61 protein-coding genes, 1 tRNA gene and 1 pseudogene (2 of these 63 cut by a window edge) are annotated in these 53,006 nt (G+C 61.1%); 31 read left to right on the top strand and 32 right to left on the bottom strand.

The window, feature by feature from the left end; translation table 11 throughout:
* On the bottom strand, nucleotides 1-154 hold the 5' end (the start) of the coding sequence (locus AB4Z19_RS23070; RefSeq protein WP_442036120.1) for a VOC family protein. The gene continues 644 nt to the left of window position 1, outside the view; the window shows 154 of its 798 coding nt (coding positions 1-154); the start codon lies at nucleotides 152-154; the stop codon falls past the left edge of the window.
* Nucleotides 155-275: 121 nt separating this feature from the next.
* On the opposite strand from AB4Z19_RS23070, the gene AB4Z19_RS23065 reads away from it, so the two are divergent.
* A complete protein-coding gene (locus AB4Z19_RS23065) occupies nucleotides 276-665 on the top strand; it encodes a VOC family protein (RefSeq protein WP_442025795.1) in 390 nt (129 codons plus the stop codon).
* On the opposite strand, the gene AB4Z19_RS23060 is transcribed toward AB4Z19_RS23065, so the two are convergent.
* From AB4Z19_RS23060 to AB4Z19_RS23030, 7 genes are all read right to left on the bottom strand, one after another.
* Nucleotides 662-1,030 carry a VOC family protein gene (locus tag AB4Z19_RS23060; protein ID WP_442025796.1) on the bottom strand — a complete coding sequence of 123 codons (369 nt, stop codon included), beginning with the start codon at nucleotides 1,028-1,030 and terminating at the stop codon, nucleotides 662-664. The two genes, AB4Z19_RS23065 and AB4Z19_RS23060, sit on opposite strands and share 4 nt — an antisense overlap.
* Before the next feature lie 94 nt (nucleotides 1,031-1,124).
* Complete coding sequence (gene rsgA / locus AB4Z19_RS23055; protein WP_442025797.1) at nucleotides 1,125-2,153, bottom strand: ribosome small subunit-dependent GTPase A; 1,029 nt, start codon at nucleotides 2,151-2,153, stop codon at nucleotides 1,125-1,127.
* A gap of 231 nt (nucleotides 2,154-2,384) precedes the next feature.
* Nucleotides 2,385-2,759: an adenosylmethionine decarboxylase gene (gene speD, locus AB4Z19_RS23050; RefSeq protein WP_442025798.1), complete on the bottom strand. Its 375-nt coding sequence runs from the start codon at nucleotides 2,757-2,759 to the stop codon at nucleotides 2,385-2,387.
* Complete coding sequence (locus tag AB4Z19_RS23045) at nucleotides 2,756-2,941, bottom strand: hypothetical protein (RefSeq protein WP_442025799.1); 186 nt, start codon at nucleotides 2,939-2,941, stop codon at nucleotides 2,756-2,758. The genes speD and AB4Z19_RS23045 overlap by 4 nt, the downstream gene beginning before the upstream one ends.
* On the bottom strand, nucleotides 2,938-4,416 hold the full coding sequence (locus AB4Z19_RS23040; protein ID WP_442036118.1) for a DUF4178 domain-containing protein: 1,479 nt from the start codon (nucleotides 4,414-4,416) through the stop codon (nucleotides 2,938-2,940). The genes AB4Z19_RS23045 and AB4Z19_RS23040 overlap by 4 nt, the downstream gene beginning before the upstream one ends.
* A gap of 9 nt (nucleotides 4,417-4,425) precedes the next feature.
* Complete coding sequence (locus tag AB4Z19_RS23035) at nucleotides 4,426-5,469, bottom strand: SPFH domain-containing protein (RefSeq protein ID WP_442036116.1); 1,044 nt, start codon at nucleotides 5,467-5,469, stop codon at nucleotides 4,426-4,428.
* Between the two features lie 20 nt (nucleotides 5,470-5,489).
* The gene (locus AB4Z19_RS23030) at nucleotides 5,490-5,876 is read right to left on the bottom strand and encodes a DUF350 domain-containing protein (RefSeq protein WP_442023532.1); all 387 of its coding nucleotides are present in this window, start codon (nucleotides 5,874-5,876) and stop codon (nucleotides 5,490-5,492) included.
* Nucleotides 5,877-5,940: 64 nt separating this feature from the next.
* Here AB4Z19_RS23030 and AB4Z19_RS23025 point away from each other — a divergent pair, with 64 nt between their 5' ends.
* Both AB4Z19_RS23025 and AB4Z19_RS23020 read left to right on the top strand, forming a co-directional pair.
* Nucleotides 5,941-7,452, top strand: a complete 1,512-nt coding sequence (locus tag AB4Z19_RS23025; protein WP_442023534.1) for a polyamine aminopropyltransferase — start codon at nucleotides 5,941-5,943, stop codon at nucleotides 7,450-7,452.
* The gene (locus AB4Z19_RS23020) at nucleotides 7,452-9,164 is read left to right on the top strand and encodes an NAD(P)-binding protein (protein WP_442023536.1); all 1,713 of its coding nucleotides are present in this window, start codon (nucleotides 7,452-7,454) and stop codon (nucleotides 9,162-9,164) included. Before AB4Z19_RS23025 ends, AB4Z19_RS23020 begins: the two co-directional genes overlap by 1 nt.
* Nucleotides 9,165-9,211: 47 nt before the next feature.
* Here AB4Z19_RS23020 and AB4Z19_RS23015 read toward each other — a convergent pair whose 3' ends face one another.
* Nucleotides 9,212-9,517, bottom strand: a complete 306-nt coding sequence (locus AB4Z19_RS23015) for a hypothetical protein (protein ID WP_442023538.1) — start codon at nucleotides 9,515-9,517, stop codon at nucleotides 9,212-9,214.
* Between the two features lie 46 nt (nucleotides 9,518-9,563).
* Nucleotides 9,564-9,758, bottom strand: coding sequence for a hypothetical protein (locus AB4Z19_RS23010; RefSeq protein ID WP_442023540.1), 195 nt, complete (start codon nucleotides 9,756-9,758; stop codon nucleotides 9,564-9,566).
* Between the two features lie 121 nt (nucleotides 9,759-9,879).
* Between AB4Z19_RS23010 and AB4Z19_RS23005 the strand changes: the two genes are divergently transcribed.
* The gene (locus tag AB4Z19_RS23005; protein ID WP_442036114.1) at nucleotides 9,880-10,677 is read left to right on the top strand and encodes a PPK2 family polyphosphate kinase; all 798 of its coding nucleotides are present in this window, start codon (nucleotides 9,880-9,882) and stop codon (nucleotides 10,675-10,677) included.
* 3 nt (nucleotides 10,678-10,680) lie between these two features.
* On the opposite strand, the gene AB4Z19_RS23000 is transcribed toward AB4Z19_RS23005, so the two are convergent.
* The gene (locus AB4Z19_RS23000; protein ID WP_442023544.1) at nucleotides 10,681-11,067 is read right to left on the bottom strand and encodes a hypothetical protein; all 387 of its coding nucleotides are present in this window, start codon (nucleotides 11,065-11,067) and stop codon (nucleotides 10,681-10,683) included.
* A 17-nt stretch (nucleotides 11,068-11,084) separates the two neighbouring features.
* Nucleotides 11,085-12,320, bottom strand: coding sequence for an extracellular catalytic domain type 2 short-chain-length polyhydroxyalkanoate depolymerase (locus AB4Z19_RS22995; protein WP_442023546.1), 1,236 nt, complete (start codon nucleotides 12,318-12,320; stop codon nucleotides 11,085-11,087).
* A gap of 102 nt (nucleotides 12,321-12,422) precedes the next feature.
* Between AB4Z19_RS22995 and AB4Z19_RS22990 the strand changes: the two genes are divergently transcribed.
* Both AB4Z19_RS22990 and AB4Z19_RS22985 read left to right on the top strand, forming a co-directional pair.
* Nucleotides 12,423-12,917 carry a GNAT family N-acetyltransferase gene (locus tag AB4Z19_RS22990; protein ID WP_442023548.1) on the top strand — a complete coding sequence of 165 codons (495 nt, stop codon included), beginning with the start codon at nucleotides 12,423-12,425 and terminating at the stop codon, nucleotides 12,915-12,917.
* A gap of 23 nt (nucleotides 12,918-12,940) precedes the next feature.
* Nucleotides 12,941-13,546 (top strand): glutathione peroxidase, encoded by a 606-nt coding sequence (locus AB4Z19_RS22985; protein WP_442023550.1) that lies wholly within the window; start codon nucleotides 12,941-12,943, stop codon nucleotides 13,544-13,546.
* Here the strand turns inward: AB4Z19_RS22985 and AB4Z19_RS22980 are convergent.
* Nucleotides 13,543-13,734: pseudogene (locus AB4Z19_RS22980) on the bottom strand (rhodanese-like domain-containing protein); the annotation flags it as partial. The gene AB4Z19_RS22985 and the pseudogene AB4Z19_RS22980 sit on opposite strands and share 4 nt — an antisense overlap.
* A 23-nt stretch (nucleotides 13,735-13,757) precedes the next feature.
* Between AB4Z19_RS22980 and ftrA the strand changes: the two are divergent.
* Nucleotides 13,758-14,726: a transcriptional regulator FtrA gene (gene ftrA / locus AB4Z19_RS22975; protein ID WP_442036112.1), complete on the top strand. Its 969-nt coding sequence runs from the start codon at nucleotides 13,758-13,760 to the stop codon at nucleotides 14,724-14,726.
* 27 nt (nucleotides 14,727-14,753) lie between these two features.
* Nucleotides 14,754-15,113, top strand: coding sequence for a DUF1428 domain-containing protein (locus AB4Z19_RS22970; RefSeq protein WP_442036110.1), 360 nt, complete (start codon nucleotides 14,754-14,756; stop codon nucleotides 15,111-15,113).
* Here the strand turns inward: AB4Z19_RS22970 and AB4Z19_RS22965 are convergent.
* The 3 genes from AB4Z19_RS22965 to AB4Z19_RS22955 are packed head-to-tail and all read right to left on the bottom strand — an operon-like array spanning nucleotide 15,108 to nucleotide 18,286.
* Nucleotides 15,108-16,955, bottom strand: coding sequence for a chorismate-binding protein (locus AB4Z19_RS22965; protein ID WP_442036108.1), 1,848 nt, complete (start codon nucleotides 16,953-16,955; stop codon nucleotides 15,108-15,110). The genes AB4Z19_RS22970 and AB4Z19_RS22965 overlap by 6 nt on opposite strands.
* Complete coding sequence (gene slmA / locus AB4Z19_RS22960) at nucleotides 16,956-17,531, bottom strand: nucleoid occlusion factor SlmA (protein ID WP_442023558.1); 576 nt, start codon at nucleotides 17,529-17,531, stop codon at nucleotides 16,956-16,958.
* A 29-nt stretch (nucleotides 17,532-17,560) separates the two neighbouring features.
* A complete protein-coding gene (locus AB4Z19_RS22955) occupies nucleotides 17,561-18,286 on the bottom strand; it encodes a pyrimidine 5'-nucleotidase (RefSeq protein ID WP_442023560.1) in 726 nt (241 codons plus the stop codon).
* Nucleotides 18,287-18,307: 21 nt separating this feature from the next.
* Here AB4Z19_RS22955 and AB4Z19_RS22950 point away from each other — a divergent pair, with 21 nt between their 5' ends.
* On the top strand, nucleotides 18,308-19,228 hold the full coding sequence (locus tag AB4Z19_RS22950; RefSeq protein ID WP_442023562.1) for a TraB/GumN family protein: 921 nt from the start codon (nucleotides 18,308-18,310) through the stop codon (nucleotides 19,226-19,228).
* Nucleotides 19,229-19,232: 4 nt separating this feature from the next.
* Here the strand turns inward: AB4Z19_RS22950 and AB4Z19_RS22945 are convergent.
* Both AB4Z19_RS22945 and argB read right to left on the bottom strand, forming a co-directional pair.
* Nucleotides 19,233-19,307, bottom strand: a tRNA-Thr gene (locus AB4Z19_RS22945).
* Nucleotides 19,308-19,356: 49 nt separating this feature from the next.
* A complete protein-coding gene (gene argB, locus AB4Z19_RS22940; RefSeq protein ID WP_442036106.1) occupies nucleotides 19,357-20,280 on the bottom strand; it encodes an acetylglutamate kinase in 924 nt (307 codons plus the stop codon).
* Nucleotides 20,281-20,404: 124 nt separating this feature from the next.
* Between argB and AB4Z19_RS22935 the strand changes: the two genes are divergently transcribed.
* Genes AB4Z19_RS22935 through AB4Z19_RS22920 form a run of 4 tightly spaced genes read left to right on the top strand, consistent with a single transcriptional unit; the run spans nucleotide 20,405 to nucleotide 21,633 of the window.
* The gene (locus tag AB4Z19_RS22935; RefSeq protein ID WP_442027814.1) at nucleotides 20,405-20,971 is read left to right on the top strand and encodes a sigma-70 family RNA polymerase sigma factor; all 567 of its coding nucleotides are present in this window, start codon (nucleotides 20,405-20,407) and stop codon (nucleotides 20,969-20,971) included.
* Nucleotides 20,968-21,168, top strand: coding sequence for a zf-HC2 domain-containing protein (locus AB4Z19_RS22930; RefSeq protein WP_442027813.1), 201 nt, complete (start codon nucleotides 20,968-20,970; stop codon nucleotides 21,166-21,168). Before AB4Z19_RS22935 ends, AB4Z19_RS22930 begins: the two co-directional genes overlap by 4 nt.
* Nucleotides 21,165-21,374, top strand: coding sequence for a cysteine-rich CWC family protein (locus AB4Z19_RS22925; RefSeq protein ID WP_442027812.1), 210 nt, complete (start codon nucleotides 21,165-21,167; stop codon nucleotides 21,372-21,374). Before AB4Z19_RS22930 ends, AB4Z19_RS22925 begins: the two co-directional genes overlap by 4 nt.
* Nucleotides 21,364-21,633, top strand: a complete 270-nt coding sequence (locus AB4Z19_RS22920) for a SemiSWEET transporter (protein WP_442027811.1) — start codon at nucleotides 21,364-21,366, stop codon at nucleotides 21,631-21,633. The genes AB4Z19_RS22925 and AB4Z19_RS22920 overlap by 11 nt, the downstream gene beginning before the upstream one ends.
* Here AB4Z19_RS22920 and AB4Z19_RS22915 read toward each other — a convergent pair.
* Nucleotides 21,569-22,555, bottom strand: a complete 987-nt coding sequence (locus AB4Z19_RS22915; RefSeq protein WP_442036104.1) for an extracellular catalytic domain type 1 short-chain-length polyhydroxyalkanoate depolymerase — start codon at nucleotides 22,553-22,555, stop codon at nucleotides 21,569-21,571. The two genes, AB4Z19_RS22920 and AB4Z19_RS22915, sit on opposite strands and share 65 nt — an antisense overlap.
* 214 nt (nucleotides 22,556-22,769) lie before the next feature.
* Between AB4Z19_RS22915 and AB4Z19_RS22910 the strand changes: the two genes are divergently transcribed.
* The 11 genes from AB4Z19_RS22910 (at nucleotide 22,770) to AB4Z19_RS22860 (ending at nucleotide 36,285) form a co-directional block, all read left to right on the top strand.
* Entirely contained in the window at nucleotides 22,770-22,985 is a 216-nt protein-coding gene (locus AB4Z19_RS22910; protein WP_442027807.1) for a DUF1289 domain-containing protein, read from the top strand.
* Nucleotides 22,985-23,896 (top strand): MBL fold metallo-hydrolase, encoded by a 912-nt coding sequence (locus AB4Z19_RS22905; protein WP_442027805.1) that lies wholly within the window; start codon nucleotides 22,985-22,987, stop codon nucleotides 23,894-23,896. Before AB4Z19_RS22910 ends, AB4Z19_RS22905 begins: the two co-directional genes overlap by 1 nt.
* Before the next feature lie 97 nt (nucleotides 23,897-23,993).
* A complete protein-coding gene (locus AB4Z19_RS22900; protein WP_442036102.1) occupies nucleotides 23,994-25,562 on the top strand; it encodes a mucoidy inhibitor MuiA family protein in 1,569 nt (522 codons plus the stop codon).
* 31 nt (nucleotides 25,563-25,593) lie between these two features.
* Nucleotides 25,594-26,550 (top strand): NAD(P)H-dependent flavin oxidoreductase, encoded by a 957-nt coding sequence (locus tag AB4Z19_RS22895; RefSeq protein ID WP_442026060.1) that lies wholly within the window; start codon nucleotides 25,594-25,596, stop codon nucleotides 26,548-26,550.
* 49 nt (nucleotides 26,551-26,599) lie between these two features.
* Entirely contained in the window at nucleotides 26,600-27,181 is a 582-nt protein-coding gene (locus AB4Z19_RS22890; protein ID WP_442026061.1) for a BPSL1445 family SYLF domain-containing lipoprotein, read from the top strand.
* Between the two features lie 331 nt (nucleotides 27,182-27,512).
* The gene (locus AB4Z19_RS22885) at nucleotides 27,513-28,721 is read left to right on the top strand and encodes an ABC transporter substrate-binding protein (protein WP_442026064.1); all 1,209 of its coding nucleotides are present in this window, start codon (nucleotides 27,513-27,515) and stop codon (nucleotides 28,719-28,721) included.
* 116 nt (nucleotides 28,722-28,837) lie between these two features.
* Nucleotides 28,838-31,405 carry a TonB-dependent receptor gene (locus AB4Z19_RS22880; RefSeq protein ID WP_442036100.1) on the top strand — a complete coding sequence of 856 codons (2,568 nt, stop codon included), beginning with the start codon at nucleotides 28,838-28,840 and terminating at the stop codon, nucleotides 31,403-31,405.
* A 70-nt stretch (nucleotides 31,406-31,475) separates the two neighbouring features.
* The gene (gene gluP / locus AB4Z19_RS22875) at nucleotides 31,476-32,813 is read left to right on the top strand and encodes a glucose/galactose MFS transporter (protein WP_442036098.1); all 1,338 of its coding nucleotides are present in this window, start codon (nucleotides 31,476-31,478) and stop codon (nucleotides 32,811-32,813) included.
* 32 nt (nucleotides 32,814-32,845) lie between these two features.
* Nucleotides 32,846-34,135 (top strand): ABC transporter substrate-binding protein, encoded by a 1,290-nt coding sequence (locus AB4Z19_RS22870; protein WP_442029291.1) that lies wholly within the window; start codon nucleotides 32,846-32,848, stop codon nucleotides 34,133-34,135.
* A 10-nt stretch (nucleotides 34,136-34,145) separates the two neighbouring features.
* Nucleotides 34,146-34,859, top strand: coding sequence for a response regulator (locus AB4Z19_RS22865; protein ID WP_442036096.1), 714 nt, complete (start codon nucleotides 34,146-34,148; stop codon nucleotides 34,857-34,859).
* Nucleotides 34,852-36,285 carry an ATP-binding protein gene (locus AB4Z19_RS22860; protein WP_442036094.1) on the top strand — a complete coding sequence of 478 codons (1,434 nt, stop codon included), beginning with the start codon at nucleotides 34,852-34,854 and terminating at the stop codon, nucleotides 36,283-36,285. The genes AB4Z19_RS22865 and AB4Z19_RS22860 overlap by 8 nt, the downstream gene beginning before the upstream one ends.
* Here the strand turns inward: AB4Z19_RS22860 and AB4Z19_RS22855 are convergent.
* From AB4Z19_RS22855 to AB4Z19_RS22815, 9 genes are all read right to left on the bottom strand, one after another.
* The gene (locus AB4Z19_RS22855) at nucleotides 36,282-36,863 is read right to left on the bottom strand and encodes a hypoxanthine-guanine phosphoribosyltransferase (RefSeq protein ID WP_442023263.1); all 582 of its coding nucleotides are present in this window, start codon (nucleotides 36,861-36,863) and stop codon (nucleotides 36,282-36,284) included. The genes AB4Z19_RS22860 and AB4Z19_RS22855 overlap by 4 nt on opposite strands.
* Before the next feature lie 111 nt (nucleotides 36,864-36,974).
* Nucleotides 36,975-38,231, bottom strand: coding sequence for a phenylacetate--CoA ligase family protein (locus AB4Z19_RS22850; protein WP_442023287.1), 1,257 nt, complete (start codon nucleotides 38,229-38,231; stop codon nucleotides 36,975-36,977).
* The gene (locus AB4Z19_RS22845; protein WP_442023265.1) at nucleotides 38,231-38,584 is read right to left on the bottom strand and encodes an MmcQ/YjbR family DNA-binding protein; all 354 of its coding nucleotides are present in this window, start codon (nucleotides 38,582-38,584) and stop codon (nucleotides 38,231-38,233) included. Before AB4Z19_RS22845 ends, AB4Z19_RS22850 begins: the two co-directional genes overlap by 1 nt.
* A gap of 11 nt (nucleotides 38,585-38,595) precedes the next feature.
* Nucleotides 38,596-39,453, bottom strand: coding sequence for an ABC transporter ATP-binding protein (locus AB4Z19_RS22840; RefSeq protein ID WP_442023267.1), 858 nt, complete (start codon nucleotides 39,451-39,453; stop codon nucleotides 38,596-38,598).
* Nucleotides 39,450-40,763, bottom strand: coding sequence for an ABC transporter substrate-binding protein (locus tag AB4Z19_RS22835; protein WP_442036092.1), 1,314 nt, complete (start codon nucleotides 40,761-40,763; stop codon nucleotides 39,450-39,452). The genes AB4Z19_RS22840 and AB4Z19_RS22835 overlap by 4 nt, the downstream gene beginning before the upstream one ends.
* 31 nt (nucleotides 40,764-40,794) lie before the next feature.
* Entirely contained in the window at nucleotides 40,795-41,853 is a 1,059-nt protein-coding gene (locus tag AB4Z19_RS22830) for a branched-chain amino acid ABC transporter permease (RefSeq protein ID WP_442036090.1), read from the bottom strand.
* A gap of 3 nt (nucleotides 41,854-41,856) precedes the next feature.
* Nucleotides 41,857-42,753 (bottom strand): branched-chain amino acid ABC transporter permease, encoded by an 897-nt coding sequence (locus AB4Z19_RS22825; RefSeq protein ID WP_442023289.1) that lies wholly within the window; start codon nucleotides 42,751-42,753, stop codon nucleotides 41,857-41,859.
* Nucleotides 42,754-42,760: 7 nt separating this feature from the next.
* The gene (locus tag AB4Z19_RS22820) at nucleotides 42,761-43,591 is read right to left on the bottom strand and encodes an ABC transporter ATP-binding protein (RefSeq protein WP_442023272.1); all 831 of its coding nucleotides are present in this window, start codon (nucleotides 43,589-43,591) and stop codon (nucleotides 42,761-42,763) included.
* Nucleotides 43,588-45,522, bottom strand: coding sequence for an AMP-dependent synthetase/ligase (locus tag AB4Z19_RS22815; protein ID WP_442023274.1), 1,935 nt, complete (start codon nucleotides 45,520-45,522; stop codon nucleotides 43,588-43,590). The genes AB4Z19_RS22820 and AB4Z19_RS22815 overlap by 4 nt, the downstream gene beginning before the upstream one ends.
* 159 nt (nucleotides 45,523-45,681) lie before the next feature.
* Between AB4Z19_RS22815 and AB4Z19_RS22810 the strand changes: the two genes are divergently transcribed.
* Genes AB4Z19_RS22810 through AB4Z19_RS22785 form a run of 6 tightly spaced genes read left to right on the top strand, consistent with a single transcriptional unit; the run spans nucleotide 45,682 to nucleotide 50,621 of the window.
* Nucleotides 45,682-46,368, top strand: a complete 687-nt coding sequence (locus AB4Z19_RS22810; RefSeq protein WP_442023276.1) for a Crp/Fnr family transcriptional regulator — start codon at nucleotides 45,682-45,684, stop codon at nucleotides 46,366-46,368.
* Between the two features lie 19 nt (nucleotides 46,369-46,387).
* Nucleotides 46,388-48,193, top strand: coding sequence for an aminopeptidase P family protein (locus AB4Z19_RS22805; RefSeq protein ID WP_442036088.1), 1,806 nt, complete (start codon nucleotides 46,388-46,390; stop codon nucleotides 48,191-48,193).
* On the top strand, nucleotides 48,190-48,450 hold the full coding sequence (locus AB4Z19_RS22800) for a hypothetical protein (RefSeq protein ID WP_442023279.1): 261 nt from the start codon (nucleotides 48,190-48,192) through the stop codon (nucleotides 48,448-48,450). The genes AB4Z19_RS22805 and AB4Z19_RS22800 overlap by 4 nt, the downstream gene beginning before the upstream one ends.
* A 9-nt stretch (nucleotides 48,451-48,459) precedes the next feature.
* Nucleotides 48,460-49,203: an MgtC/SapB family protein gene (locus AB4Z19_RS22795; protein ID WP_442023280.1), complete on the top strand. Its 744-nt coding sequence runs from the start codon at nucleotides 48,460-48,462 to the stop codon at nucleotides 49,201-49,203.
* A 9-nt stretch (nucleotides 49,204-49,212) separates the two neighbouring features.
* Nucleotides 49,213-49,797 carry a DUF924 family protein gene (locus tag AB4Z19_RS22790; protein WP_442023282.1) on the top strand — a complete coding sequence of 195 codons (585 nt, stop codon included), beginning with the start codon at nucleotides 49,213-49,215 and terminating at the stop codon, nucleotides 49,795-49,797.
* Entirely contained in the window at nucleotides 49,797-50,621 is an 825-nt protein-coding gene (locus AB4Z19_RS22785) for a Rossmann-like and DUF2520 domain-containing protein (RefSeq protein ID WP_442023284.1), read from the top strand. Before AB4Z19_RS22790 ends, AB4Z19_RS22785 begins: the two co-directional genes overlap by 1 nt.
* Here the strand turns inward: AB4Z19_RS22785 and AB4Z19_RS22780 are convergent.
* Genes AB4Z19_RS22780 through AB4Z19_RS22770 form a run of 3 tightly spaced genes read right to left on the bottom strand, consistent with a single transcriptional unit; the run spans nucleotide 50,618 to nucleotide 52,205 of the window.
* Nucleotides 50,618-50,935, bottom strand: a complete 318-nt coding sequence (locus AB4Z19_RS22780; RefSeq protein ID WP_442036086.1) for a TlpA family protein disulfide reductase — start codon at nucleotides 50,933-50,935, stop codon at nucleotides 50,618-50,620. The genes AB4Z19_RS22785 and AB4Z19_RS22780 overlap by 4 nt on opposite strands.
* A 19-nt stretch (nucleotides 50,936-50,954) precedes the next feature.
* The gene (locus AB4Z19_RS22775; RefSeq protein WP_442036084.1) at nucleotides 50,955-51,491 is read right to left on the bottom strand and encodes a carboxymuconolactone decarboxylase family protein; all 537 of its coding nucleotides are present in this window, start codon (nucleotides 51,489-51,491) and stop codon (nucleotides 50,955-50,957) included.
* 60 nt (nucleotides 51,492-51,551) lie between these two features.
* Entirely contained in the window at nucleotides 51,552-52,205 is a 654-nt protein-coding gene (locus tag AB4Z19_RS22770) for a MarR family winged helix-turn-helix transcriptional regulator (protein ID WP_442024699.1), read from the bottom strand.
* Between the two features lie 159 nt (nucleotides 52,206-52,364).
* On the opposite strand from AB4Z19_RS22770, the gene AB4Z19_RS22765 reads away from it, so the two are divergent.
* On the top strand, nucleotides 52,365-52,727 hold the full coding sequence (locus AB4Z19_RS22765) for a hypothetical protein (protein WP_442024697.1): 363 nt from the start codon (nucleotides 52,365-52,367) through the stop codon (nucleotides 52,725-52,727).
* Nucleotides 52,728-52,731: 4 nt separating this feature from the next.
* Here the strand turns inward: AB4Z19_RS22765 and AB4Z19_RS22760 are convergent, their stop codons facing one another.
* Nucleotides 52,732-53,006, bottom strand: partial view of a molybdopterin-dependent oxidoreductase gene (locus AB4Z19_RS22760; protein ID WP_442024695.1) — the final stretch only. The gene runs 307 nt beyond the window's last position; only the last 275 of its 582 coding nucleotides appear in the window; its start codon lies off the right edge, out of view; its stop codon occupies nucleotides 52,732-52,734.

Here is a 53,006-nt window from a genome sequence, read left to right as displayed (position 1 = left end):
GATGCAGGTTGCGGATGCCATTCTCATGCGGCCGGCCTGGCTTGACCGTGAAGCCGAGGCGGACGAAGTCCCTGGCCGCCTGATCAAGATCGCGCACCGCCAGCGGAATATGGTCGAGCCCCAAAATCACAGGGGCCGGCGCTGCGTGCGCCAAGCCGGCTGTCAGAATGGAAGCGAGCAAAAGTAGTAACAACCTTCGCATTACTATCGGTGCGCCATTGAGTTTCGCGGAATGATACGCTGGGATACCGGCGGTTCCTTTAATTGGAGGTCCTATGATCAACCATTTTGGCCTGGTCGTGACAGATTTTGTGCGCAGCGCTGCGTTGTACGATGCCTGCCTCGCACCGTTGGGCTTCCATCGTCTGGAAACTGATTTAGATTGGGCAATTTATGCACCTGCCAGCGGTGAGCCATTCCTTTGGGTTGGATCGGAAATACCCAGCTATTGGCGATCGGAACACGAAGCTGGACGCTCTCCATTTCATGTAGCATTCAATGCACCCGATCGCACTGCGATTGAAGCATTTTATTCTGCCGCCTTGGCTCACGGCGCCAAGGATAATGGTCCGCCAGGGCCGCGCGTCAGCTGGGCGAATTTTTACTCCGCTTATATCCTTGACCTCGACGGCAATAATATCGAAGCCACCATACGCGAACCTTAGTTTTTCTTCTCTTCCATCAGGGCCAGCAAATGGCCGTCAGGATCACGGAAAAAAGTCATCCACAAATCGTGGTCAGGCATTTTTGCGACAAGATGGGGCTCGTCTTCAAAAGCAACCTGTTTGGATTTTAAATCGGCAGCGACTGCTTCTATATTTTCCACCATGAAGTAATGGCAAGCACCAGATCCAGGTGAAACGGTTTTGGGTGAACCTTCCAGCATCAGCCGTACACCAGCGCAGTCGAAAAATACCAATTCGCCAAAACGGAAGAGTTTTTTCAAGCCGAGCGCTTCGCCATAAAAGGCTTCGGCGCGGTTGGCGTCGGAAACGGGGAGTGCGATCTGGCCAATGCGGGAGAGGCTCATGTTGGCTCCTTATGTTGTTGATTTACATGGTAGCACGACATGGCATGAACGCTAATGTTTGGTGCATTCATGCCACAAACTAGCATAACGATAACTAACTTCGCTTCTCTCGTGCCCGAGCGAGCGCCGCTTTGCCGAGCGACTTCCACTTCGTACGATCGGCGATCCGGTCCAGCGGCGTCTGTTGCGCGCGGCGGACTTCGCGCAGGAGTTTCTGGTAATTCTGCAAGCGGTCCTGATCAATTGCGCCACGAACCGCGCAGCCGGGTTCGGATTCGTGATGGCAATCTCGGAATTGGCAATTTGCGGAAAGTAATTCAATATCGTCGAACGTCGCGGCAATTGCCGATTCATCCGCGTCCGGACTCCAACTTCTTAATCCTGGCGTGTCGATAATACAGGCGCCGGTTTGGCAAAAATACATGGAACGGGCTGTCGTCGTGTGGCGGCCGCGATTATCGCCATGCCGAACGCTACCGGTTTCCTGATTTGCACCGGTCAGCGTATTGGTTAATGTTGACTTACCGGCGCCGGACGCGCCTAATAGGCAAACCGTCTGACCTGCTGCGAGCCAGGGACTTAATTGCGCAGCCGAGGCCGGATCGGCGCCATTAATTTGAAAAACCGGAATGTGAGCGGGCAAGCGAGTGGAAACATCACGCGGCACGGCGATATCGGATTTTGTAAATACGATGAGTGGCGCAATATCCGCAGCACTGACGATTGCAATATAACGCTCAAGGCGGCGCAAATTGAAATCATGGTCAAGACCCATAAGCAATAAGGCGGTGTCGATATTGCTGGCCAATAATTGACGCTGGCCAGATGAATTACGCCGGGTGATTTGATTGGCTGGGGACATCTGTTGAATTATCCACAGCTCGCCGAGAGAGTTAGTCTCAGCAATAAGCCAGTCGCCGACAGCCAATTCGGCATGTAGCGATGGATGGGCGCGCGCGGCGAGTTCGGAACAACCGTCGTGAACAGTCATCCATTCACGCTGGATTTCGGTGAGCCGTACCAGGCGAGAAGTTGGCCCGGCAGGCGGCAGCGTCGCGAGACGCGAAACGATCGGATTATTCAGGCCGAGACGGCGCAATGCTTCGAAATCGAAGTCGATCATGATGAGTTGGTTTTCCCAAAAAATAGATCACGGCGCTCGCAAAGGCGAGCGAACGAAGAAAAGGGAAAGTCGGCGCGCGGTCAGCCGCGGCTCAGCACCAGCTCAGAGAAAGCTAATCGGGGAAGATCGCGGAGATCAGGCGGCCGACAGGAGGGCAATATCCGGCTTACGCATAGTTTTGTCTCCTGTGGGTTGAAAGTTCGCCAAGTGTGGCACTCGGCCGGCTGCCTGTCAACGCGGCGGAATGCGGCGGATTGTCGTGATCGCGCAGCCGGAAGGATGCAAGGCCTCGCGCAGCAGCGACAGCGCCCGTTGCGGATCGGTCCTGCCGCACATGAAGATGTCGGCCGCCGCAAAGCCGGTTTCCGGCCAGGTGTGGATTGAAATATGGGACTCGGCCAGCAGCACGACACCGGTCACGCCCTGGCCCTCGCCAAAGCCGTGGAAATGGCTGTGCAGCACATGCGCACCCGCCGCCGTGGCTGCATCGCGCAGTAGCTGCTCAATTTTCGAGCAATCGGTCAGTAGCTCCGCCGCGATGCCGGACATATCCGCCAGCAGGTGAACGCCCGCTGGCTGATAAAGTTGTTGAACGTGAGCGCTCACTTATGTCCACCTCCGCCACCACCGCCGCTGCCACCGTAGTAGCCGCCACCGCCCCAGCTGCCGGAACTGGACGACCAGCTGCTGCCGCCGCCCGTTGCGGACGGGCCGGAGAACATGCGTACCCAGCTGGTTCCCGAGCTGAACAGGGTGACGAATAGGGCGTAGGCCAGGAATTTATTCATTGCTTGTCGATCGAATCAAGGAAGATCGCGGGCAGGTAGATCGCCAGCGCGCCGAGCATACTGTACGCAAACTGAGCACCGAAGCCGCCATTGTCCATGCTCGCCAGCAGCGGGATGGCATTCAGCACCAGCATCACAATGATGAAATTTTTGGCAGAGCGCTTGTAGCGGCCGGCCTGCTCGGCCAGCTTGGGACCGGACACCGGCGCCGAGCCGTGCACCGAGGTGCCGAACCAGGCCTTGAGCTGGTCGAAAGCCAGCGGCGTCGAGCGCGACCAGGTCAATTCCTCGTCCGTCAGCTCCGCCGCCAGCGAAACCTGCTGGCGCTTGAATTCGGCCACGCGGGTGCGGTCGCCCGCTTTCACGCGCCAGTTGAAGGCGCCCGCCGCGTAGGTCACTACCGAGCCGTAGGTGTAGAGCTTCTCGAATTCGGCCTTGTCCAGCGTGGCGGTGCTCCCGCCATCCCAGGTTGGCCAAACATCCAGCACATTGGCGCGTGACCAACCTTCGTCCGTCTCCACCAGCCAGGTAAAGCCGGCGCGGGGGCCATACAGCAGATATTCGGTCCACTGCGTGCCCTCGTCGTCTGCGCGGCGCATGGCGCCAATCACGGTGAATTCCTGATTGCCCAATTTTCCGGATGCGCCCAGATCGAGGGTAAAGCGTTGCCGCTCCACGCTTTCGCCCGCTGCCAGCACCTCCACCTTCGGACTGGATGCGTCGATCTGCGTGTGGCAGGCATGGCAGACCAGATTGGCGGTCATGCCGGGCAGATACTGGATAGGACTGCCGCAGGAGGGGCAGTCCAGCTTATCCAGCTTGCCGCGGTAACGTCCCGCACTCTGTTTGATCTGCTCATCGTCGCGCAGCAGCTGGCATTGCATCGATTCCAGCGTGACCGGCACGCCGGTGTATAGCGCTGGCGGACCTTCGTCGGAATAATCCAGCGTGACAAAGCTGGAGCCGCGGCGGAAGTCCGCCACCCTGGCTTGCCAGCCGTCGCCGGCTTTGAAAGGCAGCTCGCCCTGGCCGCCAATGCAATCGGCCGTGCGCACATCGGCCGCCGTGTAGTGCTCGTTGTTGATCTTGTACTGCTGTCCTGCGCGCAGCGATTCGAAGGCAGGCAATGCGCTTTCAGGCTGGCGCAACGTTGTGATCATGTACTGGCCGGACGCGTCGCCCAGCCAGCCGGTAGTGGCATCGTCGAACATCAGGTACCACTCGTTCCACATGCCCGCGTCGTAGCGCAGCTGGATGCGGCCCACCACGTTGAAGGGGCGGCCGCCCAGCACGCCGCTGGTGCCGATCTGGATCGGCGAATAGTCCTCCAGCACGGACGAGATTTTGCCCAGGTCCCGCACCGCGTCTGCTTCTTTGAGCACGCGCGTATTGCAGTACTCGCACACGGCCATGACCGACGCGGCCGAGCGGAACTTGACCTCCGCGCCGCAGCTGGGGCAGGAAACGATTTGCATGCGGGCGGATTATCCGATCAGTTTCTTCAGCAGTTCCGCCTTGGTGCTGTCGTAATCGGCAGCGGAGATCAGGCCCTTGTCCAGCAAGCCTTTCAGCTTGGACAGACGATCTTCGATCGATTCCTGCGCTGGTGCTGCCGCCGCTGCCGGCGCTGCAGCCACAGGAGCCGCCTGTCCCATCGTCTGGCCCATGGCCTGGCCGATTGCCTGGCCTACCGCGACGCCGGTACCCAGCCCTGCACCGAGGCCAGCCAGTCCGCCTTCGTTCTGCGCTGCCAGCGGAATCGCCTGCGCAGTCTGGAACTTGGTGTAGCCGGCCATCTTGTCGGCGCCCAGGCCGCCTTTCATGCCGGCGGAGATTCGCTCGTCCAGCGCTGCCTGCAGTTCCTCCGGCAGGCTCACGCTGGCGACATTGAATTCATCCAGTCCGATACCGTAACGGGCGAAGGCGTCGGCCAGGCCGCCTTTGACTTCCTGCGCCATCAGGGCCTGATTAGCCGCCATATCGAGGAAGGCGATCTGTGATGCGCCCAGCGAGCTGGCCATCGACGCCATCAGAATACCGCGCAGCTGGTCTTCCACCTGGTCGCGCGTGTAAGTGTCGCGCGTGCCGCTCAATTCGGTGAAGAACTTGCGCGCATCAGCGACGCGATAGGAATACATGCCGAAGGCACGTACGCGGATCATGTCGAAGTCTTTGTCGCGGATCGTGATCGGCTGCTGCGTGCCCCACTTGCGGCCGGTCTGCACGCGGGTGCTGAAGAAATACACGTCCGACTTGAACGGGGAGGCGAACAGCTTGTCCCAGTTTTTCAGGTTAGTCAGCACGGGCAGGGTCTGCGTGGTGAGCTTGTGCGTGCCCGGACCGAACACGTCGGCGATCTGGCCTTCGTTGACGAACACGGCCACCTGCGACTCGCGCACGATCAGCACGCCGCCGTTCTGGATTTCGAAGTCCTGCATCGGATAACGCCAGGACAACACGCCTTCCGTGTCTTCATTCCATTGCAGTACATCGATAAACTGCTTCTTGATAAAGCTGCCGATACTCATGATGGACCTCGTTCGAAAAATCAGGAAATGCAGGCGGCGTTGATACCACCGATGGAAATGGAAATGGTGCCAAGCAGTGCACCAAAGGCGCTGTTATTGGCTTCGATCTGGTCTTGCGCCATTTTCAGGCAGCGCGTTACTACAGCATAGCTGATGGCTTGCACCACCATCGCGCCAGCGGCCCAGGCAAAGAACTCCTGGTAGTTAGAGGTGTGCAGCAGGCTTGAACCGATGGTCAGCGAGAAGCCGATCATGGCGCCGCCCAGCGACAGCGCAGCGGCGTGATTGCCCTGGCGGATCAGCATCACTTCATCGTAGGGGGTGAACCAGGTGTAGGCTTTGAAGAACACAGCGAGCAGTACGGCGGCCAAAAATAGATGGATCAGATAATTTGCGATGGCGTACACGTCGATCCCCGGTTAAAGTGACAAGCTTGCTAACATAGAAACATATTAGAGCAAAAGCAGCCAAATGACCAAAAAGATTCTGATCCTGTCCGTATTCGTTGTGGCGTCCTGCGGGCTGGCCTACGAACTGATTGCCGGCGCTTTGTCCAGCTATCTGCTGGGCGATTCGATCCTTCAGTTTTCCACCATTATCGGCTGTTATTTGTTCGCGATGGGCGTCGGCGCCCACCTCTCGAAATATGTGAAGGACGACGATGTGCTGGCGCGTTTCGTCGACATCGAATTGGCCGTGGGGCTGATTGGTGGCGTGTCGGCGGCAATGCTGTTCATGACCTTTTCGTGGATGGCGGCGCCGTTCCGCACCGTGCTGTATGTGGTGGTGTTTCTGATCGGCGCACTGGTAGGCATGGAAGTGCCGCTGGTGATGCGTGCGCTGAATTCACGGCAGACGCAGTTCAGTGAGCTGGTGAGCCGCGTACTGACCTTCGACTATCTGGGCGCGCTGGCCGTGTCGCTGCTGTTCCCGCTGGTGCTGGCGCCGCATCTGGGCCTGGTGCGCACCGGCTTCCTGTTCGGGATGCTGAATATCGGCGTCGCCCTGTGGACAATTCTCGTGTTTCGCACAGAGCTTGCGAATGTTACGGGCCGCATGCTGCGCGCTTGTGCAGTGCTGCTGGCGCTGTGTGTCGGTTTCGCCAGTGCGGACCGGCTGACCAGCTGGGGAGAGCATGGTTTGTTCGGCGACGAGATCGTGTATTCGACCACCACGCCGTATCAGCGGCTGGTGATTACGAAGTGGAAGGACGATATCCGCCTCTACATCAATGGCAATTTGCAGTTCTCCTCGCGCGATGAGTACCGCTATCACGAGGCGCTGGTGCATCCGCTGATGGAAGCGCTGCCGTGGGCGCGGCGCGTACTGATTCTTGGCGGCGGCGATGGCCTGGCCATGCGTGAAGTGCTGCGCTATCCGAATGTGCAGCAGGCCACGCTGGTCGACCTTGATCCGGCAATGACGGCGGCGTTCAGCAAGCGTGAAGAGCTGGTGGCGCTGAATAAGGGATCGCTGACCGACAAGCGGGCGCGCGTGATCAATGCGGATGCGGCGTTGTGGCTGCAACAGAACGAGGAAATGTTCGACGCCGTTATCATCGACTTTCCGGACCCTTCCAGCTTCGCGTTGGGCAAGCTGTATTCGGTGCCGTTCTACGGCATGGTGAAGAAGCATCTGGCTGCGAACGGACTGGTGGTGGTGCAGTCCACGTCGCCATTCTTTGCGCCGCATGCTTTCTGGACCATCGACTCGACCTTGCGCGAAGTGGGCCTGCGCACCTGGCCTTATCACCTTTACGTGCCATCGTTTGGAGAGTGGGGCTTTGTCATGGCTTCACCGCAGGCGAACTACAAGGCGCCCGAATCGTATCGCCTGCCGATGCGCTATCTGAATGCGCAGACCACGCAGGAGATGTTCACCTTCCCGCCGGATATGAAGCCGATGGCGATGGAACCTAACCGGCTCAATACGCAATCGCTGGTGCATGAATTCGAAGAGGATTGGCGGAGGGTGATCCGCTGATGCTGCGCCGTTCGTTTTTGGTGTGGGCTGGCGCCGGTGGTCTTGCCGCTGCAACGGCCGTCACGGGCTTTGAACGCTGGCGCGAGATTACGCCGCGCGTACTGGCTCCCGGCCGCGAAGAAGGCCACTTCCTGCGCGATCGCCACGCTTTGCCACCGTCTTCGCAGACCATCGAGACGGATGTGCTGATTGTCGGTTCAGGCATTGCCGCCATGACTGCCGCCTGGAAGCTGCGCAAAGAAGGGCACGATGACTTTCTGATCCTTGATGGGCCGGAACGCTATGGCAATGCGGCCGGTGGGCACTTCGGCAATCTTGCGTTTCCAACTGGCGCGCATTATCTGCCGCTGCCGACACAGGATTGCTTCCATGTGCGCGAGATTCTGGCCGACCTGGGCGTGATTCAGCGTGATCCACAGGGGCCGAAGCCGTACTACGATGAACGTTTTCTGTTGCATGCACCGGAGGAGCGCGTGCTGTACAAGGGCGCCTGGCAGGAAGGCGTGCTGCCGCGCGAAGGTGTTCCGGCAGAGGAGGTGAAGGAGCATCAGCGCTTCTTTGCGCAGGTGGCATCCTTGCGCGATGCGCGGGGGAGCGATGGCAAGCGCGTGTTTACCTTTCCAACTGCGCAGTGCTCGACGGACCCGGAGTGGCTGAAGCTCGATGCGCTGACGTTTGCGGCATGGCTCGATCGCGAGGGCTACCGTTCGCCATCGCTGCGCTGGTATATGGATTACTGCTGCCGCGATGATTACGGTGCGGGCAGCGATAAGGTGTCCGCCTGGGCGGGGCTGCACTATTTCTGCGGACGCGGCGCAGAAGCGGCCAACGCGGAGCCGGGTGCCTGGCTGACATGGCCGGAAGGCTTGCAGGCGCTGGCCAGTGGCATGGAGAGCAGGGCGCAGCCGCGCAGAATGGCGGGGACGGCGGTGTCGCTTCGCATCATCGATGCCGCGCGTGCCGATGCGGCGCCGGAAGCTCCTGCCGCGGAATCGAAGCCGGCTCGGCGCCGCGACAGCGCCGCGGCAGGCGGTGTCACAGACTCCGCGGCGGCGCGCGTCGAAGCGCTGTGCTTCGTGCTGGAAGGCAGCAAGCCGCGTACTTTCACGATCCGTGCGCGCAAGGCGATTTGCGCGATGCCACTGCACGTCGCTTCGCACGTGGTGGCGGCGATGCCCGGCTTCGACCCGGCACAGCATATGCCCCAGCATGCGCCGTGGCTGGTGGCGAACTTCCTGATGAGGCGCTTTCCGGACGAGCTGCCGCAAGCGCCGCTGTCATGGGATAACGTGGTGTATGGCAGCCAATCGCTTGGCTACGTCGTTTCGACGCATCAGGATATCCGCGTCACGCCGCCAGAAAAAACCGTCTTCACCGCCTACACGGCGCTGGCCGGAAAAGACCCAGCCGCAGCACGCCGATGGATGCAGGAGGCAAGCGGAGAAGAGCTGCTGGCGCTGGCCAGCGTGGATTTGCGCGCCGCGTACGGCAGGCAGTTCGATGCCAGTGTGGAGCGCGTAGACATAACACTGCGCGGCCATGCGATGGCGGTTCCGCAGCCAGGATTCCGCAGCAATGCCGGACTACAGGTCTTGCGAACGCAAGATGGGCCAATTCTGTTCGCCCACTCCGACCTGAGCGGCTTCTCCGTCTTCGAAGAGGCATCGTGGTGGGGTTACCGCGCGGCGCAGCTGGCGTTACGCGGCGCGTAAAAAATAGGCAAAAAAAAGCCCGCGAATCTCGCGGGCTTTGGGAGAGCTTACTTGGCGGCTGGCGCAGCTGCTGGTGCAGGTGCTGCGGCAGGCGTTGCGGACGCCGTTGTGGTTTCCTTGGCTTCCTTGGTCGCCTTGTGCGCCTTATGCGCTACTTTGTGATGCTCGGCTTTCACTTCAGGCTTCGCTTCAGCTTTCACTTCGGCCTTGGCTTCCGGTGCCGGGGTGGCAGCGGTTGCGGCGACTGGCGCCTTGGCAGCTGCTGGAGCCGGTGCTGCTGCAGGAGCAGGAGTCTGTGCGAAAGCGGCGGTAGCGAACAGGCCTACGATCAGGGTAGCGATGGTCTTTTTCATGGTGTGTGTCCTTTCGGGGTAAATGGTATAAATTGTTTGTTACGGATTACTTGCTGGCTTGCTGAGTAGCCGGTTTTTGCACTTCAACTTTGGTGTCGCTCTTTTCTGCAGGCGCCGGAGCCGGTGCGGTAGCGGTGCTCGTCGCTGCGGGTGCAACCGGTGCGGAAGTTGGCGTCGCGGATTGCGCGAAAGCGGCGGTTGCGAACAGGCCTGCGATCATGGTGGCGATTACTTTCTTCATGTTTGTATCCTCACTTTGGTTGCTATTGAAGTGCACTATATTGCTGTGTCACTTGAGCATAAAACGAGGCTGGTTACGGCCTAGTTGACCCCATTTACACATGCTTACAAAAGGAGAAAAGATGAAGGCGACGGCGCAATTCAGAGCTCCATCAAAACTCAAGCTACGCGACAAGGATGCGCACGGCCCCCACGGCCGCAGCGACAAGCACAAGGCCGCGCTGGACTCCCTGCTTGAAAAGATCGCGGACTTGCAGGAGATGCTGTACGCGGAGCACAAGCGAAAGGTGCTGATCGTCCTGCAGGGCACCGATACGTCGGGCAAAGACGGAACCGTGCGCGCTCTGTTCAGCAAAATCAGTCCCATGGGCCTTCGCGCGGTCGGCTTCAAGGCGCCGACAGCAATCGAGGCGGCGTACGACTACCTTTGGCGCGTGCATCGCGAAGTACCGCGGGATGGTGAGGTCACGGTCTTCAACCGCAGCCACTATGAAGATGTGCTGATCACGCGTGTGCACGACATGATTACCGTTGGCGAGTGCAAGAAGCGCTATCAGCAGATCCGTGACTTCGAACGCCTGCTGACTGAATCCGGTACCACCATCGTCAAGATCTTCCTGCATATATCCAAGGAAGAGCAGCGCGCGCGCTTGCAGGAGCGGGTGGACGACACAAGCAAGCACTGGAAATTCGACCCGCAGGATTTGAAGGAACGCGAATATTGGGACGAGTATCTGCGCGCCTATGAGGCGGCCATCGCCGCCACGGATGCCGATCACGCGCCCTGGTATGTCGTGCCGGCGGACTCCAAACCGCATCGCAACCTGATCGTCGCCGAGATTCTGCTGGAGACTTTACAGGGAATGAAGCTGAAGTGGCCGCCCGCCAAACCGGAACTGGCGAAGATGAAGATCAAGTGAAAATCAGGTAAGCAGCGGCAGCAGGCGGTTGCGCAGCTGTGCGTATGGCTCGCCGCCATGCCGCGCCAATGCGCGCACTGTTTCTTCGATGCGTTGCGCACTGACCGGACCATCTTTCGCTTCCTCGATCCGGCACTGGACATCGCGCAGCTTGGCGAGTGCGCTGTCCGGCGGCGCGGGCACGTTTTCCAGCTGCTGCAGAATCACCTCGGTCAGCCATCCGATCTGGCGGCCGTAGCTGGCGATGCCGAATGCGCGCTTCTCTATTTCGCCATTGCCCGCGTTGGGCGGAATGGCGTTGAAGAAGCGCTCCAGATCGAACTGCTGCGCCACGCCGCCGCTGAACGGATAGTGATGCTGCGGTGCCCAGTACCAGAACCATGGAAGCATGCTTACCTCCTTATTCGTCAGGGACAGCTGCCGATCTCGTAGTAGTTCGGCGCAGTGCGTTTCAGTGTAGTACGCGAGAAGGTGTTGTCGAGGCCCATCCTTTGATCTGAGCCAAGCGCGTACGCAAAAAAGAAGCGGTCGTAGGCACGGCCTGCCTTCACGTGCTCGTAGTTGGTGGCGGTGAAGCACTCGCCCGGTTGTGGTGGCGGTGACGGCGGCGTGGCGCCGCCCTGGCCGGTGAGGCGGTCCGTCATGCGCTTCACGGCCTGCATCTGGCGTCCTGACTGGATGGCGTAATTGCTGTCGTCATAGGCCCACCAGTCCCAGCACGCATTGGGATTGAGCGGCGTGGTGGTCGCCTGTGGATAAAGGATCACGATGCGGTTGGCGTCCGCCCAGCCGTTGTAGCCCGCGTTGCGCACATAGGTATCGCCGATATTGGCCGGGTCCTGTTTGCAGCCGTGGAAGACCACATGCAGCCTGCAGCTGGCCGCATCGCCTTCGCAGCCAGGCGGGATATACAGGTAGCCGGTGGCCGCCATGCCATGGCTCGCAGGGTTGGACAGGAATTCCGACTGATCGAACTGGATGAAGGTGCCGGCCGGCGTGTTGCTGGTCTTCGGCGTCAGGCTGCCGTAGATCCATTGCAGCAGCGCGCCCGCCGCATCGTAATTGCAGTTGTTGATGTAGGGCGAGCCGAGCGTGGTGCAGTTGTTGCCGTAGAAGTCCGTGGGCATGGCGTGCTGGGCTTTCAAGTCCTTCTTGAAGCTGATCTGGCCACTGGTGATGTAATTTCGGTAGTAGCTTTCCAGGTCGCCCATCACCGCTTGCGGCACGAGCGAATCGGCGCTGCCGGAAAACATCCAGATGCGGTGGCTGGCGAGGCGGGCCGTGGGATCGATGCGTCCGCTGGATGCATTCTGGCTGGTGGTGGCGATCAGGTCCGCGACGCCGGTGCCTCCGGGCGAAACCTGGCACTGGCCCAGTCCGGTACAACTGCACACGGAGGTGGCGCGGCCAACCTGTCCTTCAGCGCAGTAGTAGGGACCGCCGGCCACCACGCCCGCACCAATGACGCTGGCGGAAAAGGCGACATCGAACTGCACCGCCATGAATGCCCCGGACGACAAGCCGGAAACCGATAACTGCGACGCCTTCAGCGACGGCAGCGAAACGACCTGCGACAGCGCGAACAGCGGCGACATCAGCATGGCAAGTGCGAATGCTACGCGCATCATGAGCAGACGAGACATGGCGTCCTCCCGGTCAGGGTAAGACCCTTAATCTACGCCTTTCGTGGGCGGCCGTGCGCAGGTTTCGGTATGCTATGGGCTCTGAAATGGAGGCAAGCCTGCATGATTGAAATCGTTCCTTATGAGCCCGCATACCAGGATGGCGTTGTGTCCGTCATCCTGCCGATCCAGCGCGAAGAGTTCGGTGTGCCGATCACGCTGGAGGCGCAGCCGGACCTGCTGGATATCCCCGGCTTCTACCAGCAGGGTAGCGGCAATTTCTGGGTTGCGCTGGATGAAAGGGAGGTGATCGGGACGATTTCGCTGCTCGATATCGGCAATGGACAAGCCGCGTTGCGCAAGATGTTCGTGAAAGCGGCCTATCGCGGGAAGGAGCATGGTGTGGCGCAGCGGCTGATGAACGAACTGGTGGCGTGGTCGGGCGCGCATGGCGTGCGTGAAGTCTTCCTTGGCACCACGTCCTTCTTCCTGGCGGCGCATCGCTTTTACGAGAAGAACGGCTTTGACGAGATTCGCAAGGATGAGCTACCGCCGACCTTCCATTTCATGCCGGTAGACAGCAAGTTCTACCGCCTTGGCATACAATCGGTTTCTTAATGAACCTTTTTTTGAGGAAGCCCATGTCCCACACTCTAGCCAAATTCGCCGTGATGTCTGCACTGGGCCTCAGCGCTGCCGGTGCTGCGCTGGCGCAGAACCCCGCGCCAGCCATGCCGGGCGCCGCAACCGCCGGCCAATCGCTGGCCTGCCCGGCAATCCTGAAGCAGACCTTCAACCGTCTGCAGGACGATTCGCCGCAGGACCTGTGCCAATACTCCGGCAAGGTAATCCTGATTGTGAACACCGCCAGCTACTGTGGCTACACCAACCAGTACGAGGGCCTGGAAGCGATGTATGCGAAGTACGCGCCCAAGGGTCTGGTGGTGCTGGGCTTCCCGTCCAATGACTTCGGCAAGCAGGAGCCGGGCTCCAGCAAGGAAATCGCCGACTTCTGCTACAACACCTATGGCGTGAAGTTCCCGATGTTCGCCAAGTCGGTGGTATCCGGCCCAACGCCGAATCCGCTGTACGTGAACCTGATCAAAGCCACCGGCAAGACCCCGGCCTGGAACTTCCACAAATACCTGATCGACCGCAAGGGCAATGTGATCGAGAGCTTCCCAAGCAAGGTCACCCCAAGCGACAAACAGCTGGTCGTCGCGATCGAAAAGGCATTGGCAAGCTAAGCAGCCTGCTGTTCACCACCCTGGGCGAGGTCGAACCCCTCGTCCAGCCAGCCGGTGATGCCGCCGGTCATGATCTTGACCGGACGGCCCAGTCTGGCCAGCCGGATGGCTGCCCGCGCAGCGCCATTGCAATGCGGGCCGGCGCAGTAGGTCACGAACACCGTCTCGGCCGGGTAGGCGGCCAGCTTCCAATATGCGTTAAGATTGCGCCATGGCCAAACATCTCGTTGTGGCGCTCGCTTACGATCGCCTTTGCACTTTCGAATTCGGCTGTACCGTCGAATTGTTCGCGCTCGACCGTCCGGAGCTGGGTGTGGACTGGTACGAATTCGCCGTCTGCGCCGCCGAGCCGGGGCCGATCAGCGCCATGGGCGGCATTACCGTGCAGGCGCCGCATGCGCCGGAGCTGCTGGAGCGTGCCGACACCATCATCATCCCCGGCTGGCGCAATGCCGATGAAGAACCGCCTGCGGAGCTGCTGGCGCAAATCCGCGCCGCGCACGCACGCGGCGCGCGCTTGTGCTCGATCTGTTCAGGCGTCTTCGTGCTGGCTGCCGCGGGCGTGCTGGACGGTCAGCGCGCCACCACGCACTGGCGCTACGCCGAGCGTCTGGCCAAGCGCTATCCCAGGATTCTGGTGCAGGAAGACGATCTGTATGTGGATAACGGCCAGCTTATCACCAGCGCCGGTTCGGCGGCGGGGCTGGACATGCTGCTGCACCTCGTCCGCCGCGATTACGGCGCGCGCGTGGGTAACCTGGTGGCGCAGCGGCTGGTGGTCGCGCCGCATCGCGAAGGCGGCCAGGCGCAGTTCCTGCCGCGTCCTATGGCGCATGACGAGCAAGGGCGCCTGTCGAAGCTGATGGACTGGCTGCGCAGCAATCCAACCTTGACCCACACCATCGCCAGCATGGCCGAACGCGCCGCCATGAGTCCGCGCACATTGCAGCGTCAATTTCAGGATGCTACCGGAATGGGGCCGATCGAATGGCTGACACGCGAGCGCGTGGCGATTGCCAAAGACCTGCTCGAATCGCCGGAGATCGCCCTGTCGCAAGTAGCGGAACGGGCCGGATTCGGCTCCGAAGAATCGCTGCGGCATCACTTCCGCCGCATCGCCTCAACCACCCCCGGAGCTTACCGGAAGGCATTCCTTGTCAGCGCCAATTGTGTGGCATAAGCTGAACGCTTTCCAAGGGAGGCTGATATGGCATACGTTGATGGCTTCGTCGTACCACTGCCGCGCAAGAATATCGATACCTACCGCAATATGGCGGAAAAATGCGGTGAAATCTGGCGCGAGCATGGCGCCCTGCAATTCCGCGAGAACATCGCTGAAGATGTGAAGCCCGGCGAGTTCACTTCCTTCCCGCAATCCGTGAAACTGGAAGATGACGAAGTCGTGGTCTTCTCATGGATCACCTTCCCTTCGCGTGCGGCGCGCGACGAGATCAACGACAAGGTGATGAAGGACCCGCGCATGAAGGACATGATGGACCCGAAGAACATGCCCTTCGACGGCAAGCGCATGATCTACGGCGGCTTCGAAACGATCGTCGATCTATAGCAATTTGGCGCGCAGGGCGCCGCGCAGCGCGTTGCACAGGACGATGTCTTCGGCATCGGCCAGCATCTCGCGCGTGATCACGCGTTCCTCCGCGCTCCATGCATCGAGAATCACCGCGCGCATCACGCCGGGCAGCAGGCCGCAGGCGAGCGGTGGCGTGAACCAGCGCCCGCCCAGTTTGACGAAGACATTGCTGCGGCCACCTTCCGTCAGTTCTTCGCGTTCGTTGAAGAACAGTTGGTCGAAGGCGCCTTGCGCTTCGGCGGCTTTCCATGCGGCGTCGTAAGCTTCGCGCATGGTCGATTTGTGGCGCAGGAAAAGCCCGCCGCTTTCGGTTGGCGTATCTGCCAGCAGCACATTCACCGGTTCCTGCAAGGGCTTCAGTTCACCTTTCTGCACCGCGAAAGCGCCCGCACTATTGGTGGCAAGGCGCAAGCGATGCGGCACGCCTGGTGGCATCGTCTGGCAAGCGACGGTGATGTAGGCACGTGCAGCGGCTTCATCCCACGCGAAGCCGAAGTAGCGCGCCGATGACGCCAGGCGTTGCAGGTGGCGCTCGATGTGGCGCGCGCCCGTTTCGCGCGTGGCGTACATGGTTTCAAACAGTTCGAAGTCGTTGGAGAGGCCGGTGAGGAAACGCGCCTTCAGCTGGCATTCCGCGAATTCATCCTGCGGATTGCTGTCGTAGACGATGCCTGCACCCACGCCCATTTCGCCGCGCCGCACGCCATCGACCGGCGCTTGCAGCGACAGGGTGCGGATCGGCACACTCAAACAGAAGTCGCCGAATTTGCGCGCCGGATCGACTGGCGCATCGAACCAGCCGATGGCGCCGGTGTAGACGCCGCGCGGTTCCGCTTCCAGCTCGGCGATGATTTCCATCGTGCGGCGTTTGGGTGCACCCGTGATCGATCCGCAAGGGTAGAGCGCAGCGAAGACTTCCTGCAACGTGGTGTCTTCGCGCAGTTGGGCTGTGACGGTGGACGTCATCTGCAGCACATTGCCGAAGCGCGTAACTTCGAACAGCTTGGGCACTTCCACCGTGCCGGTGGTGGCGATGCGGCCGATGTCGTTGCGCAGCAGATCGACGATCATCAGGTTCTCGGCGCGGTTCTTGGTATCGGCAGCCAGGGCGGCGGCGCGCTGTGTGTTTCCGACGTCGGCGTCCGCGCCGTCCGGCACGGACAGGGCAGCCGGTGCTGTGCCCTTCATTGGGCGCGCCGTCAGCGCGCCGGCTTCGTGGCGCACGAACAGCTCCGGCGACAGCGATACGATGGCGCTGCCGTCGCTCATTCCGATCAGCGCGCCATAAGGCACGGGCTGGCGAGCGCGCAGGCGCGAGTACAGGCCAAGCAGCGAGCCGAATGCGTCGAAACGCAGGCGGAAGGTGTAGTTGACCTGGTAGGTATCGCCGGCTGCAATGTAGTCGCGAATGCGTTCGATGGCGTCGGTGAATTGCGCCTCACTGACGTTGGCGTGAATGCCGCCCAGACCCGCCGGCGATTCATCTTCTGCCGTGAGCGCGGCCAGCCAGGCGCTGACTTCAGGCTGGTTCAGCACTTCGCATTGCTGGAACAGCAGCACGCGCGCTAGCGGCATCGTGTCCGCATTGGCGGCGCGCGGCGGGATGCCGACGATGTGATGGCCCAGTTCATAGCTGCCTGTGAACACGGCGTACTCGCCCCGCGCCAGCGCGGCCTGCACATCTTCCAGCAGCTGCGGCCAGTCCTCGAAGCGATGGCAGGTCAGCGTGCCAAGGTGGCCGGTGTACAGGCGTGAGCGATGCGCGCCACCCGCATTGGGGCTGGCGTCATCGAGCAGGGCAAAGCATTCAACATCCATTTAATTCAACAACAGTGAAATCTGTACAGCGGCATCCTGCGAAGGATTGAACTTGAAGCCGGTCTTCGCATAACGGTGCCAGCGTCCCAATACGAATGCGACCAGCATTGAAGCGCGTGCCGCCACATCCTCCTCATGCGCCTGGCCTTCCGATGCAGCCACACGCAAGGCTTGCTTCAGCGCCAGTTCAACGCGGTCGTAGAACTGATTCATGCGCTGCTGCAGGCGCTCGTCTTCATTGACCAGCGCATCGCCGATCAGCACGCGCGTCATGCCCGGATTGCTGCTCGCAAAATTGAGCAGCATGCCGAGCATATCGCGCGCCTGGCCCATGCCATCCGGCTGCTTTTCAGTGATCTGGTTAATCAGACCAAATACCGACGACTCGATGAATTCGATCAGGCCTTCGAACATCTGAGCTTTGCTGGCGAAATGCCGGTACAGTGCCGCTTCCGACACGTCCAGTTTCCGCGCCAGGGCGGCGGTGGTAATTTTTTCCCCTTTCGGGTGCTCCAGCATCTCTGCCAGTGCCTGGAGAATTTGCAGCTTGCGCTGGCCGGGCGGTGTGCTTGCCATAGTCCTGTGACCTGTTTATGACATTGGGTTCAGCGCAGCCGGGATAGCCGCGCGGGCAGATGTTTGACAGATTTTACTTGCACATCGACCCAAGCGGGTCGGTTCATTCGTTTTGGCAGGTGCGCCGCACCGGCAGGGTCGCTTGTTTTCAGATATTGCGTGATCCACACCGTGCGCAGTCCCAACTGATGCGCCGTGCGCAAATTGGCCAGCGTGTCTTCCACCAGGATGCAGCGGCGCGGCGTGAGTTTTTGCCTGCTCATGACCTTGCGCAGCAGATGCTTGGATGGCTTGGGCCGCAGCTTGCCATGCACCCGCATGGATTCGATCGCGATGTGATGCGAGAAGTGGCGCTGCAGGCCCATATGGCGCAGCACGCGGGTCGAGTAGCGGTGCGGCGCATTCGTCAGCAGGATCTTGCGGCCGGGCAGGCGCTCCAGCAGGCGGCCCAGGCCTTTTTCATGGCGCACTTGCGACAGCAGGTCGGGAATGTCGTGCGTAGTGTGCAGAAAGTGGTCCATGTCGACGCCATGGTGCTTCATCAATCCCAGCAGGGTGACGCCATAGCGCTTCCAGTACAGCGTGCGCGCCGCGTTGATCTGTTCCTGCGTGGCAGGCGTGCCTTCCTGGCCCAGCACGCGCGCAAGGTAGTCGTTCATGTTCGCCATGATCGCCGGGAAGATGGCGTGCGAAGCATTGTGCAGGGTGTTGTCCAGGTCGAACAGCCAGACCGGCGCAGAGGGTTTAATATTCACGACACTCATCGAAAGGAAATCATGCGACGCCAGATTATAGTGATCTTTTCCCTGCTGCTCGGATTTGCCCTTCCGGCGGCATGGGCAGAGGCGCCGAAACCCGCCGTGCAGGCGCAGCGGCACGGCGCGCTGTTCAAGCTGGAGAAGGGCGGCCATACCTCCTGGCTGTTTGGCACCATCCACGTGGGAGCACCGGATTTCTTTCCGCTGGAACCGCAGGTGATGTCAGCGCTCGGCAAATCCACCGCGCTGGCGCTGGAAGTTGATCCGCTGGGCGATCCCTCGCGCATGATGCAGGCCGTGATTGAGCACGGTTTGTACAAGCCTGGCCAGGGACCGGCACTGGAGGCCCTCAAGCCCGATTATCGTCCGCGCCTGGAAAAGCTGCTGCACCAGTACAGTATTCCCACAGCGACCGTGGAGCCCATGAAGCCGTGGATGATTGCCAGCGTGCTGACCGTCGCCGAATTCACGGCGCAGGGCTATCAGAGCGAGCTGTCGGTGGATAGCTGGCTGTCCGCGCAGGCAAAGAAGCGCAAGATCAAGGTTGTCGAACTTGAATCGGCAAGCGCGCAAATGGCGCTGTTTGACCGCATGACGGCGGAAGAGCAGGTGCGCTTCCTGGAAGAGGGCATCGACGCCATCGAAGACAAGGAACAGGCGGAGCAGGCGCGCGACATCACCGATGGCTGGCGCTACGCCGATCAGGCCAAACTGGAGGCACTGGCGAAAAAAGCCGCCGAAGACGACACCTTCTCAGGCCAGTTCGTGCAAAAGATCCTGCTGGATGAACGCAATCCGGGCCTGGCCGACGGCATCGTGAAACTGATGGCGCGCGAAAAGAACAGCTTTGCCGCGATCGGCGTTCTGCATCTGGTTGGTTCGGGGAGTGTGCCGGAGCTGCTGCGCCAGCGAGGTGTATCCGTACAGCGGATATATTGAAGAATGGTGCCCTTGACGTGGATTGAACACGTGGCCTCTCCCTTACCAAGGGAGTGCTCTACCACTGAGCTACAAGGGCATTCACATTTCGGCGGCGCGGTGGTAAGGCTCTTGCACCGCCAAAAAATTTAGTGAGACCGGATCATAGTGCCAAAAGCCTGTTCGGTCAAGACTTCCAGCAACAAACTGTGTTCAATTCGTCCGTCGATGATGTGCACGGTGTTCACGCCGGACTTTGCAGCGTCCAGAGCTGACGAAATTTTAGGCAGCATGCCGCCCGAAATCGTACCGTCGGCGAACATCTCGTCGATTTCACGCGCGGAGAGGTCGGTCACCAGATTGCCGTTCTTATCCTGCACGCCGGCGATGTTGGTCATCATGATCAGCTTTTCCGCTTTCAGGATCTCGGCGATCTTGCCCGCCACAACGTCGGCGTTGATGTTGTAAGCCTGGCCATCCTGGCCGAAACCGATCGGGGAAATGATCGGGATGAAGGCGTCGTCCTGCAGGGCTTTCACCACGGCCGGGTTGATCGCATCGATCTCGCCGACGTAGCCGATGTCCAGGAACTTGCCCGGATTTTCCTTGTCCGGCATGGCCATCTTGCGCGCGCGGATCAGGCCACCGTCCTTGCCGGTCAGGCCCACTGCCTGGCCGCCGTAGTGATTAATCAACATCACGATGTCCTGCTGCACTTCGCCGCCCAGCACCCACTCCACCACTTCCATGGTTTCTTCGTCGGTGATGCGCATGCCCTGCACGAAGGTGCCTTGCTTGCCGATCTTCTTCAGCGCGTTATCGATTTGCGGACCGCCGCCGTGCACCACGACCGGATTCATGCCCACCAGTTTCAGCAGGATCACGTCGCGCGCGAAGCCGTGCTTCAGGTTCTCGTCGGTCATTGCGTTGCCACCGTATTTGATGACGATGGTCTTGCCATGGAAATTGCGGATATAAGGCAGTGCCTCGGCCAGAATCTGAGCCTTGATCCTTGGCTCAACGCCGCTCAGGTCAGCAGTCTGGTCTGGGTCTACTTTAGGAAGATGGGTCATGGCGGTTCCGGAAAAGATATTTGTGCGATTTTACGGCAATGCAGCAAAGGATGGTACGCATTTGCTGCGCATTATAGGGCCATCCAATTGTAATTTTTTGTTTGTTCCGCTAGTCTGCCCGCATATGAGCGCTACCGACACTCTCTACAGCCAGCTGGAAACGATGCGGCCAATGCTTGTCCGTTTCGCACAATTGCAATTACGGAACCAGACCCTGGCCGAAGATGCGGTGCAGGATGCGCTGCTTGCCGTGCTTGAGCAGCCGGACCGTTTCGCCGGCCAATCCAGCCTGCGCACCTATGTGACCGGCATCCTGAAGTTCAAGATTATCGACAACCTGCGCGCCACCACGCGGGAACGCCAGCTGGAGCCGGACGAAGGCCAGACCGAGGACGAGGCCATCGACGCGCTGTTCGTGAGCGACGGCCACACGCGCGATATGCCGCGCGACTGGGGCAGTCCCGATGCTACGCTGCAGCAGAAGGATTTCTTCCGCGTGCTGGAGGTGTGCCTGGAAAAGCTGCCCGCCAAAACCGCCCGCATTTTCATGATGCGGGAATGGCTGGAACTGGAAACCGAAGAAATTTGTAAGGAATTGGCGATTACGACGTCTAATGCATGGGTGCTGCTGTACCGGGCGCGCATGCGCCTGCGCGAATGCCTGGACCTGAACTGGTTTGGAACAACATGAGTAACGGCCTGAAACCAACCTGCCGCGAGGTACACCGCCTCGTATCCGAAGGCATGGACCGCGATTTGAGTTTCGTGGAGCGTACGCGCATGCGCCTGCACCTGATGGTGTGCGATGCCTGCACGCGCTTCAACGGCCAGATGGACGTGCTGCGCAAGGCCATGCGCGGCTTCCCTCCCGACGAAGGTGCGCCATGAGCATCTGCGAACGCTGCGGCGCCGAGTTCCATTGCGCGATGGCCGATTCCGAGGTGAAGCCCACCGGCGCGGCGGATGAAACGCCGTGCTGGTGCACCTTCGAGCCGGCCACCGTCCCGGTGCCGGGCGCCGATGCCGTGGGCTGCTGGTGCCCGTCCTGCCTGCGCGCCCACATCGCCAGCCTGAAAGCGCCGGATGCCGTCTGACGTCGACCTGCTTGGCTATATCGCGGCCTTTTGCACCACATTCGCCTTCGTGCCGCAGGTATGGCTGGTATGGCGCCAGCGCCACGCCGAGGGTATCTCCACAGGGATGTACCTGATCTTCTGCACCGGTGTATTGCTGTGGCTTTTCTATGGCATCGCGATGAACGCCTGGCCCGTGATCCTCGCCAATGGCATCACATTTGTGCTTGCGCTCTGTGTGCTGTTGATGAAGTGGCATTTCGAGCGTTCGCGCCGCTGATGGCGCTGAAGAAGCGCATCATTTCGCGGCTGGCGTCCGGCCCGCGCGCATCCGTGTAGCTGCCAGCCTCGCTGCCGCCGGACCAGGCGTGGCCTGCGCCATGAATCACCCAGTGCTCGCCCAGCGGTGAGCCATCTTCCAGCCAGTGCGCGGTCAGCGTGAACTCGTGGCCATCGGGCACGCGTCCCGCAAGGCGCGCGGGATTGGCACTGCCGCCCAGCGGATGGCTGCGCAAGCCCTGCGCGATCAGCTCTTCGCCGTTCACAGGGTGCACGGTGCGGTCCTGGTCGCCGTGGAAGACGATGATGGGCTGGCCCGCGCTGTTGGCCTCACGCGCGCTCGATGCGCCGCGCCGCATGGCGCTCAGTGCCGACGGCAGGTCGCGTGCCGATGCGAAAGGCAGGCCGGAATGCACGCCGACTGCGGAGAACAGCTCAGGATACAGCGTGCCCACAATGACGGCCATTGCGCCGCCGGCCGATAGTCCCGCCACATACACCTGGCCTTTCATGACCGGATAACGCGCCATCACCTGCCGTGCGATGCCGGCAATGATGGAGGGCTCGCCCTGTCCGCGTTTCTGATCCAGTGCGCTGAACCAGTTCCAGCAGCGCGTGTGGTTGGCGCTGGCCGATTGCGCGGGATAGACGACGATGCAGCGCCGTTCTTCGGCCACCGCATTCATTTGCGTGCCGGTGGCAAAATCGTCGGGATCTTGCGTACAGCCGTGCAGCATCACCAGCAGCGGCATCGGCTCGCCGGTGAATGTGCTGGGGATGTAGAGCTTGTAACTGCGGGCGCCCGCTCTGTTGCGGAATTCGCCGTTGATGAATTGCGCGGTCCCGTGGGACGGCATGTGGACGTGCAGCAAATCGCTTGCTCGTTTGCGGACACGGGACAACCATCGATAGTCGAGTTTCATATGCACCTCGGAGTTCAGGTTGGAACAGTGCTGCTGTTACCGCATCTCCTCGGCACTCCGGTGGCTTGCCGCTTGCCATCTGTTTGATCACAGTATATCGCGTCGCAAAAAAATGGGGACGCAACACAATTTCAGGAATCGCGAAATTTGTGTTGCGTCCCCATTTTTTTGCACTGCGATAGAATACGGCTTGACTATCCAAATCTGCCGTGTAATGAACACTGATCTGCCGCCTGGCGCGCCTGAATTGGCCTCGCCGGTGCCTTCCCCCTGCGTCAGCCTGTGCAAGATGAACCGCGATACCGGTTTTTGCGAAGGCTGCCTGCGCACCATCGACGAAATCGTCGCCTGGTCGGGGGCGGATGACGCATTCAAGCGTGCTGTCTGGGCTGAAATCCGCCGCCGCGAGCAATTGATCGACTTCGAGTAATGACGAAACTTCCCAGCTCCATCCAGGTGTTTGAACGTGGATGGCTTTCCGCTAACAATGTGCTTCTGTTGGGCCGTAACGACACGGCGCTGATCGACAGCGGCTACTACACGCACCGCGATCAGACGCTGGCGCTGGTGCGCCATGCGCTGCACGGCCGTCATCTCGATCGTCTGTTCACCACGCACCTGCACTCGGATCACTGTGGCGGAAACGCCATACTGCAGGCGCATTTTGGATGTAACACCTTTATTCCCGCTGCCGAGGAAGACAAGGTGCGGCGCTGGGATGAAGAGGCGCTGTCCTTCAAGGCCACCGGCCAGCAGTGCGAGCGCTTCACCATCGACGGCGTGATTACGCCGGGCGAAACGCTGACCTTGGGCGATCTGGAATGGCAGGTGCTTGGCGCACCGGGCCATCACGCGCATTCCGTCATCTTCTACTGCCCGCAGGAGAAGGTGCTGATCTCCGCCGATGCGCTGTGGTGGAATGGCTTTGGCGTGATCTTCCCTGAACTGGAAGGCGAAGAGGGGTTTGCGGAAGCCGGCGCTACGCTGGACCTGATCGCTGGCCTCGACGTGCGCGTTGTGATTCCCGGCCACGGTGCAGTGTTTGAAGATGTCGGCCCGGCGCTGCAGCGCGCGCGCCGCCGCCTGGATTTCCTGTCCGGCGATCCGAAGCGCAACGCGGAATATGCAGTGAAGGTGCTGCTCAAGTTCCTGCTGCTGGAACGCCAGCGCATTCCTGTCGCCGACGTGCCGACGATTCTCGGTTCGATGCCGGTCATCGCCGAATCCAACAAGCGCTACCTGCATCTGTCGAATGAAGAACTGTCAGCGTGGGCCGTAAAACACCTGGTCCGCGCCTGCACGGCCCGCATCGACGGCGACTATCTGCTCAACGACGGCTAAGCGCCACCGGCCTGGTGGCCGAGACGTGCGTGAACGATAAATTGACAAGCGTTTGATTGCGCCGCAAGATCAGGCTTTCTTATTCTATTGATAAGCCATGAACTTGACCCGCATCGCCGCCGCGCTGACTTTGTCTTTTGCATTCCATGACTACGCCTGTGCGGACAATGCGCCGATCACGGGCGTGACCTTGTACTCGGGCAGTGCGACGGTGGAGCGTAGTGCGCCGGTGAAGGCGGGGATGACTGAGCTGGAGATCGGCGGGCTGCCGGCAAATTTCGATGGGCAGACGATCCGTGTGCAGGCCTCGAACGGCATTCAGGTCGGGCAGATCGTGGCGCACGATGTAGGCAAGCAGGAAGCGGCCAGTGCGCGTGAGGCGGAGTTGGACGCGAAGATCCAATCGCTGAAGGACAGCCGGGACGTGCTGAACGTGGACCTCGAATCGGCCGCGCTGGTGAAAGGCTATCTGGCGAACCTGAACGGCGGCGACCGCGGACAAGCCCAGCCCACCGTCGCCGTGATCGACACCATCAAACGCAGCGGCCATGATGCGCTGGCGCAGATGCAGCGCATTCAAGTGCAGATGCGCGACATCGACAAGAAGATCGCCGTACTACAGGGCGAATTGAACAAGGTGCGCAGCGGTGTGCGCGATCAGCGCAGCATCACGATTGCCATCGCCGCGCATCAGGCGGGATCGGTGAAGCTGTCGTATCAGGTGAATCGCGCCGGATGGAAGCCTGCTTACCGCGCCACACTGAACTCCACGACCTCGGTCATTGAACTGGAGCGTATGGCCGTGGTATCGCAGAAAACCGGCGAGGACTGGTCCGGCGTGGACGTGAAGCTGTCGACCGGTCAGCCGCGCCTGTCGCCGCAAGCACCTGATCCGTCGCCCCTGCTGCTGACATACTCCAAGCCGCAGCCAATGGCCGACTACCGCATGGTGACGCCCGCGCCTTTGGCGGCGCCGATGATGCTAAGCGGCTCGCGCTCGGTGGAAGAGAGCTACATCCCGCCGGTCATGGAGTCGCAAAACACCTTCGACACCGAATTCGCTGTGCCTGGACGCGTGAACCTGGCGTCCGATGGCCGTGAAATCACGCTGTCGCTGTCGCATCAGAACCTGCAGGCAAAGCAGCGCGTGCGCATCGTCCCGCGCCAGGACAAGTTCGCGGTGGTGACAGCGGAAGCCGAGCGCCCGGCAGGCGTCTGGCTGAACGGGAATGTGCAGCTGTTCCGCGACGGCGCCTACGTCGGCGCGGCTTACTGGAACACGCAGGCGTCGGACAAGCTACAGCTGTCCTTTGGCCGTGATGACCTGATCCGCGTAACAGTCGACCGCGCCGGCCAGCAGTCGGGCAGCGCCGGCTTCCTGTCGCAGCGCGGCGAGCGCCAGGTGAAGGACCTGTTCACCATCAGCAGCCTGCACAAATCGCCGGTGGACGTGCTGGTGCTGGAAGCCTCGCCCGTCAGCACATCCGACGAAATCAAAGTGCAGAAAACCTTCACCCCGCAACCGGGCATTACGGCATGGGAGCAGCGCCAGGGCATCGTCGGATGGGAGACATCGCTGGCGCCAAACGAGAGCATGAAAATCGACGTTGGCTACACTATCGCCTATCCCAAAGACGGAAGCGTGAGTGGGATGTCGTCGCTATAATAGGCTTTCGAACTTACCGGACCGCCGCACCATGACTATCCCAGCCGTCCTGCAGAATCTGACTCTCCCGGTCATCTCGTCGCCCATGTTCATCGCCAGCGGACCGGCGCTGGTGGCGGCGCAGTGCAAGGCCGGCATCGTCGGCTCCTTCCCGGCGCTGAACGCGCGGCCCAAGGAGCTGCTGGACACCTGGCTGACCGAGCTGCAAGCCGAACTGGCGTCGTTCCAGCAAGCCAATCCGGACAAGCGCGTCGGCCCGATCGCGGTGAACCAGATCGTGCACCATTCGAACGACCGGCTGGAGCACGATGTGGAAGTCTGCGTGAAGCACCAGGTGCCGATCATCATCTCGTCGCTGCGCGCACCGCCCAAGGAAATGCTGGATGCTATTCACTCCTACGGCGGCATCGTCATGCACGATGTGATCAACATCCGTCACGCCGAGAAGGCACTGGAAGCAGGCGTTGATGGCTTGATCCTGGTTGCCAGCGGCGCAGGAGGCCATGCCGGCACGCTGTCGCCGTTTGCATTGGTAGGCGAGGTGCGCCGCTTCTTCAACGGCCCGATCGCGCTGTCCGGCTCCATCGCAACGGGCGATGCCATTCTGGCGGCACAAGCCATGGGCGCCGACTTTGCCTACATCGGTTCGCGCTGGCTGGCCACGAAAGAGTCCAACGTCACCGACCAGTACCGCGAAGCCATTCTCGATTCCAGCGCCTCGGACATCGTCTACACCAACCTGTTCACCGGCGTGCACGGCAACTACCTTAAAAAGTCCATTGTGGCCGCAGGTCTCGACCCCGAAGACCTGCCGCAGTCGGACAAATCGAAGATGAGCTTTGGCAGCGGCAGCGCCAAAGCCTGGCGCGATATCTGGGGCGCAGGGCAGGGCGTAGGCCTGATGCATGATGTGCCCACAGCTCAGGAAATGGTCGAGCGCCTGAAAGCCGAATACAGCGCTGCGCGCGCCCGCCTTCAGTTGAGCTAGAATCGTCGGATGGCCGGAGGGCCGGCCGCTTATAAAAACGGAGGGTTCCATGCGAAATCGAATGATTCTGTTGAAAACCGTGGCAGCGCTGGCCCTGGCCGGCATGTCATTGGGAGCATGCACTACCACCACCACGGCCAACAAGGCGCCTGCCGCCGACCAGCGGGCGGACATCGTGCGCGGCGCGGACACCACCCTGGATCGCCTTTACAAAGAGGTCAAAGGCTCGCGCGAGCTGGTGGCCAAATCCAATGGCGCCCTGGTGTTCCCGAACGTGGTCAATGCGGGCCTGATTGTCGGCGGCGAGTATGGCAAAGGCGTGCTGATCACCGGCGGCCGTCCTAGCGGCTATTACAGCATGGGCAGCGTATCGGTGGGCCTGCAGGCAGGCGCCCAATCCAAAGCAATCATCATCCTCTTCATGACCCGCGACGCGCTGGAGAAGTTCCGCGCCAGCTCCGGCTGGACCGCAGGTGTGGACGGCACCGTGGCCGTGCTCAAAGTCGGCGCCAATGGCGAAGTCGATACCACCACCGCCACCCAGCCTGTGGAAGCCATGGTGCTTACCAACGCGGGCCTGATGGCTGGCGTGAGCCTGGAAGGCACCAAAATCTCGAAGCTGGATCTGTAGTTTTCTCCCTTGGGGGCAGGGCGTTGCAACCTTGCCCCATCTTTTGCGTAAGTATTGCGCTCATCTTGTTAAGTTTTGTAAGCCTGGCTTACATCACGTCTCACGGTTTTACGGGCCCCGGCGGGCGCTCTGTAAAGTTATGTAAGCGGCGCAGCGCCGCATTTTAAAAATCCTCAACAAAATCATAAGCTTATGAATTAGGCTATGCGTTGGCGTGCGCGCTGGTGTCACGTTTTTTCGGGTGTTAGCATGAATTTACTGAACGACAACAACCCGAGGAGACCCCACCGTGCCAACCCGCCGCTCCCTGCGCGCCGTACTTTGCCTGGCCATGCTGTGCGCCAGTACCGCCCGCGCCGGGACCATCGTGCTGGAAAGCTGGCGCGAGGACGACAAGGTGCTGTGGGAAACCGTTCTGCTGCCGGCCTTCGAGCGTAAGCATCCCGGCATCACGGTCAAATTCTCGCCGACGGCACCGACCGAATACGACACCAGCCTGGCCGCGCGGCTCGGCAACGGGACGGCGGGCGACGTGCTGGCCTGCCGTCCCTTCGATACCTCGCTGCTGCTATACCGCCGCGGCTATCTGGAAAAGCTGAACGGCAAGGCCGGCATGGAGAACTTCGCGCCCGGCGCACTGGTCGCCTGGCAGACGGACGATGGCAAGGACACCTTCTGCATGCCGGTCGCGTCGGTGATCCACGGCTTCCTGTACAACAAAAAGATCTTCAAGAAGCTGAATTTGCAGGTGCCCGCAACGGAGACTGAATTCTTCGGCGTGCTGGATGCCGTCCGCAAGAGCCCATACGCCCCGCTGGCGCTAGGCACCGCCGACCAGTGGCTGTCCAGCCAGACGGTGTTCACCAATATCGGCCCCAATTACTGGAACGGCGAGCAGGGCCGCCGCGCCCTGATCGATGGCCAGGCGCGCTTCACCGACCCGCAATTCCTGGCCGCCTTCGAGTTCGAATCGCGCCTTGCCGCCTACATGCCCAAGTCGGCGCCGGTGCAGACATACCGCGACAGCCAGGCCCAGTTCGCACAAGGGAATACGGCCATCTATCCCGCCGGTTCCTGGGACATCGCCTACTTCAACCAGTTCCCCGACCTGGAGCTGGGTGTATTTGCACCACCGCTTCAGCATGCGGGCGACAAATGCCAGATCTCCGACCACATGGATATCGGCATCGGCATCAACCGCAAATCGCGCAACAAGGCCGATGCCTACAAGCTGCTGGCCTGGATGGGATCTCAGGAGTTCGCTGACCTCTACACCAACCGCGTGATCGGCTTCTTCACGCTGTCCAATCACCTCATCGCAGTGCATGACCCGCTGGCCAAGCAGATGGCTGCATGGCGCAGCAGCTGCGATTCGAATTTCCGCCTGAATGCACTGATCATGAACCGCGGCTTGCCGAATATGGAGAGCGAGCTATGGAGCGTGAACGCGCAGGTCCTGAACGGCAAGCTCGGTGCGCGCGAGGCGGCGTCGCGGATTCAGGCCGGTTTTGCGAAGTGGTACAAGCCGCAACAGAACTGATCACACTCCCCCAAGTGTGTTGGCCCCGGTAATGGGAGTATTCCGGGGATTTTTTTGCAGATTCGAATAACGACAAGGGTACGCAAATGAGTGAGGCACTGCTTAGGAAAAAACGCTTGCCGCAGCTGATCGCTGTGGTGCTTGGCACGCTCGCGCTGCATGGCGCACACGCCGCGGAAGGCGACGATGCGCTGCAGACGGTGGAAGTTCGCGGCATCAAGGAAACGCTCAAGAAGAACCTGGCGGAAAAGCGCGATGCGCTGAACGTGGTCGATACCGTTACCGCCGAGGACCTGGGCAAATTCCCGGATAAGAACGTAGCCGATTCCCTGCAGCGCGTGCCCGGCATTTCGGTCGACCGCACCTGGGGTGAAGGCCGCGATATCTTCGTGCGCGGCACGGACAAGAACCTCAACATGACGCAGCTGAACGGCCAGTCCGTCGCCTCCGCTTACTGGTGGAAGAACGACTCGCAAAGCCGCGGCTTCAACTACGACATTCTGCCGTCCGAACTGGTGGGCAGCCTGGATGTCTACAAGAGCCCATCGGCAGATCTGGACGAAGGCAGTATCGGTGGCCTGGTGATCGTGAAGACCCGCAAACCGCTTCAGTTCAAGAAGCCGCTGACTTTGCAGGCCTCTGTCGAAGCAACCTATAGCGACCTGCCGAAGAAAACCGACCCGCAGGTATCGGGCCTGGCCAACTGGATCAATGAGAGCAAGACTCTGGGCGTATTGCTGGCTCTGAGCCGCCAGGAGCGTACCATGCGCCGCGACGGCCTGGAGGACTTCACCGACGCCACCAAGTACGCCATCGTCGACCAGCATGGCGTCGCGACGCCGAACGCATACGCTTCCTGGGGCGGTGGTACGCCAATCTTCCGCCAGGACCGCAAGCGCACCACCGAGGATCTCACGCTGCAGCTGCGCCCGACGCCGGAATCCGATGTGTCCGTGCACTACCTCCATTCCTATATGGACATGGATAACAACAACCAGAACTACCTGTGGCAAATCGGTGGCCTGGCGGATTCCACCAACACGATCCACATTACCGATCCGCGCTTCATCACCACCGGCGATGGCACCAAGGCCGTGGTCGGCGGCACTGTCGGCCCAACCACTGGTGTATCGTTCGAGCCGATTTACCGCCAGGCTTATGTGAAATCCAAAGTGCTGGACTTCGACGGCACCTACGACGGCAATGGCTGGAAGCTGCACGCGCAGGCCGGCACCACGTCCGGCGCGGGCGGCAGCCTGCATGACCGCAATTTCTGGTTCACCGGGAATACGCGCGCCACCATCAATATCGCACCGGACACCTACGAGGTGAAGTACCTCGACATGAATCCGCTCGACCCCACCAAGCTGACCTTGCAGAGTGCGCGCGACTGGATTCGCCGCATGGAGAGCAAGGAGAACTACGGCCAGGCCGACCTGACCTTCGATCTCGACAACGCCTTCATCAAGGCCATCAAGGTCGGTGTGAAATACCGCGACAACACCGTGCAGAATCATCGCACCATCGGCACTGCCGGTCCGGGTAGCCCAGGCTGGATCTCGTATTCGCTGGCTGACTTGTCCACTGGTCCATCGCCGATGATCAGCCAGGCCGCCGCCACGGCGGGCTCGCTGACCCAGTTCGCCTGGGTGGATGACGGCCTGGCCGCGAGCAAAGGCTTCACCATGTACGACAAGGCGATGTCGTATGCGGAAGCAAAGGGCGAGTATTACCGCATCCAGGAGAAGATCGCTGCGGCCTATGTGCGCGCCGACTTCGCCTACGACAAATTCCGCGGCGATGTCGGTGGACGCTTCGTGCACACCAAGCAGACTTCCGAGGCGTACCAGGACCTGAGCGGCAACGGCAATTACGTGCTGGGCGAAGTGCCGCGCAGCTATTCCGAGTTCCTGCCCAACGTGAACGTGGTGTACGACCTGCGCAAGGATTTGCTGGTGCGCGCTGCCGCTTCGCGTGTCATGGCGCGTAACACCTTCAGCGATCTGAGCGCAAGTACGGAAGTCAGCGGCACCACGAACGCTGCCACCGCAGGTAATCCGCTGCTGAAGCCTTATCATGCCAACCAGTTCGAGATTGGCGCGGAATGGTATTTCGCTGATGCGTCGCTGCTGTCCGCTACCCTGTTCACCAAGCAGCTGGACACCTTCATCTACACTTCGACCGCGATGGAGAACGTGGCCGGCGTGCAGCGTCCGGTGACCCGGCCGCACAATGCCGACAACGGCGCCAAAGTGAACGGACTGGAACTGCAATGGCAGCAAGCCTTCGGCAACACGGGCTTCGGTACTATCGTGAACTACACCTTCACCGATGCCAAGACCGGCGCGGTGGCGGGCGGCCGCAAGCTGAATGTGATCGGCAACTCGCGCAACCAGCTGAACGCCAGCGCGTACTACGAGAAGAACCGCTACAGCTTCCGCGTCTCGTACAACTACCGCTCCAAATCCTATGGTGGTCTGGACGAAGGTGGCCAGGACGTGACCAGCGCCTACGGCCAGTGGGACGCGACGGCGAACTACGACATCACGCCGCAAATCAGTCTGTTCGCCACGGCCGTCAATATCGGCAATGAAGTAATCCGCACCAATACCACGGACGGCCTGCCGGTCGGCGTGTACGAAAACGGTGCGCGTTACAGCATCGGCCTGCGCGCCAAGTTCTGATACGCAGTACCGCTGCACAGCCTCCCCCGGTGGCGGGGGAGGCTTCTCCTTCCTCGCTCCACGGATTCACATGCACAAAGATCAGACTCTCAAGCTGGCCGTGCCGGCCGCTTCTCCAGCCGGTAACGTAGTGGTGGCCATGCTTTTCGTTGGCCTCATGTTTTTCATTCTCGGTTGCGCTACATGGCTGAACGGATCGCTGATTCCCTTCCTCAAAATCGTCTGCAATCTGAATAACTTTCAGTCGCTGTGGGTCACGTTCGCTTTCTACATCGCCTACACCCTGATGGCGTTGCCTTCCGCCGCCGTGCTGCGGCGCGTGGGATACAAGAATGGTATGTCGCTTGGCCTGGCGATCATGGGCCTGGGCGCACTGCTGTTTATTCCGGCCGCGCGCAGCAGCTGGTATAGCCTGTTCCTGCTGGCGCTGTTCACACTGGCCAGCGGCATGACCTTGATGCAGACAGCCATCAATCCCTACATTGTCTGCATCGGCGCACGCGAGAGCGCGGCCATGCGCATCAGCATCATGGGCTTCTTCAACAAGACGGCGGGCGTGCTGGTGCCGCTGGCCTTCAGCAGCATGATGCTGTCGGGTATCAGCCGCTATTCCGATGCGGCGCTGGCCACACTGGATGCGGCGGCCAGCGCTGCGCTGCGCAGCGAGCTGGGTCAGCGGCTGGAGTTTCCTTATGCCGCAATGGCCGCGGGCCTGTTCGCCATCGCGGTCGTGGTGCGCTTCTCGCCGTTGCGCGAAATTCCGGAAGAGGCGGAAGTGGGCGGCCATTCGGGCTCGCATTGGGGCGTGCTGCAATTTCCCCAGCTGGTGCTGGGCGCGCTGGCGCTGTTCGTCTACGTCGGCGTGGAAGTGATTGCCGGCGACACGATTGGCCTGTATGGCCGTAGCCTGCGTGTGGAGAATTTCGGCGTGCTCACGTCTTACACCATGGCCTTCATGATGGCGGGCTATGTGGTCGGCATCGTTGCGGTGCCGCGCTGGCTGTCGCAAAAGCACGCGCTGCTGCTGTCCGCGCTGTGCGGCATGGTATTCTCGTTCGGCGTGACGCAAGCCTCCTCGGCGGGCAGCGCGCTGTCGAGCGCCATGCTGGGCTGGGCAGGCGTGCCGGCAGTGCCGGACACTGTGATGTTTCTCGCCATGCTGGGCTTCGCGAATGCGCTGGTGTGGCCTGCAATCTGGCCCCTGGCGCTGAATGGCTTGGGCAAATACACCGCCAGCGGCTCGGCTTTGCTCATCATGGGCATCGCGGGTGGTGCGCTGCTGCCGATGATTTACGGGCACTTGTCTGATCTGTCCAGTTCACAAGCGGCGTACTGGGTGCTGCTGCCATGCTACGCAATGATCCTGTTCTATGCCGTGAAAGGCCACAAGATGACGTCATGGAGATAGAATTAGCAGATCGTTATCTGCTGGAGTAGCGGGTGCCAAGGACCAACCGGCGTTTGCAGATCGCGCGGCTGGCGCGGTTGCTCGCTTTTTCTTTTATCGTGGTATCGCCTTCAAGCCAGGCGGTGACTACGCCATCGCTGCAAGTGCTGCATTGGTGGACTTCGGCCAGCGAGCGCCATGGCGCCAACGTGCTGGCTGCACGCCTGGCCGATGAAGGTGTCACGTGGCAGGATGCGGCCATTCCCGGTGGGGCGGGCCTCGGCGCCGGCAAGGTGCTGCGCAGCCGCGTGCTGGCGGGCGATGCGCCGGACGCCACGCAGATCATCGGCGTTTCCATCGGCGAGTGGGCCGAGCTGGGATTGCTGCTGGAGCTGGATAGCGTGGCGAATGCCGGCAACTGGAGCAATGTGCTGTTCCCCACCGTGCGCGATCTGGTTCAGCATCGCGGCCACGTGGTCGCTGCGCCGCTCGGTATCCATCGCATCAATACACTTTTCTACAATCGCAAACTGTTCGCACGCCTGAATCTCGTGCCGCCCGCGAGCTGGAAAGAATTCGAGCAGGCCGCTCACCGGCTGCGTGCAGCAGGCGTGGCGCCGCTGGTACAAAGCAGTGAGCCCTGGCAGGTTGCCACATTGTTTGAAAACCTCGTACTGGCTTCCGGCGGCCCGGAATTTTATCGCGAGCTGTTCGTGCGCCGCAGCCCGCAGGCAGCGAACGATCCGCGTCTTGCCGAGGCGCTGCTTCGCCTTCGCGCGATGAAGGCCTGGATGCTGAACCCGGCCGACGAGCAGCCATGGACCGAGGCTGCGAAACGTTTCGCACGCAGCGAGGCGGCCATGTTCGTCATGGGCGACTGGGCCAAGGCGGAGCTGAATGAAATGGGGCTGGCTACCGATGTCGAATTCGGCTGTGCAGCCATGCCGGGTACCGACAAGTACCATCTCTACAGCGTCGATACGCTGTCGATGTTCGTCAACGATTACGCCCACCAGCCCGCGCAGGAAAAGCTGGCCAAAGTCGCCGTAACGCAAGCCGCGCAGCTGCAATACCACGCCGCAAAGGGTTCGGTGCCGGTGCGCCGCGACGCTAATCCGGCCGCCATGGACAGCTGCGCGCGCTCATCCTGGCGCAGCTTTGCGCGCGGTGCATCCGCGCAGGCGCCCAGCCTCGTGCACCGCATGGCCGCCGACGAAGAAAGCCGCGATGCCATCATCGCCGAACTGCACCGCTACTACATGGACGACAGCGTCACGCCCGCCGACACGCAGCGCCGCCTCGGCGGCATTCTGCGCACGCTGAACATCCGCTCGCACAAATAAGGATCTGATCATGGCACGCAAGATACTCATTGTTGACGACGACCAGAAAACCCGCCTGCTGCTCAAGACTTATCTTGAAAAGAACCAGTACGAAGTGATTCTCGCCCACAACGGTGAGAGCTTCCTGGCCGAGCTGCACACACATGCCGAGCAGCTGTCGATGGTGATCCTGGATGTGATGCTGCCCGATACCGACGGCTTTGCGCTGTGCCGCATCGTGCGCAAGCGCTCCAATCTGCCGATCATCATGCTGACCGCCAGTTCCGATGAAACCGACCGTGTGGTGGGACTGGAGCTTGGTGCGGACGATTACATCGCGAAACCATACAGCCCGCGTGAACTGCTGGCGCGCATCAAGGCCATTCTGCGCCGCGCATCCAATGAGCCTGCGGCCTCGGTGCGTTCCTATCACTTCAACGGCTTCACGCTGGACCTGCTGGAGCGCACCGTGGTGGACAGCGAAGGCGCGCCGGTGCAACTGACGGGGCTGGACTTCCAGTTGCTGAAGTATTTCGTGGAACATCCGGGCACGATTCTGGATCGCAGCCTGCTGTGCGAAGAGACGCGCGGCCGCGATTCCGGCCCGCTGGACCGCTCGCTGGACGTGCAAATCAGCCGCCTGCGTCTGCGCCTGAACGACGACGGCAAGCAGCCCATGCTGATCAAGACCGTGCGCGGCGCGGGGTATGTGTTCTCGGCCACGGTCGATGTCACCCATGCGTAGATTCTGGCCGCAATCGCTGCTGGCCCGCTTGTCGCTCGTGATGGTGGCGGGGCTGCTGCTGGCGCAGATCGTGGCCAGCGTGATCTGGGCCACGCAGCTGCGCGCCAAGACGGAAGCGGACGTGAAGTCAGCCGCGCAGTATCTGGGGCAGGGCGCGGCCAGTTCGATCCGCTTCTTCAAAAGCCTGCCGCCCAGCTACCGCAGCCTGCTGATCCAGCAGTTCCGCGAAATGGGCGGCACACGCTTCTATGTCGCGCTGAATCGCGCTGAAGTGACGGTACGGGAAATCGCACCGCAGGCACTGGCACAAACGGCGCTGACTGCATTGGACGCGAGGCTGCGCAACGATCTGCCGGGCGAAACCAAGCCGCGCCTGGCCTTTGCCTGGCCAGATCAGCTGGTGGTGTCGCCGGACGGCATCCATGTCGGCGATCTGCCGGAAGCGTGGGTGCGCCACATCCTGCTGCTGAAGCCCGATCCCGCACCCATCGTCGTCATTCAGACCGAACTCGAACCGGGTAACTGGCTCTATCTCGCCACGCTGATGCCTAACCCGTACTTCCTGAATTCGAATGACCCGCTGTCGCCGGACCGCCTGGTAGTGCAGGGTGCGTCGCTGGCGGTCGTATTGCTGCTGTCCTTCCTGATGGTGCGCTCGATTACACGCCCGCTGGCGGCGCTGTCCGATGCGGCGGAGGCTTTCGGCAAGGATGAAAATGCGCCGGCGCTGCCGGAAACGGGCAGCCGCGAATTCGTCAACACGGCGCGTGCCTTCGGCGCCATGCGCGAGCGGATTGCCCGCTACATCAAGGACCGCGAACGATTGTTCATCTCCATCTCGCACGATCTGCGCACGCCCATCACCCGCCTGAAGCTGCGCGCCGAGCTGCTGGATGACGATGCACTGCGCAACGACTTCGAAGAAGACCTCGATGAGCTGGACGTGATGGTGAAAGGCGCGCTGCAATGTGTGAAGGACAGCGATATCCACGAGAATCCGGCCGAGGTGAAGCTGGATACGCTGATACGCCGCCTGGTGCGCAGCGCGGAGCTGGCTGGCCATAGCGTGGCGTATGAGGCAAGCGGCATCACCGTACGTGGCAAACCGCTGGCGCTGAAGCGTGCCATTGGCAACCTGCTCGATAACGCCCTGTTCTACGGCGAGCGCGCCGAGATCAGCGTGTGCGCCAGTGAGGAGTGGACGGAGATCGCGGTGCGCGACCACGGTCCGGGTGTGCCGGAAGATGCGGTCGCCAGTCTGTTGGAGCCATACGTGCGCCTGGACCACGGCCGCGAGCGCAATGGCGCCGGCATGGGCTTAGGGCTGGGCATCGCCAGCGGCATCATTGAAGGACATGGCGGCAAGCTGATGCTCGCCAACCATCCCGAAGGCGGCTTGAACGCCGTGATTCGCCTGCCCGCTTAGCGGGTGTTCAGATCCTCGGCGCGGATCGCCCAAAGGCCCGGCAGGTTGCGCCAGTAGCCGTAGACGTCCATGCCGAAACCGACCACGAAGCGGTTCGGAATAGTCAGACCGACCAGGTCGGCCTTCACCGGCTTGATCTTGCCGATGTTCTTGTCCGCGAAGACGGCGATGATCACTTCCTTGGCGCCCATCTCCAGCAGGCGCGCTTTCACGTGTGCCAGGGTTTCGCCTTCGTCCAGGATATCGTCCAGCACGATCACGGTGCGGCCGGACACGGTGGGACGCGGCACGACCTTCCACACCACCTTGCCGCCCTGGTCGTCGTCGCCATAACGGCTCACGTGGATGTAATCGAATTCGAGCGGGAAGGTCAGTTGCGGCAGCAGGCTGCCGGTGAACACAACAGCGCCGCCCATCACGCCAAGCACCAGCGGGAACTCCTGTCTGGCGGGATCGCCGAAGCGTTCGTTCAGGGAGTCGGCCATGCGGCGCACGGATGCTTGCACGGCTTCCTTGTCAAAGATCTCTTCCGCGTTTTCGATCAGCGCGCGGGCGCGATTGTGATGGAACTCTTGCATAATCTGCCTACTTAACGACTGGGTGATGAATGGCTTTCATTATCCGCCATCTGCCCAGCTGTCGCAGGATAAGTTGGTTTTACGCCACAGGCCGCGTTATCTCTGCGTTATTCAACTGTAATCGCGCACATCGTCGATGATCTTGCCGTCATTTGGCAGGCTGCCATGCGTCGCGAATTGCACTTCGCCGCGCAATTTGGTGACCTCGCGGATACTGGCGATGATGTCCGGCGCCGCATTGTGCGCTGCGGGATCGGCGACTTCGCAGTGCAGGGTCATGACTTCATCGGCGATTTTTCCTGATACCACAAGGCGCGCTTTCAGCACCTGTGGATGGCGGCGCGTGATCTCGTGCACCTGCGAGGGATGCACGAACATGGCGCGAATCTTGGTCGTCTGGTCCGCGCGGCCCATCCAGCCCTTGATGCGCGTGTTGGTGCGGCCGCAAGGCGAAGGCGCTGCGCCGGTCAGCACGGCAGACAGATCGCCCGTTGCGAAGCGCACCAGCGGGTAGTCGGGATTGAAGACGGTCACCACGACTTCGCCCACTTCGCCCGGTGCTACGGGCTCGCCTGAGCCGGGGCGCACGATTTCCAGGATCACTTCCTCGTCCAGTACCAGGCCGGGATTGACCTTGCCGTTACTCTTGGTTTCGTAGGCGATGTTACCTACATCGGCGGAGCCGTAAGTCTGCACCACGTCCTGCACGCCATGTGCGGCAAACCACTGGCGCAGCGACTCCGGCAAGGCCTCCGCGCTGACAATGGCGCGCTTCACGCTGCCAATATCGGCGCCGGTTTCCTGCGCTTTCTCGATGATGATCTTCAGGAAGGACGGTGTGCCAACATAAGTATCAGGCTTCAGCTCGGACATCGCCTGCACCTGCAGCTCCGTCTGTCCGGTACCGGCAGGAATCACCGTGCAGCCGATGCGCGCTGCACCGCCTTCCACCATGAAGGCAGCCGGGGTGAAGTGATACGAGAAGCAGTTCTGCAGCAGCCCGCCCGCACGCACGCCCGCTGCGTACATGGGACGCGCAAAGCGCCACCAGTCGCTGCCGCGTCCTTCAGGGTCGAAAATGGGGCCGGGCGACATGAAGATGCGTCCGAGCTGGCGCGGTTCGGTGCTGGTGAGTCCACCAAAGGGCGGCGCCATATGCTGCAAGCCTTTCAGGTCCGACTTGCGCGTGACCGGCAGCCTGGCCAGTGCTTCACGGCTGGTGACGGCCGCTGCGTCGACGCCGGCAAGAATGCGCGACCATCCCGGTGCCGACTTCGCATGCGCCACCAGCTGCGGCAGGCGTGCCATCAGCTCACGTTCGCGCTGTTCAGGGGCGCGGGTTTCCAGGCTGTCGAGGGTGTCGGCCATCATGCGGCTCCTTCGATTTCTCTTTGCAGTTTCTTGGTCAGTTTTGCGAATATCAGCTCGTGCGCGCGCTGCAGCAGCTCTTTTGCTTCCGCGTCGTTCAGCGATTTGATGTCTTCCACCTTTATCCAGCGCGATTTCGCCAGATAGGGCGCGGGGATGATGCCCGGGCGATCCGTCAGCTCCAGGAAGCGGTCGTCATCGACCTTGAACCGGATGCTGGTAGCCTTCGCGTCCACATCGGTGACGGCAAACATCTTGCCGCCGACCGAGAACACAAGGTGATCCACCCATTTGATGTCTTCCGTTGCGCCGGGCAGGCACCGGCAGAATTCCTTCGCTTGCTTGATATTCATGCGTCTCTTGATCAGGCCAGCCAGCGTTTGCGGCGGCGGTAAAACTTCATGTCCCGGAAGCTCTTGCGGCCTGCGCCGGACATGCCCAGATAGAATTCCTTCACGTCTTCGTTGTTCGCCAGCTCCGAAGCTTCGCCTTCCATCACCACGCGGCCGTTCTCCAGGATGTAGCCGAAATCCGCGTAGCGCAGCGCCACCATGGTGTTCTGCTCGGCCAGCAGGAAGGACACGTTCTCCTTCACGTTCAGGTCTTTCACGATGCCGAAGATCTCTTCGACGATCTGCGGCGCGATGCCCATCGAAGGTTCGTCCAGCAAAATCATGGAAGGCTTGGCCATCAGCGCCCGTCCGATGGCGCACATCTGCTGCTCGCCACCGGAGGTATAGCCGGCCTGGCTGCTGCGGCGCGTTTTCAAGCGCGGGAAGTAGTGATAGACCTTTTCCAGCGAATCGCGCAAGGCGGCGCGCGATTCGTTGCGGGTGAAGGCGCCGGTCAGCAGGTTTTCTTCGATGGTCAGGTGGCCGAAGCAGTGCCGTCCTTCCATCACCTGCGACAGGCCGCGCCGTACCAGCTCATTTGGCGTGAGCTGGTCGATGCGTTCGCCCTTGAACAGCACCTCGCCCTTGGTCACATCGCCGCGTTCATTGCGCAGCAAGGTCGAAATGGTCTTCAGCGTGGTCGATTTGCCCGCGCCGTTGGCGCCCAGCAGGGCGACGATCTTGCCCTGCGGGACTTGCAGCGAAACGCCTTTCAGCACGAGGATCACGTGGTCGTAGATCACCTCGATATTGTTCACCGACAGGTAGGGCTGCGGCGCTGCGGCGGCCTGAGGGGCCGTCGCAGCGGTTGCTGGGTGCAGTGTGCTCATGACTTCAGACAGGCCGGAGTAATTTTCTTCTCGGCTGCGTACTTGGCCGACGACTCATCGGTCAGCTTGCGTACCAGCGCTTTATCGCCGATCACCCAATTCGGAGTTATCGCGACCCACTTCTTGCCATCCCACTGCTGCACCTTCACGGCACCCGAGCCTTCATGGTCATCACAGCTGGTTTTCACAGGAGGGAACATATTGAACACGCCGAGGGCCTTCTGGCGGGCCTCATCCACGTTCAAATTCTCAAACCCCCAGCGCAACTGCTCTCCCGAGACCGGCTTTCCTTTGCCGAATTTCTCCTGCGCGGCACGCATTGCTTCCACATACATCACGCCCGCGGTCAGGCCGCGCATGTGGTACACCGATCCGATGCGCGACTGGTCGGCCAGGTTGCCCTTGCCGGCCGCGTAAACCTTCTTCCTCAAATCGTCCAGCAGCGGGTAATTGCCCGGCGTGTTGAACGTCATGGCCGTATAGCCCTTGGCAGCCTCGCCCGAAGGTACGGTGTCTTCTTCCGAACCGGCCCACCAAACGCCCAGCATTTTGTCGCGCGGGAAGCCGTTGCGCTGCGCCGTCTTGATGGCGACGGAGTTCATCACACCCCAGCCCCACAGGATTACGTGGTCAGGATTGGCCTGGCGGATCTGCAGCCATTGCGATTGCTGCTCGCTGCCCGGTGGTGCGACGGGGATCTTGATCAGTTCAAAACCGTATTCCTTGGACAGCGCTTCCAGCACTGGCAAGGGTTCCTTGCCGAAGGCCGAGTCGTGGTACAGGTGCACGATCTTCTTGCCCTTCAGGTTCTGCATGCCCCCGTGCTTGTCGCCCAGGTATTTGATCATGGCCGCCGCCTGGCTCCAGTAGTTGGACACCAGCGGGAACACATACGGGAACACCTTGCCGTTCGCTGCATCCGAACGGCCGTAGCCCAGGGTGGTCATGGGCACCTTGTCGGCCGGCAGGCGGTCCAGGATGCCGTAAGCGATACCGGTGGACAGTGTCTCGACGCCGGTGGCGCCACCGTTCTTGGTCTTCAGGCGCTCATAGCACTCCACGCCGCGTGACGGGTTGTATTCAGTTTCGCATTCTTCCCACGAGATCTTCACGCCGTTCACGCCGCCATTGGCATTGACCAGGTTGAAGTAATCGATCATACCGCCATAAAAACCGGAACCGCCCGCTGCATAAGGACCCACTCGGTAGGAAGGCAAGGCAACAAACTGCTCGGTGGGCTGAGCCCAGGCGCTGCTGGTGACGATGCTGCAAGCGGTTGCGATGCCGAGTACCAGAGATTTCATCTTCATTTATGTGTCTCCATGAATAGTTATGGATCGCTCAGTGCGGGAAAGGCCACAGGCGAAGTTTCTCTTTACCGATTTGCCACAAACGCGCCAGACCGTGAGGTTCCACGATCAGGAAGAAAATAATCAAAGCGCCGAATACCATGAGTTCGAGATTGGATGCGACGGTGGTTGGCAAGGCCAGACCGTGCGCCAGCACGTTCAGGAACACCGGCAGCAACACGATGAAGGCCGCGCCGAGGAAGGACCCCAGCACGGAACCCACGCCGCCAATGATGATCATGAACAGGATGCGGAAGGAGAGCTCCAGGTTGTAGGCCTCCGGTTCCACCGTGCCGAGGTAGGCGAAAGCGTACAGGGCGCCGGCCACGCCGCAGTAGAAGGAGCTGACGGCAAAGGCCAGCAGCTTGGTGCGCATCAGGCGGAAGCCGATCACTTCGGCCGCCACGTCCATATCGCGCACGGCCATCCATGAGCGGCCGACATTGGAGCGGATCATATTTTTCGCCAGCAGGGCCATGATGGCCACAATTACCAGCACCAGCAGGTATTTGCTCTCCGGCGTCTCAAAGGTATAGCCCAGGATTTCCATCTTCTGCGCGGTAATCACGCCGGACGAGCTGTAATTGGTCAGCCAGCCGATCTTGGTCAGGCACCACACCACGAAGAACTGCGTTGCCAGCGTGGCGGCGGCCAGATAGAAGCCACGGATGCGCAACGAAGGCAGGCCGAACGCCATGCCGACCAGCGCGGCGCTCAGGCCACCCAGCACGAAGGCCAGCAGCACCGGAATGCCGGGAATGCGCAGCACGAAGTTATACGACGCGAAGGCACCGACCGCCATGAAGGCAGCCGTCCCCAGCGACAGCTGTCCCGCATAGCCAGTCAGGATATTGAGGCCCAGGGCCGCCAGCGAAAAGATCAGGAAAGGAATCAGGATCGCAGACAGGACGTAGGGCGAGGACACGAAAGGCAGCACCAGCAGCGCCACGCCCAGCGTCACCATCAGCGCCATGCGGTCCTGGCGGATCGGCAGGATCTGGCCGTCCGTCTCGTAGCTGGTCTTGAATTGTCCTGCTTCACGGTAGAACATCGCTCAGATCCTCCGGATGATTTTTTCGCCGAACAGGCCTTCAGGCCGCACCAGCAGGAAGAGCAGGGCCAGCACATAAGGGAACCAGCCCTCGATGCCGCCGCCCACCATCGGACCGATATACACCTCCGCCAGCTTTTCGGAAGCGCCGATGATCAGGCCACCGACAATCGCGCCCGGAATCGACGTAAATCCGCCCAGGATCAGCACCGGCAGCGCCTTCAGCGCGATGAAGGTCAACGCGAACTGCACACCATTGCGCGCACCCCACAGCAGGCCTGCCACCAGCGCCACCATGCCCGCCACCGCCCACAGGATGCCCCAGATCCGTTGTAGCGGTATGCCGACAGCCAGCGCGGCCTGGTGATCGTCCGCCACCGCGCGCAGGGCGCGTCCGACCTTGGTCTTGGCGAACAGCAGGGCGAGGATGGTGACCATGATGGCGCAGATGGCCGCCGCGGTCACATCGAACTGGGATACGATGATGTTGAACTTATCCATCAGGAACTGCATCGGCACGTCTTCAATCGGTACATCCAGCTTGTGCACCTGCGAGCCCCAGATCAGCTGTGCCAGGCCTTCGATGAAGAAGGCAAGGCCGATGGTGGCCATGAACAGCGTGATTTCCGGCTGGTTCACCAGGGGCCGCAGCACCACGCGTTCGATCACGAAGCCCAGAATGACCATCGCCACAATCGTGGCGGGAATCGCCAGCCACAGCGGCATGCCGAACTTGTCCATGAAGCCGACGCAGGTCAGCGCGGCAAAGAACACCATGGCGCCCTGGGCGAAGTTGAATACGCCGGAAGCCTTGTAGATCAGGACAAAGCCAATCGCCACCAGCGCATACATCACGCCGGACAGCAGGCCGCCGATCAGCACTTCGAAGAAGAAATTGATGTTCATATCAGTGCGCCGTGCCGAGGTAAGCGTTGATCACGTCCTGGTTGGTGCGGACTTCATCCGGAGTGCCGTCGCCGATCTTCTTGCCGTAGTCCAGCACCACCACGCGGTCCGAGATATCCATCACCACGCCCATATCGTGCTCGATCAACACAATGGTGGTGCCGAACTGCTCGTTCACGTCGAGGATGAAACGGCACATGTCCTGCTTTTCTTCCACGTTCATGCCGGCCATCGGCTCGTCCAGCAGCAGGATCTGCGGCTCGGCGGCCAATGCACGGCCCAGTTCCACGCGCTTTTGCAGACCATACGGCAGGCGGCCCACCGGCGTCTTGCGGATATGCTGGATTTCGAGGAAGTCGATGATCTCTTCGCATTTCATGCGGTGTTCGATTTCCTCGCGCCGCGCCGGTCCCCAGTACAGGGTCTGCATCAGGAAGTTCGATTTGATCTTGAGGTTACGGCCGGTCATGATGTTGTCCAGCACCGTCATGCCCTTGAACAGGGCAATGTTCTGGAAGGTGCGGGCGATGCCGGATTTTGCGGCCTGGTAGCAGTCCATATTCTTGCGCTGTTCGCCGCGGTAGATGATCTGGCCCTGCTGCGGGCGGTAGACCCCATTGATCACGTTCAGCATCGAGCTTTTACCGGCGCCGTTGGGGCCGATAATGGCGCGGATCTCGTGTTCCTTCACATTGAACGAGATATTTGTGAGCGCTTTCACGCCGCCGAAGGACAGCGAAATATTCTGCAGATCCAGGATCACCGGGCCGACGTTGCGCCCTGCGTCCACAATCGCATCCGGTTCATTCATCTGCATAATGGCCTCGCTCATGCGGCCTGCCGGGTCACGACAGGGAAGGTCTTGCTGTTCCAGATCTGCAGGTCGGCGGATACGACGCCAGTGCGTCCGTCCTCGAACTTGACCTGGGTTTCGACGTATTGCGAAGGCTTGCTGTCGTACAGTGCTTCAATCAGCACGGCGTATTTGTCGGCAATGAAGCGGCGCCGCACTTTGCGCGTGCGGGTCAGTTCATCATCGTCCGGGTCCATTTCCTTGTGCAGCACGAGGAAACGGTGGATTTGCGTGTCGCCCATCAGGGCTTCACCAGCCAGGTCTGCGTTGACCTTCTCGACGCATTCCCTGACCAGTTCATAAACCTGTTTGTTGGCCGCCAGGTCGGTGTAGCCCGAGTAGGCAATACCGCGCCGTTCGGCCCAGTTACCCACAGCCTCCATATCGATATTGATGAAGGCGCACACGGTATCGCGCTGGTTGCCGAAGCTGACCGCCTCTTTGATGAAAGGGAAGAACTTCAGCTTGTTCTCAATGTAGTTGGGCGCGAACATGGCGCCGCTGTTCATCTTGCCGACGTCGGCCGCGCGGTCGATGATTTTCAGGTGGCCATCGTTGTCGAAGAAGCCGGCATCGCCGGTGTGGAAATAGCCATCGTCGTCGATGGCTTCACAGGTCGCGTCCGGACGCTTGTAATAGCAGTCCATCATGGTCGGCGACTTCACCAGCACTTCACCGTTGGCGGCCAGCTTCACTTCCACGCCCGGCGCTGGCGGACCCACGCTGTCGAACTTGATCTTGCCGTCCGGCTGGAAGCAGATGTAGGCGCAGGTTTCGGTGGAGCCGTAGAACTGCTTCAGGTTCACGCCAATCGAGCGGTAGAACTTGAACAGGTCCGGACCGATCGCCGCACCCGCCGTGTAAGCCACGCGCACGCGCGACAGGCCGAGCACATTCTTCAGCGGACCATACACCAGCACATCGCCGATGGCATATTCGACACGGTCGGACATCGCTACCGGTTTGCCGTCGAGGATATCAGCGCCGCAGCGCCGCGCAACGTCCATATAGTGATGGAACATCTTGCGCTTGATGGTCCCCGCGTCTTCCATGCGGATCATCACCTGAGTCAGCATGTTTTCGAAGATGCGCGGGGGCGCAAAGTAATAGGAGGGGCCGATCTCGCGCATATCCGTCGTAACGGTATCGCTCGATTCCGGGCAGTTCACTGTGAACCCCGCGACCATGGCTTGTGCGAAGGAGAACAGGCAGTCGCCTACCCATGCCATCGGCAGGTAGGAGAGTACGTTCTCTTCGTCGGTCAGCTTGTCGAAGCCAATGCCGCCGTTGGCGGCTGCGATCAAGGCCTTGTGCGTCTGGCACACTCCCTTAGGTTTCCCCGTAGTACCTGACGTGTAAAGAATGATCGCGTTATCGCATTCCATGCCTGTGGCGATGGCGCTCTCGTAGAAGGCCGGGTTTTGCTTGTCGTAAGCACGTCCCAGCTCTTGTAATTTCGCGTAAGAGATTAGTTCCTTGTGGGTGTAATTGCGCATGCCCCGCTCGTCTTCGTATGCGATGTGGGCGATGGCGGGGCAGCAGTCGATCAGTTCCAGCAGCTTGTCCACCTGCTCCTGATCTTCGACGATGGCGTATTGAATTTCGGCGTTTTCCAGCACGAAGGACATGTCGGCCGCCGGCGCATCCTGGTACAGCGGAACGGGCACGCCACCCAGGCACTGTGCTGCTAGCATTGCCCAATACAGGCGGGGACGGTTGTCGCCGATGATGGCCAGGTTCATGCCGCGCTGGAAGCCCAGTGCAGCCAAACCGCATGCCAGTGCGCGGATTTCCTCGTTCACTTGCGACCAGTTCCAGGTCTGCCAGATGCCGAGATACTTCTCGCGGAAGGCGGGCTTATTGGGCCTATTTTTTCCGTGCTCAATCAAGTAGCGCGGAAAAGTAGTCATCTCATGCTGCACCGTTGTCTCCTTGGTCCTCTGCCGAGACAGAGGCATCCTCATTGTTTGGGTGGGGGCCGCAATTTGTGTGATGATATTAGCGTGCGAATCTAGGCAAAGTTGTCTTTTCGAAGACAATTCGACGAATTTTGATGGTGCGCCGCAACAATGAAACAGGAATCTCCCAGCCTGAAGGAAGCACTGCACGCCGCCCTCTGGGCCAGCACTCTTACAGCTGAGCAAATGGCGCTGGTGGAAGCCACCACATATGAAGTATTCATCCCTAAAGGCGGCTTCGTCTGCCATAAGGGCGAAGTGGTGGATAACTGGATCGGCATCATCTCCGGCATGGTCAAGATGAACAATTTCTCGCCCTCGGGGAAAAGCGTTACATTCACCGGCGTGCCGCCTGGCGGCTGGTTCGGCGAAGGGTCGCTGCTGAAGGATGAGCACCGCAAATACGACGCCATGACCTTGCGCGACAGCCGCATCGCCCGCATGCCGGCCGCGACCTTCCATCACCTGCTGGAGAATAGCCTGCCTTTCACCCGGTTCCTGTTGATGCAGCTCAATGAAAGGCTGGGACAGTTCATCGGCATGGTGGAAAACGAACGTTTGCTGGACCCGGACACGCGCGTGGCCCGTTGTCTGGCCTCGCTTTTCAATAGCCACCTCTACCCCGGCATTGAGCGCCTGGTGCATATTTCGCAGGAAGAAATCGGCCTGCTGTCCGGTTCCTCGCGCCAGCGCGCCAACCAGGCCCTGCAAGTGCTTGAACGCGAAGGCCTGGTGCGCGTGGACTATGGCGGCATCCGCATCCTCGACCTCGAAGGCCTGCGCCGCTTCGAAGCCTAATACGCGGTATCATCGCGCTATGAAAGACTCGATCAATCCAGTACCGGCGCGCCTGTCTGCTTTGCGGCAGGCCATGCAGCGCCATGGCGTCGACGCGCTGATGGTGCCGTCGGCCGATCCGCACCTCTCCGAATATCTGCCGCCGCGCTTTAAGGGGCGCGAGTGGCTGTCCAATTTCACCGGTTCGGTGGGCACTTTTATCATCACTGCCGATTTCGCAGGCGTGTGGACCGATGGGCGCTACTGGACGCAGGCCGAGTTCGAGCTGGCCGGCACTGGCGTGCAGCTCATGAAGATCACCTCGGGCGCAAGCGTGCAGTACATCGACTGGCTGGCTGCGACCATGCGTGAAGGGCAGATTGTAGCGGTGGATGGCGCGGTGCTAGGCTTATCCATTGCACGCCTGTTGCAGGCCGCGCTGGAGACGAAAGGCGTCAAGCTGCGCACGGATCTGGATGTGCTGGATGAAGTCTGGACCCAGCGTCCAGGCCTGCCCACGGAGCCGGTCTACGAACATCTGCCGCCATACGCGCCGAAAGGCCGCGGCACCAAGCTGGCGGAATTGCGTGCTGAAATGGCGCGGGCCGGCGCCAGTCACCATCTGATTTCGACGCTGGACGATATCGCCTGGCTGTTCAATCTGCGCGGCTCGGATGTGCATTTCAATCCGATTTTCCTGTCGCACGCCGTGATCGATGCGCAGCAAGCCACGCTATTTGTCGCCGACGGCAAGATCAGCGCCGACCTGGCGGGCGAGCTGGCTGCTGACGGCATTGTCGTCCGTCCTTATGCTGGCGCCGCCGACGCATTGAGCGCGCTGCCGCAGAACGCCGTGCTGCTGCTGGACCCGCGCCGCATCACTTACGGCACGCGCCAGGCCGTGCCGCAGGGCGTACGCGTGATTGAAGCCGTGAATCCGACCACGTTCGCCAAATCGCGCAAGACCGAGGTTGAAGCCGACCATGTCCGCGCCACGATGGAGCAGGATGGCGCTGCGCTGTCCGAGTTCTTCTGCTGGCTGGAGGGCGCGCTGGCCCGACGCGAAAAGCTGAATGAGTATGAGGTCGGCGAGCACCTGCTGTCCTTCCGCAAGCGCCGCCCCGGTTTCGTGAGCCCGAGTTTCGGCACCATTGCGGGTTTTCGCGCCAACGGCGCCATCATGCATTACCGTGCCAGCGAATCCGGATGCGCCGCAATCGAAGGCGATGGGCTGCTGCTGATCGACTCCGGCGGCCAGTACGTTGGCGGCACCACGGACGTGACGCGCGTGGTCGGCGTCGGCGCTATCACGCCGGAACAGAAGCGCGACTTCACGCTGGTCCTGAAAGGCATGATCGCGCTCTCTGTTGCGCATTTCCCGCGTGGCTGCAAATCGCCCATGCTGGATTCCATCGCCCGGGCGCCGCTGTGGGCGGCCGGAGTCGACTTCGGTCACGGCACGGGACACGGTGTCGGCTACTTCCTGAACGTGCACGAAGGCCCGCAATCGATCTCGCCGTCCACCCCGCCGGAAGCGCATACGGCCATGGAGCCCGGCATGATCACCTCCAACGAGCCTGGCGTGTACCGCCCCGGCAAGTGGGGCATCCGCATTGAAAACCTGGTGCTGAACGTGCCCGCCGGGACGTCGGAATTCGGCGAGTTCCTGCGCTTCGAAACACTGACCCTGTGTCCGATCGACACGCGCTGCATTGACCGCGCGCTGCTGCGTGAAGACGAAATCGCGTGGCTGAACGCTTACCACGCCACGGTGCGTGAGCGCGTGAGTCCCCTGATCAACGGTGATGCGCTGGCCTGGCTGGAAGAAAGGACAAAAGAAATATGAGCGCACGCTCTACCAAAGCCTCCAACGCGCTGGCCCGCTTGAAAGAACGCAGCGGCAACCAGGGCTATTCGATGACGATCACCGGCGCCGGCCACTTCCTGCTATCCGAGTCGCCGGACAGCCAGCCGCTGAACCCACCGATGGAGCTGGACGACTTCGTCGCCTTTGTCAACGCACAGGGACCGCAGAAAGCAAAGCGCGTCAGCAAGCTGGATGTGGCGTTCGAAAAGCAGTTGGTCAAGAAAACCGGAAAATAAAGAATCGCCATGCCAACGATTGAATTCTTGAGTGCTTACTGGTCGTCCAGCGAATTGGCGACCAACGGGCTGATCCTGTTGAACCTCCTGGGTGCGCTCGCGCTTGGCCTGCTGGTTGGCTACGAGCGTTCATATCATGGCCGCGCGGCCGGCATGCGCACCTACGGGCTGGTTTGCATGGCCTCGGCCACGCTGACCGTGATCTGCGGCTATCCGACGCAATGGTTTGGCGGCCATATGACGGAACTGGTGGGTACGGACCCGACCCGGGTGATCCAGGGCATCGTGACCGGTATCGGCTTCCTTGGCGCGGGCGTGATCATGCGCGAAGGCTTCAATATCAGTGGCCTGACGACGGCGGCGTCGATCTGGGCGTCTTCCGTTATCGGCATCATGGTCGGTGTCGGCTTCTATCTCGGCGCCATGGGCCTGGCCGCATTGAGCGCGGCGGCGATGATTTTCCTGACCCGGCTCGAAGCCTGGCTGCCGTCGCGCCATGCGATTGCCATTTCCATGCGCTTCAAGGTGGGCTACGAGCCGCAGGAACAGGCGCTGCATGAGATGGCGCTGGCGCGCGGTTACCAGATTGCCGGCGGCTCGCTGACCATCAGCATGGTGGACGGCAAGCAGGATTGGAAATTCGTGGCGCTGGCGTTGAGCAAGCGCAGCGGCGCGCCGCTGTCCAAGCTGGCGGCCGAGATGCTGCACTTCGAAGGTATCGACGGCTTCAGCGTCACGCACGCCCGCAACTAGGAGATTCGCTTGCTTATCAATGCTCAGGATGTACTGGATTTCTGGTTCCTGCCGATTGGCGTGAAGGGCCACAATATGCAGCGCGCGGAGTGGTTCCGCAAGGATGACGCCTTCGATCAGCTGATCTTCAGCCAGTTCGGCGGCGTGGTCGAAGATGCCCTGTCCGGCGGCCTGCGCCAATGGGACGACGAGGGTACGCAAGGCACGCTGGCCCGGATCATTGTGCTGGATCAGTTCACCCGCAATATCTATCGCGGCACCGCCAAGGCTTTCGCTGGCGACGCGCTGGCGCTCGAAGCGGCCAGGGCGCTTGACGATTCGGGCGCCAACCAGACCTTGCCCGCCGTGCAGCGCGCGTTTTCGTTCATGCCGTTCGAGCATGCGGAGAATCTGTCGGTGCAGATCCGCTGCGTCGATTTATTCACCATGCTGGCTGCCGATGCGCCGGCTTTTGCGAACAATCTCGATTACGCCAGGCGTCACCTGGAAGTGATTCGCCGCTTCGGCCGCTTCCCGCACCGGAACGCCATCCTTGGCCGCGAGTCGACGCCGGAGGAAGTCGAGTTTCTTAAGCAGCCAGGTTCGAGATTCTGATGCGCAGCCTGACCGTGATTGGCGGCGGACATGTCGGCCGTGTGCTGGGCCGCCTGCTGCATACGCGCGCCGGCTTCAAGGTAAACCATGTCGTCGGCCGTTCCGCGGATTCCGCACGCGACGCAGCAGCCTTTATCGGCGCCGGCCACGCGCTCAATCACTACGGCGCGCTGACGCCTGCCGACGTCTACATGCTGACCGTACCGGATGACCAGATTGCACGCGCCTGCACCATGCTGGCCGCCGCCGTGCCTTTGCGCGGCGCGGTTGTATTCCATTGCAGCGGTGCGCTGGCCTCGGACAAGCTGCAGCCTGCACGCGCCGCCGGCGCGCATGTCGCCAGCGTGCATCCGATCCGCAGCTTTGCTGATGTGGAGGCGGTCGCTGCGGCCTTCGACGGCACGTTCTGCGGTGTGGAAGGCGATGCGCAGGCACTGACGGTGCTGCAGCCCGCGCTGGCGGCCATCGGCGCGCGCGTCGTGCCGATCGATGCGTCGGCCAAAACGGTGTATCACGCCGCGGCAGTCTTCGCCAGCAATTACCTCGTGACGGTGCTGGACGCCGCCTTGCGTGCCTATCAGGCCGCAGGAATTCCGGAAGACGTGGCGCGCGAGCTGGCGCGTCCGCTGGCCATGGAGTCGATGGCGAATGTGTTCCGTCTCGGCGCTGCGCCGGCCCTGAGCGGGCCGATAGCGCGCGGGGATATGGCGACGGTGAAGCGTCAGCAGGACGCAGTCGCGGCCTGGGATGCCGCGACTGGCCAGCTCTACGAAGCGCTGGTGCCACCTACAGTCGCCCTGGCAGCGCGCAAGCAAAAGCCTTAATGCGCTGGCCCTGCCTCGGCCATCAGCTGCCCGATCAGGCGGCCCACCAGCATATCGTCCAGCGCGCCAAAATGATTCAGGCGCAGTTCCCCGTCGCGGCCGAACAGCAGCAGGCTCGGTGTGCCTTTCAGCGCATAGTGCCGCATGGTGCGCGGCAGCGGATGGCCCGGCACCGGCTCGTCCACCGCGACCGGAATTGGTAGGCGGTTCTCGTGAATGAAGACTTCCAGCGCACGCGGTGTCATCACGTCGTGATGCTCGAATACTTGCGGCGCAAGGCGGCAAGGTCCACGGGAGCAGGCGTGTTGAGTCACGCCGAGGCATGCAATGTGATCATTTCACGCGCAGCTGCACGGTGGGGAAATCGACCGGCACCTGGAAGGCTACGTTCACATAATTGGTGAACAGGTTGAGCGCCACGTGCGCCAGAATTTCCACGATCTCTTCGTCGCCAAAGCCGGCGCGGCGCAGATCCTGCACTTGCTCATCGCTGATCTTGGCGCGGTTATTGACGACGGCCAGGGCGAAGCGCAGCGCGGCTTCGGTTTTCGGATCGTCCGAGACCCCGGCCTGGGCCGCGCTCATTTCCTGCGCAGTGGCGCCAGCCTTGCGTCCCAGTGCCGTGTGCGCAGCCAGGCAGTATTCGCAATCGTTGCGGTCGGCGATGGCCACGGCGATCTGCTCGCCCAGCTTGGCGCCGATCACGCCTTTGCCCAAGGCGCCAAAGCTGCCCCACATGCTTTTCAGGGCGGCCGGCGAGTTGGCGACCGCCTTGAACATATTCGGCGTAGCGCCGAAAGCGGATTGAATCTGGCCCAGCAGTTCAGCGCGTTCGCCGGCAGCAGCGGTAACAAGAGATACACGGGACATGGTATTTCCTTTCATTTAAAGTAGGAGTCCTAATTAATAGGGCTCAAAAAAAGGCCGCCCTCATCCGAAGGCTTGCCAATTCTTTTGCAGCGCCGCCGGATCGGCCGCTTCATGCTCCGGGCAATCCAGACGCAACAGTTTCACCGGCAGCGGTTTCCCGACCAGGCCGCAGTGATGCGGCGCGTCTGGATTCTGATGCCGGTTGGGCTGGAAATGCTTGCACGTCAGGCAAGCACGCAGTTCGGGGAAGCGCTCGCTTTGCTGCAATTGACCAATGAGCTGAAGCAGGCCGGACAGCAGCAGCTGCTGCGTTGCGGCGGGCAGGGCAGCGACAGCCTCGTCGGCAAAGCCGGTGGCGCCGGCGATGCGCTGGGCGACCTCGATGCCGGACTGCGTCAGGAGCAGGCTGGTGGCGCGTCCGTCATCGGCCGCGCGCGCCTTGCGGACCAGGCCCTTGCTCACCAGCGCCGCCACGGAATCGCTGGCGCTGGCCGCCGAGATTGACAGCTGGCGTGCCACCCACGACAGGCGTACGCCCTCAGGACGCGCCGCCAGCAGCTGCAGGATTTCCGCCTGCGTCGGGTTCAGATTTTCCGTGGTCGCAAACTCCCACATGCCCGACCGCAGCACGGTGCCGATGCGCGAAATGGCCGAAACGATGCGGACGGAGATGTCCGGCGTATCGCTCCAGGGGGAATTGCTAGGCTTGTCCATGGCGGCAAGTATAGTGAAATGCCCATTCTTGTCAAGGACTCCTAACTATATTATCTGTTGTGCCACAGCAAAAATATGGCCCGGAAGATCGACAAAGCTCCTGTAAGGCAATAAGCTAGACTATCTGGAGTTGTCACAAAAAGTAATCAGGGGAATGCTATGTTATTTTTAAAGTCCACGTCCGTCACCAAGGCACCTGGCATCTATGAAGTTGATATCGCCGCCAAGCCGCCTGGCAAGACCTTCGGCGTATACATAGCGACTGACCCGGACAATCCGCCGACCGCTGTGCTGCAAGCGCTGGCCGCCGGCGGTTTCCTGCAAACCCACAGCTCGGGTTACACCCATAAAGATCGCGGCAAGGTGCTGGACCTGCACTTCCACAAAGATGGCACCGACCTCTTCAAGGGCTGGAAGCCGGAAGAAGCCGAAACCAATATGGCGATCATCAACAAGATCTTCTCTGATGTCGGTATCGCCATCACCCCGCGCGTGATGTCGCTGGCGGAAGCCTACGCCTGATCATTCAGGCAGTCTGTACATCAATGTGATAGAGGGCCCACGGGCAGGAGCCGAAACGCTCCGCCAGGGGCCGCTTTGCCATTTCCGGAATGCGCCCGGGCTCGTAGACGGCCCATAGCGGACCCAGTCCACCCAGTGCCATCGCCGCGCCATCGATATGCGTAGCGACGATGAAGCGCTGGGCTTGCGCTTGCGCCACCGTGATGGCGACGGCGTAGCCATCCACTGCCCGCAGGGTCAGTCTGGTGCTGCCATCCAGCGGCGCGCCCGCCGCCTTCA

This window comes from Pseudoduganella sp. RAF19, from assembly GCF_052114165.1.
Lineage (GTDB): Bacteria > Pseudomonadota > Gammaproteobacteria > Burkholderiales > Burkholderiaceae_D > Rugamonas.
This window is presented reverse-complemented; position numbering and strand designations above follow the sequence as displayed.

Excerpts from the sequence above, each read along its gene's own strand:
- AB4Z19_RS23065 (WP_442025795.1), top strand. The coding sequence starts at position 276 with ATGATCAACCATTTTGGCCTGGTCGTGACAGATTTTGTGCGCAGCGCT.
- AB4Z19_RS23060 (WP_442025796.1), bottom strand. The coding sequence starts at position 1,030 with ATGAGCCTCTCCCGCATTGGCCAGATCGCACTCCCCGTTTCCGACGCC.
- rsgA (WP_442025797.1), bottom strand. The coding sequence starts at position 2,153 with ATGATCGACTTCGATTTCGAAGCATTGCGCCGTCTCGGCCTGAATAAT.
- AB4Z19_RS23045 (WP_442025799.1), bottom strand. The coding sequence starts at position 2,941 with ATGAATAAATTCCTGGCCTACGCCCTATTCGTCACCCTGTTCAGCTCG.
- AB4Z19_RS23040 (WP_442036118.1), bottom strand. The coding sequence starts at position 4,416 with ATGCAAATCGTTTCCTGCCCCAGCTGCGGCGCGGAGGTCAAGTTCCGC.
- AB4Z19_RS23035 (WP_442036116.1), bottom strand. The coding sequence starts at position 5,469 with ATGAGTATCGGCAGCTTTATCAAGAAGCAGTTTATCGATGTACTGCAA.
- AB4Z19_RS23025 (WP_442023534.1), top strand. The coding sequence starts at position 5,941 with ATGACCAAAAAGATTCTGATCCTGTCCGTATTCGTTGTGGCGTCCTGC.
- AB4Z19_RS23020 (WP_442023536.1), top strand. The coding sequence starts at position 7,452 with ATGCTGCGCCGTTCGTTTTTGGTGTGGGCTGGCGCCGGTGGTCTTGCC.
- AB4Z19_RS23015 (WP_442023538.1), bottom strand. The coding sequence starts at position 9,517 with ATGAAAAAGACCATCGCTACCCTGATCGTAGGCCTGTTCGCTACCGCC.
- AB4Z19_RS23010 (WP_442023540.1), bottom strand. The coding sequence starts at position 9,758 with ATGAAGAAAGTAATCGCCACCATGATCGCAGGCCTGTTCGCAACCGCC.
- AB4Z19_RS23005 (WP_442036114.1), top strand. The coding sequence starts at position 9,880 with ATGAAGGCGACGGCGCAATTCAGAGCTCCATCAAAACTCAAGCTACGC.
- AB4Z19_RS23000 (WP_442023544.1), bottom strand. The coding sequence starts at position 11,067 with ATGCTTCCATGGTTCTGGTACTGGGCACCGCAGCATCACTATCCGTTC.
- AB4Z19_RS22995 (WP_442023546.1), bottom strand. The coding sequence starts at position 12,320 with ATGTCTCGTCTGCTCATGATGCGCGTAGCATTCGCACTTGCCATGCTG.
- AB4Z19_RS22990 (WP_442023548.1), top strand. The coding sequence starts at position 12,423 with ATGATTGAAATCGTTCCTTATGAGCCCGCATACCAGGATGGCGTTGTG.
- AB4Z19_RS22985 (WP_442023550.1), top strand. The coding sequence starts at position 12,941 with ATGTCCCACACTCTAGCCAAATTCGCCGTGATGTCTGCACTGGGCCTC.
- ftrA (WP_442036112.1), top strand. The coding sequence starts at position 13,758 with ATGGCCAAACATCTCGTTGTGGCGCTCGCTTACGATCGCCTTTGCACT.
- AB4Z19_RS22970 (WP_442036110.1), top strand. The coding sequence starts at position 14,754 with ATGGCATACGTTGATGGCTTCGTCGTACCACTGCCGCGCAAGAATATC.
- AB4Z19_RS22965 (WP_442036108.1), bottom strand. The coding sequence starts at position 16,955 with ATGGATGTTGAATGCTTTGCCCTGCTCGATGACGCCAGCCCCAATGCG.
- slmA (WP_442023558.1), bottom strand. The coding sequence starts at position 17,531 with ATGGCAAGCACACCGCCCGGCCAGCGCAAGCTGCAAATTCTCCAGGCA.
- AB4Z19_RS22950 (WP_442023562.1), top strand. The coding sequence starts at position 18,308 with ATGCGACGCCAGATTATAGTGATCTTTTCCCTGCTGCTCGGATTTGCC.
- argB (WP_442036106.1), bottom strand. The coding sequence starts at position 20,280 with ATGACCCATCTTCCTAAAGTAGACCCAGACCAGACTGCTGACCTGAGC.
- AB4Z19_RS22935 (WP_442027814.1), top strand. The coding sequence starts at position 20,405 with ATGAGCGCTACCGACACTCTCTACAGCCAGCTGGAAACGATGCGGCCA.
- AB4Z19_RS22930 (WP_442027813.1), top strand. The coding sequence starts at position 20,968 with ATGAGTAACGGCCTGAAACCAACCTGCCGCGAGGTACACCGCCTCGTA.
- AB4Z19_RS22925 (WP_442027812.1), top strand. The coding sequence starts at position 21,165 with ATGAGCATCTGCGAACGCTGCGGCGCCGAGTTCCATTGCGCGATGGCC.
- AB4Z19_RS22920 (WP_442027811.1), top strand. The coding sequence starts at position 21,364 with ATGCCGTCTGACGTCGACCTGCTTGGCTATATCGCGGCCTTTTGCACC.
- AB4Z19_RS22915 (WP_442036104.1), bottom strand. The coding sequence starts at position 22,555 with ATGAAACTCGACTATCGATGGTTGTCCCGTGTCCGCAAACGAGCAAGC.
- AB4Z19_RS22910 (WP_442027807.1), top strand. The coding sequence starts at position 22,770 with ATGAACACTGATCTGCCGCCTGGCGCGCCTGAATTGGCCTCGCCGGTG.
- AB4Z19_RS22905 (WP_442027805.1), top strand. The coding sequence starts at position 22,985 with ATGACGAAACTTCCCAGCTCCATCCAGGTGTTTGAACGTGGATGGCTT.
- AB4Z19_RS22900 (WP_442036102.1), top strand. The coding sequence starts at position 23,994 with ATGAACTTGACCCGCATCGCCGCCGCGCTGACTTTGTCTTTTGCATTC.
- AB4Z19_RS22895 (WP_442026060.1), top strand. The coding sequence starts at position 25,594 with ATGACTATCCCAGCCGTCCTGCAGAATCTGACTCTCCCGGTCATCTCG.
- AB4Z19_RS22890 (WP_442026061.1), top strand. The coding sequence starts at position 26,600 with ATGCGAAATCGAATGATTCTGTTGAAAACCGTGGCAGCGCTGGCCCTG.
- AB4Z19_RS22885 (WP_442026064.1), top strand. The coding sequence starts at position 27,513 with ATGCTGTGCGCCAGTACCGCCCGCGCCGGGACCATCGTGCTGGAAAGC.
- gluP (WP_442036098.1), top strand. The coding sequence starts at position 31,476 with ATGCACAAAGATCAGACTCTCAAGCTGGCCGTGCCGGCCGCTTCTCCA.
- AB4Z19_RS22865 (WP_442036096.1), top strand. The coding sequence starts at position 34,146 with ATGGCACGCAAGATACTCATTGTTGACGACGACCAGAAAACCCGCCTG.
- AB4Z19_RS22860 (WP_442036094.1), top strand. The coding sequence starts at position 34,852 with ATGCGTAGATTCTGGCCGCAATCGCTGCTGGCCCGCTTGTCGCTCGTG.
- AB4Z19_RS22855 (WP_442023263.1), bottom strand. The coding sequence starts at position 36,863 with ATGCAAGAGTTCCATCACAATCGCGCCCGCGCGCTGATCGAAAACGCG.
- AB4Z19_RS22850 (WP_442023287.1), bottom strand. The coding sequence starts at position 38,231 with ATGGCCGACACCCTCGACAGCCTGGAAACCCGCGCCCCTGAACAGCGC.
- AB4Z19_RS22845 (WP_442023265.1), bottom strand. The coding sequence starts at position 38,584 with ATGAATATCAAGCAAGCGAAGGAATTCTGCCGGTGCCTGCCCGGCGCA.
- AB4Z19_RS22840 (WP_442023267.1), bottom strand. The coding sequence starts at position 39,453 with ATGAGCACACTGCACCCAGCAACCGCTGCGACGGCCCCTCAGGCCGCC.
- AB4Z19_RS22835 (WP_442036092.1), bottom strand. The coding sequence starts at position 40,763 with ATGAAGATGAAATCTCTGGTACTCGGCATCGCAACCGCTTGCAGCATC.
- AB4Z19_RS22830 (WP_442036090.1), bottom strand. The coding sequence starts at position 41,853 with ATGTTCTACCGTGAAGCAGGACAATTCAAGACCAGCTACGAGACGGAC.
- AB4Z19_RS22820 (WP_442023272.1), bottom strand. The coding sequence starts at position 43,591 with ATGAGCGAGGCCATTATGCAGATGAATGAACCGGATGCGATTGTGGAC.
- AB4Z19_RS22815 (WP_442023274.1), bottom strand. The coding sequence starts at position 45,522 with ATGACTACTTTTCCGCGCTACTTGATTGAGCACGGAAAAAATAGGCCC.
- AB4Z19_RS22810 (WP_442023276.1), top strand. The coding sequence starts at position 45,682 with ATGAAACAGGAATCTCCCAGCCTGAAGGAAGCACTGCACGCCGCCCTC.
- AB4Z19_RS22805 (WP_442036088.1), top strand. The coding sequence starts at position 46,388 with ATGAAAGACTCGATCAATCCAGTACCGGCGCGCCTGTCTGCTTTGCGG.
- AB4Z19_RS22800 (WP_442023279.1), top strand. The coding sequence starts at position 48,190 with ATGAGCGCACGCTCTACCAAAGCCTCCAACGCGCTGGCCCGCTTGAAA.
- AB4Z19_RS22795 (WP_442023280.1), top strand. The coding sequence starts at position 48,460 with ATGCCAACGATTGAATTCTTGAGTGCTTACTGGTCGTCCAGCGAATTG.
- AB4Z19_RS22785 (WP_442023284.1), top strand. The coding sequence starts at position 49,797 with ATGCGCAGCCTGACCGTGATTGGCGGCGGACATGTCGGCCGTGTGCTG.
- AB4Z19_RS22775 (WP_442036084.1), bottom strand. The coding sequence starts at position 51,491 with ATGTCCCGTGTATCTCTTGTTACCGCTGCTGCCGGCGAACGCGCTGAA.
- AB4Z19_RS22770 (WP_442024699.1), bottom strand. The coding sequence starts at position 52,205 with ATGGACAAGCCTAGCAATTCCCCCTGGAGCGATACGCCGGACATCTCC.
- AB4Z19_RS22765 (WP_442024697.1), top strand. The coding sequence starts at position 52,365 with ATGTTATTTTTAAAGTCCACGTCCGTCACCAAGGCACCTGGCATCTAT.